The following is a 57671-nucleotide window of genomic DNA, read 5'->3' as shown; positions in this document are numbered from 1 at the left end:
CATTAAGAGGGGGTTTCTACAAAATCCCAACACCCAATAAAATGGCAAATATAATCAGTAGGATTCCTACTACTAATTGTATAGTATGTATGGTAATTTTTTTTAAAAACTTGTTGCCAATATATGCTCCTATAAATGCCATTGCTGTGGCAACCATAAGCATTGGATAGTTAAGTTTGTCACCTAGCTTGATAAGGTCTTTTGCATATATAGTTATCCGGGAAATATCGATAAAACACGCAATGACTACCCCGGTCGCAATAAAGGCTTCTTTATTAAGTTTCGCTCGTATTAAAAAAGCAGTTCGTAAAGCTCCTTGATGACCAGATAGGCCACCAAAGAAACCACTAAGGGCTCCTCCAAAAGGTAAATATTTGATGTCAAATTCTAGTCTTTTTAATTTTGGAATCAGATCAAAACATGAAAAAAGAATCAAGAGTGTAGCAATACATATTTTGACCACAGTAATTTGATATGAGGAGCTTGAGATCGTATACGTATGCAATGGAGGTATGTAGGTGAGTTTGCCAAGGATAAAAGCACCTAAAAAAGCAAATACAACAGCAGGTATTCCAAATCGTAATACGGTTTGCATATTTGCTTTTTTACCTACTAAGGTTAGTTTGAATATATTATTAAGCAAGTGAACAATTGCTGTAAGCGCAATTGCTATATCTATAGGAAAAAACAATGCAAATACCGGCATAAGTAATGTACCTAAACCAAAGCCAGAAAAAAAAGTCAACCCTGATCCCAATAATGCTACAATACCGACCAGAATATAATCCATTTATAGTAAGTGTTATGTTTTTAGTCTGCTTTTTTACTCTGTATTAAATCTTCCCAGTTTTTGGACCTCCAGAGTTTTAGGTTTTTTGCTCTTTATTAAAATACACTAGATAGTAATACATCTGTTTCTCTTCATCCCAACCTTTTTCTACAAATTTCTCGGCAGATTCGGGATTTATAAAATCCATTTTTATTTGCACATTGGTATCAAGGTTAATCACATTTTTCATTTTTTTACGAGCAGCGGTCACAGCATTGTTCGCAATAGGGAAGTTGGTAAGATCTTCAATTTGATATTTTGGAGCTTTTTCTTCTTTATAATGTTTAAATTCCGGGATCAAATCAGGATTATCGATTACTTCATTTAAAAATTCGGTTTCTTCGAATTCATCATTTTTGGCAAAGTGATTTACAGCACGATTCATGAACATTACTTCCTCCTTTTTGTCTTCGGCAGGAAGTACGACATCTTTTGCGAAGTCCTGGCAAAATTTCATGTACTTTTTTGTGTAGAAATTCTCATCGGCAAAAGCTTCTACTCCTAAAAAATGCTCTAACCAGTACTTGGTGTCATATCGATTAGAATCAATAGAAAGAATTTTGTATCCTTCTTCTTTTTTATGATTAAAGATCAAACATCCTTTGTCTAGTTTGTTAAGGTTAACTCCTTGCTGAATCAATAATTCTATGTCAGAGTTCTTTTCTTCAAACTGAAGAAAGTCGTGTTTTAATTCTGATTTAAATATACCAAGTGCAGCTACTTTTTCATTATCAATAGTTACATTATCGAGGTAGGTAACATATACCTCGCCACTTTTGATATGTGGATGTTGTGATTGCTCATAAAGATGAGATGCAATTCGTTTGGATTTTTCATGAACAGAAGAAGGGTGTTCAAAAATTTCTGTTGCAATTTTGAAAAGTGGGTTAAATTCTACATCAACTTCATTAGTGAATTGAAAATAACTTTCTTCTTTTTCTCTAAAAGGCTTGAAAAAATATTCTTTTAAAAGAGCATTTAATTCATCATTAAGCGCATATGGTGATTCTGATAAGAATATATTCTCGTTTTTATTCTTATTTCCAATTCTGTGAACTGAAAGTGATTCAATTTGAGTACTGTATAGATTGATCATAATTTCGTCGATTTCCAATTTCAGAAAAAAAGGAAATTTTTAAGTTTTTAATTAGTTTAGTTTTTTACTTCTATATGAAATACAAAAACATTTGTTAGTTCCAGTTTTCATCGAATCCAAGATCTTCATACTCATCGAGATTCATAAAGCTTTCATCATCATTTTCATTAAGCTCATCTAATCCATCTGCCTTAAACTCTTTATCAGGAGCATTATCGGGTAATTGACCATGTATGTACATTACATTGGGATATTCTCTTCCATTTTCATATTCTGCAATTTCTGCCAATTCTACCAAAAAGGTCCACATGCTTAAAAAATCATAGATATAAATTAATCTAGGAGAAGCCTCATGCGCTACATCAATAAGAGGAGTCTCATTCATTAATCGCACAGGTTGGTTGCCATCACTCATATCAAATAATGAGATTTCTTCTCCTTGATTCCATTGGTCATCACTAATGTAAAAAGAAGCCATTTCGGTTCCATCAAAACCAAAAGATTGGGTGATAACATTATGAAACTGCTCTAAAGTAGCATCTTGTTCAATTTCAATGTCTCTAAATACATCTTCTTCTGTGTCCAGTATAATTCTGAAACGGTAAATCATTCTTAACTAATTTTAGAAATGCAAAGATACTATAAAAGCATTGTTATTTACTAAAACGGTGTAATGAAAAAGTCATTGCCCCAAGTAGGAAAAAAGCAACAACTTGATGTAATACCCCCAATGTAATAGGTACTCTGTAGATTAATGTGAAAATACCAAGTAGGAACTGAACACATACAATAATAAGAAGTGCGTTTAATGAATTGGATTGAATTTTGTTTTTTTTAATAGATTTTCCTCGATACCAAACCAAAAAAATAAACCCAACAACAATATAAGCTAAATAACGATGTATAAATTGAACTCCACTCTTCCCTTCTACAAAATTCTTTATCGTAGGAGATCGTTCAATATATACAGATTCATGAATTAAAGCGCCATCATTCATAAGTGGCCAATGATTGTGTAATAGCCCTGCATCTAGACCTGCGACGAATGCCCCGTATATAATCTGAAGAAGAAGTACTCCTAGTGCATATCGAATTAGATTTCTAAACTTAATATCTATTTCTTTCTTGTGAGGATATATAAGATCTAAAGCAACCCAAAAGGTATATGCAAATGTGATAAATGCAGCGGTAAGATGCATTGCTAATCTATAGTGGCTTACATCTGGTCTATCGATTAATCCACTTTTTACCATAAACCAACCTAGAAACCCTTGAAAACCTCCTAAAAGCATTAATATTACAGATTTTTTTATGGTAGCCCCAGTAAGTTGCTTTCTTACTAGAAAGTATAAGAAGGGTATTATAAATACAACTCCTATAAACCTTCCTATCACCCGATGTAACCATTCCCAGAAATAAATATCTTTAAAATCTTGTAGGGTAAATTGGTGGTTTATCTTTTGATATTCGGGATACTGTTTGTATAAATCAAATGCGCTATCCCACTCTGCTTCTGTCAAAGGGGGAATAGTGCCCGATATTAATTTGTAATTAGAGATAGACAATCCAGAATGAGTAAGTCGGGTAATGCCACCAACTACAACCATGATAAAAATTAATATACACCCTGTAAGCAGCCAGTAAATTACTTTTTTATTGTCTTTTTTCATTGTTTTATAATAAAAGGAATGTAATAAGTTAGATTCTTTATTTTATTAATTCTTTAGCCCTAATTCTTTTCCTTTTTGCAGCATATATTCAAAAGCGGCTTCATGTTCATTTGGGATTTCTCCTTCAAGAATAGCCTCTTTTATGGCTTCTTTTATAATACCAATTTCACGAGAAGGATTGATATTAAATGTTTTCATAATTTCTTCTCCGGTAACCGGGGGTTGAAAATTACGTATATTATCTCGCTCTTCGACTTCTACCATTTTTTGCCTTACGGTCTTAAAGTTATTATGATACTTCTTAAAACGTTTTGGGTTTTTTGTTGTGATATCTGCTTCACAAAGAGTCATTAATTCTTCGATATAATCACCAGCATCAAAAACCAACCTTCTTACAGCAGAGTCAGTTACTCCTGAAGCAATTACTATAGGACGGGAACTCATTAATACCATTTTTTGAACAAATTTCATTTTTTCATTCATTGGCATTTTTAAACGTTTAAAGAGTTTAAAAACCATTTTGGATCCCACAAATTCATGACCATGAAAGGTCCATCCTACTTTTTTACTAAATTTCTTTGTTGGGGCTTTTCCTATGTCATGTAATAGTGCTGCCCATCGTAACCAAAGATTATCCGTATTCTCAGAGATATTATCTACAACTTCTAAGGTGTGATAAAAGTTATCTTTATGGCGCTGCCCTTCTATTTCATCGATACCTTTTAGAGCCACAAGTTCTGGAAGGATATACGGAAGAAGTTCAGTTTTTTCAAGTAATTTAAAACCAACGGAAGGCTTGCTACTTAAAAGAATTTTATTTAGTTCGTCTACAATGCGTTCTTTGGTAATAATCTTGATTCTATCTTTATTATCGGTAATGGCTTTTAAAGAAGTTGATTCAATTTTAAAATTTAGTTGAGAAGCAAAACGAATTGCCCTCATCATTCGCAAGGGATCATCAGAATATGTGATATCTGGATTTAGAGGAGTACGTATTACTTTTGATTTCAGATCTCCAATACCTCCAAAAGGATCTAATATTTCTCCAAAATTTTCGGAAGATAGATTTAGTGCAAGGGCATTAATAGTAAAATCTCTACGGTTTTGATCATCTTGGAGAGTGCCATTTTCTACTTTTGGATTGCGACTGTCTTCTGTATAAGACTCTTTTCTGGCACCAACAAATTCTACTTCAATATCATCTGTTTTTAGCATTGCTGTGCCATAGGTTTTGAAAACCTGTATTTTAGGTTTATTAGGTAGGAGTTTAGCAACTTCTTTTGCTAATTCTATACCACTACCTACAGCAACAATATCGATATCTTTTGCTGTTCCTCTTTGCAATATGTAATCCCGTACAAACCCTCCGATAACATAAGAATCTACTTTTAGAGTAGCAGAAGCTTTGGATATCGTATTAAAAATAGAGTGTTGTAGGGCTTCTTTGTGATTTTTGGCTTCCGACATGAATCAATTTACTTCCTAATAATTTTTACAGTGCTATCACTTCCAATTTTGATAATAGAGGAAGGTTTTGCGCTTTTATTTTGTAGAGGCAAATTTACAACATAGTCTACGCCTTCCAAAATAGCTGTAGCTATTTCTTTATAATTTTTTGGTGAAGGCATACCACTTATATTGGCAGAGGTAGAGACAATTGGTCGTTTGAACTTTCGTATTAGTTTTCCGCAGAAAGGATCTCTAACGACCCTGATTCCTAGTGAGTTATCTTCGGGGATAATGTTTTCTGCAACTCTAAGTGGTCTGTCATAGACAATAGTAGTCGCTTTTGTTGCATATTTTAAAATGTCATAGGCGACTTCAGGTACTTCTTCTACGTATTGTTGTAGCATCTTAAAATCACTAACTAGGCAGATCATTGATTTGCTTTCTACTCGTTTTTTTAGTGCAAATACTTTGTCAATAGCCTCGGCATTTGTTGCATCACAACCAATTCCCCAAACAGTATCTGTAGGGTAGAGGATAATTCCTCCTTTTTTTAGGGTTTTTAGTGCTTTTTCTAATTCTATTTGTTGATCAGGCATAAGAAATAAGTATTGCTTTAAAAATGCGAATATAATGCATAATTTTTTTAAAAATAAAAGACTGCCTTTTAGACAGTCTTTTGATGATTAAATCTAATTGAAATTTATGCGTCTTATTACCAAGACACATAATTAGACCACTTGTTATTATCCTTGTTAATTTGTTGGGTAATTGTACCGCTTAATGATACAAACCATTTGGGTGCTGATCCAAAATTAGTCGGGTATACCAAATCTTCTAATAAAATCCTTTCATCTCTGTTTATACAGGATAAACTTTTGTTAATTCTTATGTTCGTACTAGAAGGTCCATTACCGTTGATATTGTCACGTACATAGCCATTAACATTAATTGTAATATGTCTGTATTCGCTTGCTGGCTTCCATCTACGACCTCTCCACTCTAGTTTTACATTAAGATATAATTCAGAAACTACGTTGGGGTATCCAACATTAAAAGCCCGGGATTGAAGTTCATGCACATATTTATACAAACCTCCACGTCCAATTATTGGTCCACCTGTACAAGCTTGATATTTATTTTTTATAAATTCACGTTGATAATCTGCACGTATCTGGGAAGTTGACATTACAATTTCTTTATTCATGTTTTCAGAATTTTCATTTGACAAAGCTCTAACACTAGCATTACCTATTTTTTTTGTATTAGAAAGGTCTTTTTTCCAATCTGATTTATTAGAAATCTTTTTAGCTTCTATACTATAAAAAATTCCCTTTGTAAAATAGACAATCTCTTCTCCGATTTTGAATTCTTGATTCTTGTTTAAAATAGCTAATAGTCCATTAGTTAAAGTGTTCAAGTCAGTTTCTTGCTCATTACTTAATTCCTTAGGACTGTTAAGAGAATTTAATAATGCATTATGATTTTTTTTAGAAACCCAAGAAGCTAGTTTGTCTTGACTTAAATGTGATATAGAATTATATTCTTCATAGAAATGATCCCAGTTTTCAAATGCTAGTATTGGTGTTTCTTTTTTTAAGGATTGGTCTGTAAGATCATTTTCAAAATTTTGATCTTGAGAACAAGAAATAAAAAATAAAGCCATAGTGGCGAAAAACAATTTTTTCATGATAATTAGGTTTTAAGATTAAATAAAAAAAATAGTATAAAAAGGAGTTGTCCTTTTTATACTATTTAATGTGTTGAAGAGTTATTTTGTTACTATTGAAATTTATTAAAGTACTGTTAAAAAGATTTAATATATGTTAATATATAGAAGTGTTCATTAAATCAATCATTACTCAAAACCATTTTGTAAATCTTAAGGGTGTTTTGTGCCATATTACTGGTTGTGAAGCGCTCTGTAAGTTTTTTTGCTCCTTTTTGAACAAAATCTTTTTGTAAAGTAGGGCTGGATGAGAGGTTGGTAATGTGATTAGATAGCATCTCACTGTCATAAGCGGGGGCTAATAGACCGTTAACGTTATGCTCTATTATTTCAGGTATTCCCCCTACAGCTGTGCTTATAATAGGGATTTTGTGATACATTGATTCGTAAATTACTAATGGCATACCTTCAATTTGAGAAGTTATCAAGCTAATGTCAAATTGAGGTAAGAAATTAGAGGCATCAGGGGTGTATCCAGTAAATATAATGTATCCTTCTAGGTTTAATTCTTTAATCCGACTGAGTAAAGCTTCTGTAAGTTCTGAGAATGTACCTATTTGGATAAAAACAAAATCGTCTCTTTTTTCTTTATTGATAATAATATTAGCGACATTGATTAAAGTGTCCAAATGTTTAGCTTTAATATGATTAGCGATATTTCCAATAAGTTTTTTACTAGTGGGAATATTGTATTTTTCCCTTAGTAAAAAGGGAGTTTCAGTATTTTTTGTTTTTATATTGGTGCCGTCATAAACAACAACCAATTTATCATGATTTTTTATTCCTTTTGAAGCTACTTTTTTGGTTTCTTCAGATACACATATTACTTTTTTAATTTTTTGATAGTTATACTTGTATAATGTCTTTTTTCGTTGTTTTATCGGGAAAGAGGTTTTTTTACTAAATACGAAAGGGGGTAAGTTGTATAATTTATCAGCCAAAATTGCAGAAAGTAATGCACTAGGCTCATGAATATGAATTAAACTAACATTTTCATTTTTACAAAAAATACCAATTCTTAATATAAAACGGGGGTCTACTTTAATTTTTAAAGGAGCTGTAATAAAATCAAGATTTGTTTCTTTTAATCTTTGATGAAAAGGTGTATTTCTTGCGCATAAAATAGTGTTTTTTATTTCAGGATTAGATTTTGCTAATTCATAGCAAAGGCTTTCGATTTGTTTTTCGCCTCCTCCCCAGTTTGTTACAGCTGATAAATGTAAAATATGCATATTATTGTTTGGCAATGATTTGTTTTTGTTTTAGTGATAGGTTTATTGGGGCTCCTAATAGGAATAAATAAAAAATGTGAAAATTTGATGGTTTAACTATTGACTTAAAAAAGAATTTTAAAACTAACCACCATCTTAAGGTTTGATAAGGAATGTAGCCAGAATTTTTTCTTAAAACATACAATAATGATATTTTTAGTTCTTTTTTAATAGCTAGACTTTTACTTGTGCTTTGCCCATTAAAATGGGTATATCGCCCTTTAGGGATAAGAAAACAATCACCTCCGATAGTATTTTTATGGATTCGATAACATAAGTCAGTTTCTTCATAATACAAAAAAATGTTAGTGTCAAATCCTCCAACATTCTCGAAATTATCTGCTTTTACAACCAAAAAAGAACCTGGGACACTTTGTACTTGTATGGGGGAGGAGTATACCATTTTTCTTTTTGGAAATTTGATCGGATTAAATTTTTCCAAAATTTTTCTACCAAAAATTTCACGTTTTAAGCTTAAAAAATGATCAAATGATTTTTGAACATTTCCATTTTCGTCATATTGTTGAGGAGAGCAAACAGCCGCAGAGGGTGTTTTTTCTAGAAAATCAAATGTAATATAAAGGCAATCATTTTGTAAAATAGTATCATTATTTACAAAAGCAAAATATTTACCATTAGCAAATTGAACCCCATACATATTTCCGCCTCCAAACCCTGTGTTATACTTACTTCGTACTAATTTTAAATTAGGAATGTTTGATTTAGATAATTCATTTTTTAATGTTTCGAAATCTTCAATTTCAGAGGCATTATCAACTATTATGATTTCATATTTTATTGATGAAGTAGTTTGCTTCAAGATTGATTGGACACAACTAATAGTATATGATGAAGAATTGTAATTAATAAGTATTACTGAGATATCATTCATTATCTTTTTCTTAGAATTCAAAAGTACAAGTTGCTAGTGGATTTAACAAACTAAAGAAATATGTATACGAGATCCTTGTTAAATAATTTTAATTTAAAATAGGTATTGTAATTTGAATATATTTGCAGAAATACTAATTGATGGATTACGAAAATAAACCAGACGGGTATTATGATAATATCCGTCATGAAATGATTAAGTATCTACCTGAAGATCCAAAAACAATTATTGATATTGGTTGTGGTAATGGTGCATTTGCTAGTGTGTTAAAAGAGCGAACATCTGCTGAAGTTTGGGGTATTGAATATATGGATAGTGAAGCACAACTTGCTAAAGAAAAGCTAGATAAAGTATTCTCTGGGAAATGTGAAGATTATCTAGATGAACTGCCTGATCAGTACTTTGATGTTATCTATTTTAATGATGTGTTGGAGCATTTGGTTGATCCGTATATGGTGTTGGATAAGGTAAAGAGCAAATTGACTATTGATGGTGTCTTGATAAGTTCTATTCCCAATGTTAGGTATCATAATACATTTAAACGTGTTTTAGTTAATAAAGATTGGAAATACGAAGATTTTGGTGTCATGGATAGAACTCATCTCCGTTTTTTTACTGAGAAAAGTATCCTTAGAATGTATGAAGAACTAGGATATTCTATAGTAGTACATGAGGGGATAAATATGAGCAAATCGATTAAGCCGTATTTATATAATATTCTCGTTCTTTTTACTCAATTGGATATAAGATATCCACAGTATGCCACAGTAGCTACTTATAAAAAATAGCTTTAAGAATGCAGCATAAATTTAAAATTCATCCCAATTACGAATCAATTGGAGCTAAAGTCAAAGAAACTATAGCAAATTTTGAAAAATACACAGATATACTTGGAGATGCAGAACGGAATGTAATAAAGATCGTCGAGGTTGAAGGTGAAAAATACACAATTAAATCCTTTAAAGTCCCTAATTTCATAAATCAAATTGTTTACAGGTTCTTTAGGAAATCAAAAGCAGAGCGATCGTATAATTACGCCAATAAATTATTAGAATTAGGAATTGATACTCCTTTTCCTTTAGCATACAACTTATGTGTGACACCTGTTCTGTTTAAAGAAAGCTACTATGTGAGTAAACTAATAGAATGTGATCTAACATACCGTGAATTAACAACAGATTTTGATATACCTGACTATGAGGTTATTCTAAGGGCTTTTACAAGATTTACATATAAATTGCACAAATGTGGAGTTAATTTTTTAGATCATTCTCCTGGTAATACGTTAATAAAAAAAAACGAAGAAGGTTATGAGTTTTATCTGGTAGATCTTAATCGTATGAAATTTGGGGAAATGAATTTTGATACTAGAGTGAAGAACTTTGCAAAATTAACAATCCATGAATCTATGGTTAGTGTGATGAGTAATGAATATGCTAAGTGTACAGGAGAGAATGAAAAGGAAATATTTGATCTAATGTGGCAATATACCCAAGAGTTTCAGGGTAGATATTATCGCAAGCGAAGAATAAAGAGGAAAGTGTTTTTTTGGAAAGCAAAATATAGAGAATAAAAGTAATTTGCGACTTTTAGTTAAAATTCTATTTCTTTTAAACTTTCTTAGTTTTTACCCATGACCAATAAGATAGTGATGCTTTGTTTTTTTAAAGTGTGGAGTTCTTAAGGAGTTGACTTATTCTTTATTTTTTTTAATCAACTCTCTTAGTTTTACATACTTTAAAAAAGTAAGGTTGGCGGTTTGAATACAAATTAGAAAGCCATTTAACCCATCTAAAAAACCAAGACGAAGAAAGTATGCTTTAAAAAATGCCCAGGTAGGGTTAAATAAGATTTTCCATAATGTGGCATTTTTTCCAAGTTCATAATATGAATGCGCAGAGATTGTAGAGAACTTTTCAATTTGGGTATTATAAGCACTGTAGGTAGGGTAGTTCCAATGAAGGATATCACCTTTTAATTTTCCGCATTTTTTTGGATTATACAATTTGTAAGAATCGTGAGGATTAATACCTTTCCATTCACCTTTCCCTTTTTTAAAAGCTCTCAATTTTTTGTCAGGATACCAATCAGAATGGTTTATCCATTGTCCACAAAAATTATTATATCGATTCATGTAATATCCATCATGAACCCAGTTGGATTTTAATTTTATAATAGACTCTCGAAGTTCTGGGGACAAAGCTTCATCTCCATCAAGAGAGATGATATAATCATGTGAAGCTTGTGTGATAACAAAATTCTTTTGTTCCTTATATCCTAGGAATTTTTGTTTTACAAATTTAGCATTGTATTTTTTGCAAATTTCTTCAGTCTTATCAGTTGAAAAAGAATCAACAACAACAATCTCATCTACTACTCCTTGAAGAGAGGCTAAGCACTGTTCAATTTTTCTTTCTTCATTATAAGTAATAATAACTCCAGAGAGCTTGATCATTGTTGATGTTGTTTTGTAGATAATGCCACGCAAAAATAGTTAATTTTACAATAATTGGTCGTTTCAAAAGTAATTAAACTTGTATTTTATTTAGATTGTGTTAAACAATCGAAAGTTATTGGTGATTGGGCTATATTTGACTAAAAATTTTAAAGAATTAAAAACGAATTGCTATTATACACGAAGTTGAATTTTAGAGTATTATTAAAAACATTACTATCTATAAGAATTGTTTTTGCTCTAATGGTTTAATCCTATTAAGTAGTAATTATAAATTTTTACTCAGAAATTTATATAGTTGATCAGTGAATAATTCGGGTTTGAAATGTGTGTAAAGCTCTAAAGATTGACTCTTAAGTTCTTTAGTTTTTTTGTGTAAAAATAAACCGGGAAGATAATCTGCAAGATGAACAGATATTTGTGTTTCTCCATCCTCAAACATGTTCCAATCTTTTTTGTTGATCCAGGGAGAGAAAATAGTGAAAGTAGGTATTTCTAATGCTTTAGCCATATTTACAGCACCACCCTCATTGCCAATCAGTGTATCACAGAGAGAGAGAATTGCAAGGAAGCCTCTTAAACTTTTAGCAAAAACATCAAAGTGAATGTTTTTTTGAGTTTTATAATTTGTAAGATCATATATAGTACGAGCATCTTTTTCTTGATTTGGAATATAATTAAAAAGGATATTTGCTCCTGTAGAAGCTACTATTGTGTCTATTACCTTTGCCATATATTCAAAAGGAAGTGTTTTCTTTGCTTCACTTCCTAAAACACTAATCATGATCAAGGGAGTTTTTGTAGTAATCCCATTAGATTCTATAAACTCTCTGGCCTTTTCTTTTTCTTCTTTAGTTAGAAATATTTTTGGTTTTGAGATTTCTGAAATCACTCTGTTTTCAGGAAAAACTAAACGTAGTCTATTTTCTATTGCTGTACTTGCATTTGTAATGGATTCAGAATTTCTTTTAATGGTTTTGGTATATAAAAACTGAGAATACCACTTGTAAAAAGATATTCTTTGCGATGCTCCAGAAAACAAAGTAATAAGATTACTTTCTAATTTTCCGTACGCATCAATTACATGGTCATATTTAGCTTTTCGTATCTGTTTTAGAAAGGCATAAAGAGCCTTTTTGTTATTTTGATACTCATCTTTAAATTCAATAATATGATCAAAAAAGGGGCTTTCAGTTATTACAGGTTTTGTATTAGAATTTACCAAAAAATCAATGGTTGCATCAGGGTATTCCTTTTGTAGAGCTTCACAAATAATAGTACTTGCAAGCACATCTCCAATCATTTTTTGTTGAATAACCAAAATTTTCATAAACTATTGTTCAAAATAGTTGAGCTTACCTTCTTGTTTTAAGATAAGCTCAATTTTTCTATATCATTATCATCATACTGCTACATCATATTCACGTAGTGCATCATTAAGTGAAGTTTTCTTATCTGTGCTTTCTTTACGTTTTCCGATAATTAGCGCGCAAGGTACATTATATTCGCCAGCAGCAAACTTTTTAGTATAGCTTCCAGGGATTACAACAGATCCAGACGGAACTACTCCTTTTCTTTCTATTGGAGTATCCCCAGTTACATCAATAATTTTGGTAGAAGCTGTTAATACAACATTTGCACCAAGTACGGCTTCTTTTTCTACTCGTACACCTTCGACAACAATACACCGAGATCCAATAAAAGCATTGTCTTCTATAATTACTGGTGCTGCTTGTAATGGTTCTAAAACACCGCCAATACCAACACCTCCGCTAAGATGAACGTTTTTTCCTATTTGGGCACAACTACCTACAGTAGCCCATGTATCGACCATAGTGCCTTTGTCTACATAGGCACCAATGTTTACATAACTAGGCATTAGAATGGTACCAGGAGAAATGTATGCGCCATGACGAGCTACGGCATTAGGAACAACTCTAATTCCTTTTGCCTCATATCCTTTTTTTAATGGAATTTTATCATGATACTCAAAAATTCCTGCTTCAAGGGTTTCCATTTTCTGGATAGGAAAGTATAGTACAACACCTTTTTTTACCCATTCATTTACTTGCCAGCCACCTTCAATAGGTTCTGCTACTCGTAGTTCTCCACTATCTAGTAAGTTAACAACTTCTCGTATAGCGGCTTGCGTATTTGATTCTTTTAAAAGCTCTCTATTGTTCCAAGCTTTTTCTATGCTTTCTTTTAGTTGGTTCATTTGAATGAAAAATTTTGGTAAAGATAATAGCTTCCATCGAAAAAATTACTGATAAACCATATTTTAGGAAACCATTAATAAATAATGTAGTTTTTGTAATAAAATTATACTTTTGCAAAAAAAATATGCATGGCACGAATTTTGGCAATTGACTATGGAGGAAAGCGTTGTGGAATTGCGGTTACTGACGAATCTCAGATAATTGCTTCAGGATTGACAACCGTGGATACTAAAAGTTTATTAGCATGGTTGATAGAGTATGTGTCTAGGGAGGAAGTAGAACTTTTTGTGGTTGGAGAGCCTAAAAGATTGCATGGAGAGGCCTCAGAGAGCGAAAAACTAATTAAACCATTTTTAGAAAAACTAAATAAAGTACTTCCTGATATTCCCGTAACAAGAATAGACGAACGCTTTACATCTAAAATGGCTTTTGATACAATGCTTGCAAGCGGTATTTCAAAAAAGAAAAGAAGAGATAAGTCATTGGTGGATCAGATTAGTGCAACGATTATACTTCAGGATTATTTGTATAATCAATAATTAGAATTTAGAAATAATAAATAAAAATATGATACTTCCAATTGTAGCATACGGAGACCCAGTACTAAAGAAAAAAGGAAAGGAGATTACAAAAGATTACCCTCAATTCTCAGAACTTATTGCGAATATGTTCGAGACTATGTATAATGCACATGGTGTTGGACTAGCTGCACCTCAAATAGGGCTTCCTTTAAGATTATTTATTGTTGATGCAGAACCTTTTTCTGAAGATGAAGAGCTTTCTGAGGAAGAAGCTAATAAATTAAAAGGGTTTAAAAAAGTATTTGTAAACGCTACTATTCTTGAAGAAACCGGGGAAGAGTGGGCTTTTTCTGAAGGATGCTTGAGTATCCCAGATGTAAGGGAAGATGTGTTTCGACATGAAACAATTAAGATTAATTACTTTGATGAAAATTTTGTAGAGCATACAGAAACTTACGATGGGCTTGCTGCAAGGGTAATTCAACATGAGTATGATCATATTGAAGGAGTTTTGTTTACGGATAAACTATCTAGCCTAAAAAAACGTTTGATAAAAGGAAAACTATCAAATATTTCTAAGGGAAAAATAAAATCAGATTATCGTATGCGTTTTCCTTTGTTGAAAAAAGGAAGATAATTACACTTAACTTTTAAATATTTATGATGGTTAATGTTTGATTTTTAAAACGAACTATAGATATTTGCCAACTTTGAAGAGAAATGAGTATAGTTTTGATTTTCAATATTAGTATGAAATAAATTACTTTACGAATTACATCTGACCTTTAAAAAAGAATATATCATAAACAGATGAAAATATATGAGCTTAGATAAAATATTAGCAATTTCGGGTAAACCAGGGTTATACGAGTTAAAAACACAGACAAGAAGTGGCTTTTTAGCAGAATCTTTATTAGACGGTAAGAGATTATCAGTAAGTATAAGACATAATGTAAGTGTACTTAGTGAGATTGCAATTTATACATTCACAGAAGAAGTTCCTTTGAGAGAGATCTTTAAAAAGATTCATGAAAAAGAGAATGGGGAACAGGCAATAAGTCATAAAGAATCTAAGAATAAGTTAGAAACTTATTTTAGTGAGGTGTTACCAGATTATGATGAAGATAGAGTATATGCTAGTGATATGAAAAAAGTGATTCAATGGTATAATATATTACAAGCCAAAGGGATGACGGATTTTTCTGAGCCAGAAGAAAATAATAATTCTGAAGAAGAAGAATAAAAAAAACTATTATAAACTAAAAAATCCTGCCTTATGGCAGGATTTTTTAGTTTATGTTTACCCCGTATGATTATTTTTATTTTTCTTGAGTTATTAAACGAATATGAATAAGTTGTGTAATATTGATAGGTTTTTAATGTAGGGTTTGGCGACTTCTTCGTACTTTTGCGCAAAATTTTAATACAATCTTACAAATATTTAGTTTGCATGGCTAATACCAAATATGTTTTTGTAACGGGAGGTGTGTCTTCCTCTTTAGGAAAAGGAATTATAGCAGCTTCTTTGGCTAAACTATTACAAGCAAGAGGGTATAGGGTAACAATTCAGAAATTAGACCCTTACATTAATGTAGACCCGGGAACTTTAAATCCATATGAGCATGGAGAATGCTATGTAACCGATGATGGAGCAGAAACAGATCTTGATCTAGGACATTATGAACGTTTTTTGAATACTCCTACTTCTCAAGCAAATAACGTTACTACCGGTAGAATATATCAAAGTGTTATCGAAAAGGAACGACGAGGAGAATTTCTTGGTAAAACGGTTCAAGTAGTTCCTCATATCACTAACGAAATCAAAGAAAGAATCCAGATTCTTGGTAAAAGTGGAAATTACGATATTGTAATTACCGAAATAGGGGGGACAGTTGGAGATATTGAATCCCTACCTTATATAGAAGCTGTTCGCCAGTTAAAATGGGAGCTAGGAGATACTAATGCCTTAGTTATTCATTTAACATTGATACCTTACCTTTCTGCTGCAGGAGAGTTGAAAACCAAACCAACTCAGCATAGTGTAAAAACACTTATGGAAAGTGGTATTAAAGCAGATATTTTGGTCTGTAGAACAGAGCATGAATTATCAGACGATCTACGAAGAAAACTGGCACTTTTTTGCAATGTTAAAAAAGAAGCTGTAATACAATCTATAGACGCATCTACCATTTATGATGTTCCAAATTTAATGTTGGAAGAAGGATTGGATGCAGTGGTACTTAAACAATTAGTTCTTCAGGATGATGACAAACCTAATCTAGAAAATTGGAACAAGTTCCTGGCTAGACATAAAAATCCAAAATGCCAGGTTACCGTTGGACTTATAGGTAAATATGTAGAGTTACAGGATTCTTATAAATCTATTCTAGAAGCTTTTATCCATGCAGGAGCAGAGAATGAAGTAAAAGTTAATATCGTAAGTATTCACTCAGAATATATTACTGATGATACTATAGAAAAGAAAATTGCTCATCTTGATGGAGTTTTGGTTGCTCCTGGGTTTGGAGAACGTGGTATAGAAGGAAAAATAAAAGCAGTGCAATTTGCCAGAGAGCACAAATTACCATTTTTTGGAATTTGTTTGGGAATGCAAATGGCTGTTATAGAATATTCTCGTAATATATTAGGGTTAGAAGGAGCTTGTTCTATCGAAGTAGATAAAGATACACCATATCCAGTCATCGATTTAATGGAGGAACAGAAAAATATTACCGATATGGGTGGGACTATGCGTCTGGGAGCATGGGATTGTGAATTGGTTGAAAATAGTAAAGTATATGAAGCCTACGGAAAATCTTTGATATCAGAACGTCACCGTCATCGCTACGAATATAATAATAACTATAAAGAGCAATTAGAAAAAGCAGGACTCAAAACAACTGGTGTTAACCCTAAGACAGGTTTAGTAGAAATTGTAGAAATTCCTGATCACCCCTGGTTTGTAGGTGTTCAATATCATCCAGAATATAAGAGTACGGTTGCCAATCCGCACCCATTATTTATAGCTTTTATAAAAGCGGCAGTAGAATATTCAAAAAAAAATAGAGATGTCAAAGTGTCACAATGATGGTAATTGGCGAGATAATTGAAATCGAAATATTAAATATATAATTTTAAAAGCCTTTCTGAATGATCAGATAATGGCTTTTTATACATCAATACATGGAAGAAAAGAAATTTGATCTTAATTCGATAATTGGATTTGCACTTATATTTGGAATCATCGTTTGGATGTTTTATCTAAATCAACCAACTCCTGAAGAAATTGAAGCAGAAAAAGCCAAAAAAGAACAAGTAGAATCTGAAGGAAAAACAGAAAAAGAAAATACTACTGATTTTGTAAAAGAAAACGAAGCTATTGTAGCTAACCCTCAGGATTCTGTAGCATTGTCTAATGCCAAATCTCAGTTAGGAGCATTTGCATATTCTGCGAGTTTACCTTCGGCAACAGATAAATTTACTAAGATTGAAAATGACGTTTTAAGTCTTAAGATAAATAATAGAGGAGGGTATATTACTGAAGCACTGTTAAAAAACTTTAAAACATATGATTCAGTACCAGTATATCTAATAAAAGAAGGTAAAAATGCTTCTTTTAATATTAATTTTGGAACTACAGATAATAGAATATTAAATACCAAAGACCTGTTCTTTGAGCCTTCAGTTTCTAAAAATGGTGACAATACTGTATTGTCAATGAAGCTTAAAGTTTCTGATTCTAAATTTTTAGAATATAGATACGAGCTAAAACCAAATGAATATATGGTAGATTTTACCATAAGATCCCAAGGATTACAACAAGTCTTTAACAGCAGTCAAACTGTTAATCTAGATTGGAAACTTCAAGGGATAAGACATGCAAAAAGTGCATCTTATGAAAATAGATATACAGAGGTTTTGTATGAGTATGATGGAGACAAAGATGATTATTTAGGACAAAGTGAATTTACAGATGATGAGGAACAAAATGTAAGTTGGATTGCATTTAAGCAACATTTCTTTACTTCGGTTCTTTTAACAGATGTGCCATTTAAAAAAGCAGCTTTTACATCCAAAAATATTGCTAGTTCTACAGACCTTGATGATAAGGATATAAAAGTAACAAAAGAGTTTTCTGCGTCTATGCCACTAGAGCTACAGGGAGGAGAGCTTAATTATGCTATGGATTGGTATTATGGGCCGACTGATTACAAAATTTTAAATACTTATAAGCGTAACTTAGATGAGATTGTGCCTTTAGGTTGGGGGATTTTTGGAATTATAAATAGATACTTATTTATTCCATTCTTTGGATTCTTAAGTGGTTTTCTACCTTATGGTATTGCAATTATAGTAATGACAATTATTGTACGTATCATTTTGTCTCCGGTAACATATAAATCATATCTATCTCAGGCAAAAATGAAAGTTTTACGCCCTGAAATTACTGAGATAAACGAAAAACATAAAGATAATGCAATGAAGAGACAACAGGAAACTATGGCTCTTTATGGAAAAGCCGGAGTTAACCCAATGAGTGGTTGTTTGCCAGCTGTAATGCAAATCCCTGTTTTTTATGCATTATTTAATTTCTTTCCAAGTGCATTCCAGTTAAGGCAAAAGAGTTTCCTCTGGGCAGATGACCTTTCTAGTTATGATACAATAGCAGAATTACCTTTTACCATTCCTTTTTATGGTGATCATATTAGCTTATTTCCAATATTAGCTTCGATAGCAATATTTATCTATATGATGATGACAACAGGGCAAACTATGCAAACACAGCAGCCAGGAATGCCAAACATGAAATTTATTATGTATTTGTCACCATTAATGATGTTGTTTTTCTTTAATAACTATGCAAGTGGATTATCATTGTATTATTTTATTTCTAACTTAATTACTATTGGAATTATGTTAGTCATTAAAAATGTAATTATTGATGAAGACAAAATTCATTCAAAAATTCAAGAAAATAAGAAGAAGCCTAAGAAGCAAGGTAAGTTCCAGAAAAAAATGAAAGAATTAATGGAACAGGCTGAACAACAACAAAAAACAAAAAAGAAATAATATTAAATATAATATATCCAGAAAAGCTCCTGTTTAGGGGCTTTTTTGTATTTTGATACTCATTTTATAATTTTGAATTTAGAATATTGGTATACTTTTTGGATATTAGATTCGTTGAAATAATGTCCCAAATCAAATATTAATTATGCGAAGTACATTTTTATTTTGTGTTTTAGTTTTTATATGCTTCTCTGCCCTGGGGCAAAAGTACAATACCTATGATGCCCAAGGTAAGAGACATGGTAAATGGCAAAAGAAATATAATAATAGTGATCAACTTCGTTATGAAGGTACTTTTGATCATGGAAAAGAAATTGGAGAATTTAAATTCTACAAACCAAATAGCGACAAATTTCCAACCGCTATAAAAACATTTACAAAGAATAGCGATACAGTAAAGGTCAAGTACTTTACTCAAAAAGGAAAAGTAATTAGTAAAGGGCAGATGGTAGGTAAAAACCGTATAGGACTATGGGAATATTATCACAATGGATCTGGCAAAATTATGATGACAGAGCAGTATAAATTGGGGAAATTAGATGGAGAACAGCTTACCTATTTTGAAAATGGTCAGCTTACAGAAAAAACAACTTATGTCGATGGAAAGCGTAATGGTAAGAGAATTATTTATTCTGAGTCTGGAGTAGTGATGAAAGAGTTTACGTATGAAAATGATAAATTACATGGCGCTACCAAGTATTATGATACTGATGGGATCTTAATTATTGAAGGGAATTATAAAAGAGACCGTAAAGACGGTATTTGGAATTATTATACTAAAGGAAAGATATCTGAACAAAAACTATTTCCTATCCAAAAAAGAGGGTTGTAGCATTTGTTTTACTCTAAGAAAATAATAAAAGATATTACTTAAATCGTGTCATTGTTATATCTAAATAATCTTGGTAGATTACCTCAATACCAATATACCTCACTTTGATAATAAGTTAATTTATAAGAAAGAAATTCTGTATTTTATTTCTTGATAACAAGTATAGATAATACTATTATAAAACCATATGATAATCCATTAGGGTTACTTTTTTTATTTAGTATTTTTGCAAAAGAAATTAAAAAAATAAATAAAGGAATTTTTGATGAAGAGAGTAATCGTTGGGTTGTCGGGAGGAGTTGACTCTAGTGTAGCAGCATATTTATTAAAAGAGCAAGGCTATGAGGTTATCGGGTTATTCATGAAAAACTGGCATGATGATTCGGTAACTATATCCGAAGAGTGCCCGTGGTTGGATGATAGTAATGATGCATTGTTAGTCGCAGAGAAACTGGGGATTCCGTTTCAGACTGTTGATCTTAGTGAGGAGTATAAAGAACGTATAGTTGATTATATGTTTAATGAGTATGAGAAAGGTCGTACTCCTAATCCGGATGTATTATGTAATCGAGAAATTAAATTTGATGTTTTTCTGAAAATTGCTTTATCACTTGGAGCAGACTATGTGGCTACTGGTCATTATTGCCGAAAAGAAACAATAGTAAAAGAAGGAAAAGAAATACATCGTCTTTTAGAAGGAAAAGATCCTAATAAAGATCAGTCATATTTCTTATGTCAATTATCACAGGAGCAACTTGCAAAAACCCTATTTCCTGTTGGAGAATTATTAAAACCCGAAGTTAGAATTATAGCAAAGGAACAAGATTTGATAACAGCAGACAAAAAAGATTCTCAAGGCTTATGTTTTATTGGGAAAGTTCGCTTACCAGATTTTCTTCAACAAAAATTACAACCAAAAGAAGGTAATATTATTGAAATATCTCCTTCTGAAGAGAAATACTCGCGTAAACCTCCGCACTTTAATTCTAAAATTGAAGAACTAAAATTCTTATCATTTAAATATGATTATAGTATTGATGAAGGCAAGATTGTAGGCAAACATCAAGGAGCTCATTATTATACAAAAGGACAAAGAAAAGGCTTGGCAGTAGGAGGTACTCCAGAGCCCCTTTTTGTAATTGAGACCGATGTAGATACCAATACTATTTATACAGGTCAGGGTAAAAAACATCCAGGACTATACAGGAGAGCTTTGTTTATATCTAATGATGAATTGCATTGGGTTAGAGAAGATCTTAGGCTTAAAGAAGGAGAAGAACTAGAAGTTATTGCAAGAATCCGATATAGGCAACCTCTAGAAAAAGCAAGGTTGTATATGGTGGAGTCTGGGATGTACGTTGTTTTCGAAAAAAACCAAAGTGCAATAACAGAAGGACAGTTTGCTGCCTGGTATATGGATGATGAATTAATAGGGTCTGGTGTGATCTCCTAAAAAGAATATATATACATATTTTCATATCTAGAATTGATGAATACAATAAAAGAACTATTTAATATTGAATACCCGGTTATCCAGGGAGGGATGATATGGGCTAGTGGTTGGAAACTAGCAAGCGCTGTGAGTAATGCAGGTGGATTAGGACTCATTGGGGCAGGGTCAATGTATCCTGATGTATTAAGAGAGCATATTCAAAAATGCAAAAAGGCAACCAATAACCCTTTTGGAGTAAATATTCCGATGTTATATCCTAATCTTAGTGAGATTATAGAGATTATTATAGAGGAAGAGGTGAAAATAGTTTTTACCTCTGCAGGGAATCCGAAAAAGTATACTTCTTTTCTAAAAGAAAATGGAATCACCGTAGTGCATGTGGTGAGTAGTCTTAAGTTCGCATTAAAAGCACAATCAGCAGGAGTTGATGCCGTAGTAGCAGAAGGTTTTGAAGCAGGGGGGCATAATGGAAGAGATGAAACAACCACATTAACTTTAATTCCTATAGTCAAAGAAGAATTGAAGATCCCATTAATTGCTGCTGGAGGTATTGCAACCGGGGCGGCAATGTATGCTGTGATGGCTTTGGGAGCTGATGGAGTACAGGTGGGAAGTCGTTTTGTAGCTAGTAATGAGGCATCATCTCATATAGATTTTAAACAAATGGTAGTAGACGCCAAAGAAGGAGATACTCAGCTTACTCTAAAGGAATTAGCCCCCGTGAGGTTGCTTAAAAATAAGTTTTATCAAGAGGTAACAGAATTATATGCCAAAGACCCTTCTATTGATGATTTAAAAGCACTATTAGGTCGTGCCAGAGCAAAAAGAGGAATGTTCGAAGGAGATCTTCACGATGGAGAACTGGAGATCGGACAGGTATCTGGATTAATTCATGATATTAAACCTGCCAAAGTCATTATAGAAGATATGATAAAAGAATTCAAAATAACCCAAAATAGGATGAAACAAGTTTCTCTCTAAATAACGCATATGAACTCTAGAAAAAAGCAACTCAAAGCCTTCGATAGACTACTAACGATAATGAATGAACTTAGAGAGCAATGCCCTTGGGATAAAAAGCAAACTCTTCAATCCTTAAGGCATTTGACGATAGAAGAAACGTATGAGTTGGGCGATGCAATTCTAGAAAATAATCTGGACGAAGTAAAAAAAGAGCTTGGAGATTTGCTTTTACATATTGTGTTTTATGCCAAAATCGGCAGTGAAACAAATGATTTTGATATTGCAGATGTAGCAAATGAAATCTGTGAAAAACTAATTCATAGACATCCTCATATTTATGGAGATGTTGTTGTTGAAAATGAAGAGGATGTAAAGCGCAATTGGGAGAATTTAAAACTTAAAGAAGGGAAGAAAAGTGTACTTGAAGGCGTTCCTAAATCACTTCCTGCAATGGTAAAGGCTAGTAGGATCCAGGATAAAGTAGCTGGAGTAGGTTTTGATTGGGAAGAGCCGTATCAGGTATTCGAAAAGCTTAAAGAAGAACTTGAAGAACTACAACACGAAGTAAAAGTGCAAGATCAAGATAAAATAGAATCAGAGTTTGGTGATGTGCTTTTTTCTATGATTAATTATGCTCGCTTTCTTAAAGTAAATCCAGAAGATTCTTTAGAACGTACAAATAAAAAATTTATAAAAAGGTTTCAATACTTAGAGTCAAAAGCAAAAGAGCATAATAAAAGCCTTGATGAAATGACTCTTGCCGAAATGGATGTGTTTTGGGAAGAAGCAAAAAAGCTATAATCTAACTATACTTTTCTTATTTATTACCGATTTTGTTTTGTCAATAATCACTGGATTAAGTTCTTGATAATTGCTATACTCCTTTTTTTGAGGATGCTTAGAGTTGACTTTTTTCCGCAAAATCGAAAACTTAAAAATGCTGTTTTTTTGTCATTTTTATACGGTTTTAACATAATTTATGATTTTTTTTTCATTCGAAAACACCTAGTTTTACTGAGTTTTTAGGTAAGATATTATCGGGAGACCCTTTGCAAGTGAGGTTTTATAGAAAACAAGTCGTAAATTTATGGTAGTAGTTATTTACTAAATAATTATGCGGCTAACTCAAAAAAAAATACCATTACTATTTTTATTGAGCATCCTTTTTTTATTTACATCTTCAAATGCAAATTGTTTTAATGCTAAGTTAGATGCTAAAAAAAAGGGTGAAGATTCATCCTACCTTTTATCTAATATCGAGAATATAAATACCAAAAATGATACTGAGTTTTCTATTTATCATGATCAGAGTTTAGAACAAATAAAAGATAAAGACTCTACATCTATATTTAGGGATTTAGCATTCTCATATGCTAAATCCAATCAACCTGAGTTAGCATGTATATTTATAGAGAAATATATTAAGACTAGTCTAGATGTTAACTTTGTTAGTCATAGCTACTTTAAACCAATTAGTACTTCTACATCTTATAAAAAGTTAATCGATAAATACCTTAAAAAATTCGATTGGTGGGGAGTCTTTTGCTTTTATGTTGCTTTTGTAGGTTTTTTTATATCTATAGTTTTAAATTTTAGAAAAAGAGCCGATAAGGTAGCAAACTTTTTGATGAGTACATTTGTGTTGATTCATTCCTTTTTTATAATTCATATTGGTGTATACCTTATAAATTATCAATATGATTTCCCCCATATATATTACGCATCAACTATTTTTTCATTTCTCTATGGACCCATGATGTATTTTTATATAAAGCGAGTAACGGTGCAATACCGCTTCAAAAAAGCTGATGTATTACACTTATTACCAACCGTAATACTTAGTTTTTTATTGGTTCCGATTTATATGTTGACAGGAGAAGAAAAGCTAAGAATAGGGTTAGAAGGTGATCGGGAATATCTATTTCTAATTATGAGTGGTAAGTTAATCTCACTTCTGGTTTATGGTGTATTGGTAATTATATTGCATATAAAGTATAGGAAAAAATATACAATTGGATCCAAAGCAATACATTATTGGCAAAGAAATATTGTAATTTTTTGTTCAATATATATTATGTCGTATGCTATATATACTGTACTGATAATGCAACACGTATTTAGTGGTTTCCTATTTTATGTACAAATTGTATCGATGTCTATGTTAGTATTGTACGTTAGTTATTCAGCATTTGTTCAACCTTCCTTATTTGAGAAAAGAAAGGTGGTTCCTATAGGGGTTAAGAATAAAAGGAACAAATATGAAAAATCTGGGTTAACACAAAGCTTTTCATTAGAGCTTAAAATAAAACTATTACATTTATTGGATGTAGAGAAAGTTTATAAGCAAAATGATATTACTCTCCAGAAGCTTTCTATATTACTGGATACTACTAGACATAACACTTCTCAGATTATAAATGAACATTTTGAACTGAATTTCTTTGAACTAATAAACAGGTATAGGATTGAAGAAGCTAAAGAGATTTTAAAAGGAGAGAAGTATAGAGGTTTTAATATTATCGATGTCGCCTATGAGGTTGGTTTTAATAATAAAGTAACTTTTAATAAATCTTTCAAAAAATACAATCAAATTACACCTTCAGAATATTTGAAACTATTTGTTGCTTAATCACAAAAAATCAAAAATTGATAGGATAATAAAACCACTACTCCCTTCTTAGGTTTAAAAAAAAAGCTTCTATAAAATACAATTTTCAATCTGTAATAAAAAGATGTAATTTTTGCCTTATAAATCCGACTACTGATATATACCTATAATTTATAATAGATACTGTAAATTATAGGTCATAATTATCTATGAATAATTATGTGGCTAACTCAAAAAACACAAATATCATTTTTTTTATTAATCGTTCTTGTTTTATTTGTTTCTTCCAAAGTATACGGGTTTGATAAAGAAACATGTATAAGCAATAAGAATGCTAAGGAGTATGCCCTTTTGGTACTTCATAAGAGACAATATTTTGATAAAACTTATGCATTAGGTGTAAAACCATATTCTGAAACTGTAAATGATCAGAATATTGATTCAATATTTTTGTTTAAAAAACTCGCCTTTTCCTATGCTAAAGCCAATAAAGAAGATTTAGCATGTATGTATATTGAAAAATATATAAAAAGCAGTTTGGACGTTTCTTTTATTGAGCATAATGCTTTTGACTGGATAAGTAGCTCTGATTCTTACCACAAATTAGCAGATAAATACTATAAAAAATTAAATATCTGGTGGATACTTTGTATGTATGTTGGTTTTGTCGGAGTGTTTATATCAGTAGTTTTAAACTTTAGAAAACGTTCGGATAAAATAGCAAACTTTTTGATGAGTATGTTTTTGTTTCAGCATTCAGTATTTATAATTAATATTGGCTTGCTACCCACAAATTATGAGTTTTACTTCCCACATTCGTTATACTTGTCTACGTTGTTTTCATTTTTATATGGTCCTCTTATTTACTTCTATTTTAAAAGAGTGACCATAAATTATAAGTTTAAACTTATAGACATATTACATTTGATTCCTACATTTTTATTAATCTTTTTGTTATTTCCTGTATATAATCTACCAGGAGAAGAGAAGTTGTGGATAATGTTGAATGATGAACGTCCATATATTACCTTAATATCAGATACTAAATTGTTATCATTATTGGTGTATATGGTTCTAGTAATAAGGATATATATAAAACCAATACAGAGTAAAACACTTGTAAGTAAAATGCACCATATTTGGCAGAGAAATGTTATTATTCTTTGCTCGTTACACATAATTTCATACGTCATTTATGATACTTTGATGATTAGACGTATTACAAGTGATTTTCCTATGTATTTTCAAATTATATCAATCGCTTTACTGGTTTTATATATATGCTATAAAGCATTTGTTCAGCCTGGTATATTTGGTAGCTTGGCAATAATCAAAAAAGGTGTGCACGATGAATTGGGTAAATATAAAAATTCTGGTCTTACCGATATGTTATCCTTAGAACTAAAAGATAGATTGTTAGATTTAATGAATAAAGAAAAGATATATAGAAAAAATGATATCAATCTTCAGAAACTTTCAGAGTTTCTGGGTACCACTAGACATAACACATCGCAAGTTATAAACGAACATTTTGATCTCAATTTTTTTGAGTTGATTAATAGATATAGAATTGAAGAGGCTAAAGAGCTTTTAAAAATGGACAAACATAAAAAAGTTAATATTATTGATGTAGCTTATGAAGTAGGTTTTAATAATAAAGTAACCTTCAATAAATCGTTCAAAAAATACAACAAGATTACTCCATCTGAGTATGTTAAATCCTAAATGAATTGTATTGGTAAACTTTCTTCGGCAGAGGTAAAAACTTATAGGGATTACCTGATTTTGTGGTAACAACCGGTTTCTTTGATAGATAATCATAAACAGGAAGGTTGAGTGTAGACTATTTCCATTTAAACTTTGTTTGAGTTTTTTGAAATAAAATTGAGTTAGCCATCAAGATATTCTTGCCTTCCTTTTATGGTTTTATCTAATAACTATGTTAAGTATTAATTTTTTGAAAATTTTTATCTATGAAAGTACATTATTACAAGTTCTTAATGTTGTTTTTCTTTGTATGTAGTATAGCATTTGCTCAAGAAAAAACAATCTCAGGAACAGTTACAGATGATAAGGGTTTACCACTGCCAGGGGTAAATGTCCTTATTGAAAATACTAATAGAGGAACGCAAACCGATTTTGATGGAGTATATACTATTTCAGCTAGTCGAGGAACGGTAATTTCTTTTAGTTATGTGGGGTTTGAAACTAAGCAATTAGCGGTTGGTGATAGTAATACTATCAATGTTAAATTGATTGCCGCTGCCTCAGAGTTAGAGGAGATTGTTTTAGTTGGGTTTGGAACAAGTACAGAAAAAAAACTAATCCAAAGTATTGGAACCATAAGAACATCGGCAATTGAAGATATTCCTGCGGTTACTGCTCAAGAATTACTTCAAGGACAAACTAGTGGGGTGCAATTTACGCAAAGCTCCGGAGTATTAGGAGCAGCTAATGTAATCCGCGTAAGAGGAGTATCTTCTCTTAATGGAGGATCTCAACCTCTTATTGTAATTGATGGAGTTCCTTTAAGTGATGATATTAACACTTTTAATAATGGGGGAAATACCGGATTGAACCCTATTTCGGATTTAAACCCTCAGGATATTGCTTCTTTTTCGGTTCTTAAAGATGCCGCAGCAACTGCTATTTGGGGTTCGCGTGGGGCAAACGGGGTTATTTTGATTAAAACAAAAGGAGGGAGAAAGAATAGTGATACAAGAATAAATCTTGATGCTTGGACTTCTTTTACTGATGTTACTGACTTAACGGATATATTATCTCCAGTACAATATGCGCAATATCGTTTTGAAAGAGGGCAAGCCGGAGCAAGTAGCGGGATAGGAGCCATAACCGATATTCCTTCTGATGGTACAGATTGGTTAGACGCAGTAACCAGAACTGGATTTTCTCAAAATTATAATGTATCAGCACAGGGTGGAGGAGAAAAAACTAGCTTTTTTATAGGTACAGGTTACTCTGATCTTGAAGGAGGAATTATCGGAAACAACCTTAGAAGAATTAACGGAAGAGTAAATCTTGATCATAAAGCGAATGATTGGTTGAATCTTGGTTTGAATTTATCAGTGACCAATACATTAAATGACCGTATTAATACTGAAAATACGACTTTTGCACCTTTGACATCAGCTTATTTGATTCGTCCATTTATACAGTCTAGAGATGAAAATGGAAACTTTATCAATAATGATTTTATTCAGAATATTGAAGCCATAGAAGCATTGCAGGTAAATCAATCAGAGAGTACCAGGGTTATTGGTAATATGAACGCTACTGTCACATTTGCAGATGGTCTAAACTATAAAGCTTCATTTGGAATTGATCGAAGTCAAATTGATAATTTTACCAGGATTCCAGAATTAATTGACCCTTCTGCAGATGGAGGAACGACTCCTGGAGGTAATGCTCAAAATTTTATTGCAAATGATAATAGAATTATTACAGATCACACTTTAAACTTTAATAGGGTGTTTAATGGGGTACATTCTTTAGGAGCAGTTGCCGGGATATCCTATCAGGAAACTACTTTTAATACAATTAATGTAGCCTCTGAAGACTTTCTTTCTGATGATTTAAGAAATGTTTCTAATGGTGCTGTTCCCACTTTAACAGTACAATCTAGAGAAAAAAGAAGCTTATATGGAGCTTTCGGGAGAGTAAATTATGATTATAAAGGTAAATACCTCGTTGAGGGATCTTTTAGAAGAGATGGATTTTCTAGATTTGGAGTAAACCGAAGATTTGGTAATTTTTGGTCAGCGGCTGCAGGATGGGTAGTATCTGAAGAGCCATTTATGGAAGATATAGAAGAAATCAGCCTTCTGAAATTTAGAGCAAGTTATGGTACATCAGGAAATGATAGAATTGGAGGGTCTTTTCCTTCTTTAGGGTTGTTTGGATCGGCAGTACCTTTGTTACCTGCAACTTATAATTATAATGGAAGTGGAGGTATTGCACCTATTCAAGCTGGTAATGCAGATTTGACTTATGAAGAAAGTGCCACCCTTGATTTAGCATTCGAATTAGGGTTGTTTCAAAATAGAATAAATCTGAATGTGAATTATTTTGATAAGAAAACAACAGATTTGTTATTAAATGTGCCTGTCACTGAAATTACTGGCTTTGCAACAATCACTGCTAATGCAGGAGAACTTAAAAATAGCGGGTGGGAAATCGGACTTAATACCAAAAACATCATTACCGATAATTTTACATGGTCTACCGATTTTAATATCTCCTTTATTGATACCGAAGTGACCTCTCTGCCAGGAGCAAACGACTCACCAGAAGGAAGATTTATTCAAGCGGCAGGTGCCAGACAAAGAGCTATAGAGGGTCAATCAACCAATAATTTCTATCTGGTAAGATATGTGGGGGTAAATCCTCAAACTGGAGATGCCGAATATCTTGATAGAGATGGTAATGTAACAACTACTCCCAATTTTGATACAGATAGAGTTGTGGTTGGAGATGCGTTACCAGATTTTTACGGAGGTATAACAAATACGTTTACTTATAAAGATTTTGATTTAAGCTTCTTAATGTCATTTACGTATGGGAATGATATATTTCTTGATGGATTGCGATTTGTTGGAGCACCTGATAGAGTAGGTACATTTAACCAATCAGTAGATGTTCTGGACTATTGGAAACAACCAGGAGATAATGCAACATATCCACGATTAGGTAGCCCTACTGAAAACCTTTATAGACAGGTTTCTACTTTTCAGCTTAGAGATGGTTCTTTCTTAAGAATGAGAAATTTAACTTTCGGATATACGCTCCCTGAGAGTTTATTGAAAAATAGTAAGTTGTTTAAGAAAATAAGAATATATGCTACGGGTAATAATTTGTTCGTAATTAAAGGAGATAGTAATTTGGATGGTTTTGACCCAGAAGTAACAGATGATATAAATCCGTTAATACAAGGGGAAACGTTTTTTACTGCACCTCAAGCGAGACAATTTTTACTGGGAACCAGAATTACTTTTTAAATTTAAATCCATAGAATATAATGAAAACAATTCTTAAAACATATAAAATATTGCTATTGATAGGAGTTTTAAGCTTCGTTTATAGCTGTGATGATGAACTCGAAATTAGTCCAGAGGATAGTTTGACAGAAGATGTAGTATTCTCTTCAGAATTTGCAATCAGAGGTGCGCTTACAGGGTTATATGGGCAGGCAAGAGAGGTTGATGCTTTAAATGGGAATAGATATGCCTTAAGCGGAATACAATCTGATGAGCTTACATTTGTAGGGTCTTTTACATCTTTGGCAGATTTATTCGAATATGCTACACAAGCAACAAATACAATCACACAAGAACCATGGGACGAAGGGTATGAAATTATTAATAACGCCAATTTTATAATTACTAAAGTCCCAGATGTCGATATTATAGATTTTACAGAAGAAGAGAAAGCCCTTGTTATAGCGGAAGCTAAGTTTATGAGAGCTATGATGTATTTTGAAATGGCTAGAGTGTACGCACAACCGTTTCAATTTGATAATGGTAATAACTTGTGTGTTCCTATTTCTAAAGAACCTTTTGATGGAGGAGCATCACCAACAGATTTTGATCTTCCTAGAGATAATTTAAGTGCAGTGCATGCATTTATTATTCAAGACCTAGAAGATGCAATTGCAGGATTGCCTGTAAGTACAGATAATACCAGAGCTTCTAAAAGTACAGCTCAAGCTTTATTGGCAAGACTTCGTTTGTATAGAGAAGAGTGGTCTGAAGCTGCTACTTTGGCTAATGAGGTAATTAATTCTGGTTCATATGAATTTGCCTCTGATTATTCCTTTTATAAAACATTATCAGATGAGAGTGTATTTGTATTGGCAAACACTGCAACCGATGGAACATTTGGAGGTTCTGGGCTTCATAATTTTGGAAACCCATCTCCTGCAGGTAGAGGAGACCTTTTTTACTCAGAGTTTTTGGTAAATGCTCTCGAGAGTGGTGTTTTGGCACCTGGAAATACGGAAGGGAAAGATTTAAGATTAGTACAAGCAGCAATTCCTGGGAATGATACAAATGGAGTTGAAGAAATTTTTCAAAACAAAATAAGTGCAACTGGTAACGATCCATTACCTATTATTAGAATTACAGAAATGTATTTTATTAGAGCAGAAGCGAACTTACGAGGAGGATTAAGTGTTGGGGACACTCCGGTTAATGATATTAACCTTATTAGAGGAAGAGCAGGGCTTGCAGATTTGGTTACTGTTACTTTAGATGATATTCTTAATGAACGACTAAAAGAATTTGCTAGTGAAGGTCATAGAAGAATGGACTTGTTAAGAAACAGATTACCATTAAGACAGGCAGGGAATCCACAGTTTACATTAGCAGGATTTGGAGCAGATAAAACTATCTACCCTATACCTGCTAATCAAATAAACTCTAATCCAGCATTGCAAGGGCAACAAAATCCGGGATACTAATCGGTTTTTGTATTGTTGAGTTTTAAAAAATTACCCATTAACTATGAATAGTTAATGGGTAATTTATCTTTTAGAATGAATGGAACTATCGTAAGATTCAACGATAATAAATCAAGATTAAAGTTGCCTAATCTTATTAAGTTTTGCTTTCCATACTTCTAAGCTTTCTCTATGTTTTTCAATATTCTTTTGAACATCCATTACAAGTGGATTATCATCCTTGGCATGTTTAAAGAATTGAAGATTATTTTCTAACTGGCGAATTTCGCCATTAACTTCATCAATTTTTTTACGAATAAAGTTTTGCTCATTTCTAAGTGCGCGATCATCTGTTTGATTAGATAAGGAATGCAGTTTATTCTCATATTTAATGAGTTCAGTTTCCTTACGGCTCAAATTAAGCTGTTGAAAAAGATCATCAAGAATTTTGTTGTACTCACTCTCTATGTTTTTCTTTTTATAAGGTACTCTACCCAAAGTTTTCCATAGAGCAATATTTTCTTTTATTGTAGCAAGATCAGCTTCTGGATCACCTACTAGCTTTAACTCTTTTAGGTTTTCAATATGCGCTTGTTTCTTTTCTAAAGAAACTACTTCCTCTTTATTGGCTTCGTTTCTTTCTGCATGAAGTTTGTCAAAATAAGAGTTACAGGCATCTTTAAATCTTTTCCAGATTCTGTCACTATCCTTGCGAGGAACATGACCAATTTTTTTCCAGTCAGATTGGATTTTTTTCATTAACGGAGTAACTGTAGCAAAATCATCACTATCTTTGTTGTCCTCTGCTATTTGAATCAATTCCATCTTTTTACTTAGATTATCAAACTGATCCTTTTTAAGGCTTTTGTAAAATGAATTCTTATTGCGATTAAAATCTCTAACAACAGTCTTAAATTCACTCCAGATCTTTTCATTCACATTTGAAGGAACTTTTCCCGCTTTAAAAAACTGATCTCTAAGTTCTTCTATTTCTTTTATTTTATGTTGCCAGCCGCTATGATTTTTGGGATGATCTGATCCAACCTCTGCAATCTTGGCTATAATTTCTCTTTTTGTATCTAGATTTTTTTCATAAACTTTATCCAGATCTTTAAAATATTTCTGTCTATTTTCATGGATTTTCTTGGTCAGCGCACTAAATTTTTCCCAGATAGGTTCTCTGTACTCTTTTCCTACTGGTCCCAAATCTTCTTTCCACATTTTATGAAGTAGCTGTAACTCTCTGAATGCTCTGTTTACATCAGTTTCTTGGGCTAGTTCGGTAGCTCGTTCTATAATTTTAAGTTTTTGTTCAAGATTATGCTTAAAATCTAAATCTCTAAACTCTCTGTTGAGATGTAAGAAATCATAAAAATTCTCAGTATGGTGATGGTATGTATTCCAGACAGTATTGTATTTGTCTCTTGGTATCGGTCCTGCATTACGCCATCTCTCCTGTATATTTTTGAAATGATTATAGGTAGTGTTTATATTTTCATCTACATTAAGTAGCCCTTTTAGTTCATCAATTAACTCTAATCTTTTTTTAAGATTCTCCTGAAGATCTTTTTTTAGATTTTGATAATAAGCATTTCGCTTTTCTTTATAATCAAAATAGACAGAATTAAATTCTTTTTTTACGGGAGTAGAATAGTAAAAATCAATGATATCTCCGCCATCAGCCAAAAACTCTTCCTTTTTTTGCTCTACTTCTTCGTTAAATTTTTCGTTAAACTCATTTTTAATTTCTTCAACATGCTCTTTAATTGTTTGAATTTTTTCATCCTTAATCAAATTCCGAAGTTCTTTGATTAATTCTTCTTTATTCATGGCATGATAATCTTTCTTTTCGATATCATGGCGTTCAATTGTTGTCTCGTCTTCACTATGTTCTGCCACTGCTTCATCCATTTGATCTTGAATTTGAGCATCTTTCTGTGAAGTAGCTTCAGGTTGTACGGACTCTTCTTTAGGAGATGAACTATTCTCTATAGATTCAGCTTTTTCTTCCTGAACATCTGTAATTTGTGTATTAATTATAGAATCCGAAACTTCTTTCGATTCAGTATTACTAGCCTCTTCTATAGGTTCAGAAGGTACTTGACCGGATTTCTCGGAGACTTCTGAGGTAATTGCTCCTTGATTTTCGACTTCTAGATTTACATCTAAAGTTTTAGTCTTATTCTCTCCATTTCCATCTGCCTTGGGCAGGTTATCACGTGTAGACATTGTGCGAACGTTTTTGTTTATCTAAGCTTAATGCCTGACTAAGATACTAACATATTAGAAAACCTCAAAGTTATTGAAAGACTTTAAGAATACTTCGATGCGTAATAAGTAAGAATTTTATTACTATATTGAGTAGGAAATTATGTATTCCAGATGCTCCAAGCCTTTTCGGCTTGTAGAATTAACATTTGTAATCCGTTAGTAACTTTAGCACCTTTTTCTTTTCCTTTGATCATAAAAGCGGTCTCGTTAGGATTGTAAATTAGATCATATAAAACATGGTTCTTACCGATGTATTCATAAGGAATATTTGGGTAATCATGAATATTAGGATGTGTTCCCAAAGGAGTACAGTTAATTATTAAGGTGTATGCATGTATTATATCTTCATCTAGATCATTATAGTTTAGCTCATCAAAATCAGGATTTCGAGATACAAACATATAGTCGATATCTAGTTGACTTAATGCATAAGCAATAGCTTTTGAAGCTCCGCCTGTACCTAATATTAATGCTTTTTTTATAGTGCTGTTTAGTAAAGGTTTTAGAGATTCTATAAAACCATAATAATCGCTATTATACCCTTTTAATTTTTGATCCTTACTTAATTTAATAACGTTTACAGCACCAATTTCTTTTGCTATTGGGTCTAAATCATCTAGATAGGAAATAATTTCCTCTTTATAGGGTATCGTAACATTCAAGCCTTTAACCAGTGGATCTTTAACGACCTTTTTGATATCGTTGATTTCTTTAAGATCGAAGTTGTTATACTCGCAATCTAAATGCTCTTTTTTAAATTTTTCAGAGAAATAGCTTTTTGAAAAAGAGTAATCGATATTTCTACCTAATAACCCGTATGTTTTTTTCATATTTAAGTTTTTAGCGTGCGTTGACCATACCATTCTAACCACAAAACGATACCGATACCGATAAGGATATAGAAGATCCCCAAATGGGTTTCAATTATTGTAAAATCTGGAAAATAACGATCGTAATTATCGAGTATGGGGTTTCCTAATGCATCAATTTGTGTATTGCCCAAAGCATCAACTTTATATATTTTGTACTTCCAGGGCCAAACTACTCCAAGGGAGCCAGTAATGAACCCAATAATTGCAGCAAAAGTTGCATTCTTATAATACTTTAAGACATATCCTAAAAAATGTGACAAAGTGACTAAACCAGTTAATGACCCAAAACTAAATACGATTAGCACTTTTAATAATCTAACCCTTTTGGGATCGTCAATAAATGACAGATCCCATTGTATTAGATCTGCTATAGTATCGTATAATGCATTTACTGAATCAACAAGCAAAAGAACATAATTTCCTAATAGTATGAGAATAAAAGAACCCGATAATCCTGGTAATGTCATCCCCGATACGCCAATAATACCACAGACAAATACAAACCATAGATTGTCATTTTCTTTTGCTGGCGCCAATAAGCTAATGCTAATTCCTATAGCTATACCAATAAAAATAAGACAGATATTTCTTCGACTCCAATCATCAAAATCTTTCACGATATAATAAATGGAACCTATGATCATTCCAAAAAATGCTGCCCATACATATAGTTCGTAATGAACAATAAGATAGTCCAGAATTTTAGAAACGCTAAAGTAACTAATAAGCATTCCTAAAATTAGAAGACCTAGAAATCTCCCATTAATATATCTCCAAAAACTATTAAATCTAAAATTGATAAATAGTTTAAAAGCTTTAAAATTTATTTTTTGTAATGAATATATAAACTCTTCATAGAAACCAGCAACAAACGCTACTACGCCTCCTGATACACCGGGTACCTTATTAGCAGCACCCATAGCTAAACCTTTGATGACAAGGAAAAGTCTATCGGTAAAGGTTCGTGTACTTTGTTGCATAGGCTAATCTGTTTTTTTCGTAGATAGGCGTTCTAAGGTAAGGATTAATAAGAAACCAACAGTGACCAGTCCTAAAACCCAAATTAGCTTTGGATCTCCATCAAACTGAGAAGGTAATATACTTTTTTCAATAAAAGGAACTTTGAGTCCTTCAGAATTAGTTCTCCAGGATAGCACTTCTTTCCAAGGCCATAGTTTATTAAGTGACCCTATCATAAACCCTGTGAGAATAGCTAAAGTCATATTGTTATGATGTTTAAACATCCAATTAAGTACTTTCGAAAATAACTTTAGACCTATTATAGCACCAATAGCCATGATTAGTATTTTAGAAATTGCCTGCCATAACATATCAAAATTCATGTGCACTAATCCTTCTCTCAATTGATTAAGAATATCGATGGCTGTTTGATATACTCCTAAAATTAACAATATAAATGCACCAGATACTCCAGGGAGTATCATTGCTATGATTGCAATAAACCCACAAAACATTAGATACCAATTACTATCTGGAGAAGATAGAGGTTCTGCAATAGTTATAAAATAGGAGAGCACTGCAGCCAAAACGATACCAAAAATCACTTTTGGTTTCCATACTGTAATTTGTTTTCCTATATAAACAATACTAGCAAGTACCAACCCAAAGAAAAAAGCCCAAAGCAGTATAGGTTCATTATGCAGTAACCATTTAATAAGTCTAGCAAGCGAAAGAATACTAGTGATAATACCTAAAAAAAGTGCAGATAAAAAGGAAAGGTTATATTTTTTCCAGGAGGCTTTAAAGCCTTCTTGTTTCCAAGTTGAAAAGAAACCAAAATCTAAATTGTTAATGGTTTCGATTAATTCTTCATATATACCGGATATAAATGCAATTGTCCCTCCGGAAACTCCAGGGACTACATCTGCTGCCCCCATGGCTAATCCTTTTGCAGAGATGATAAGATATTCCTTAAGATTTCTAGGCATTCCTTTTGTGTTTTGATTTTTTAATCAAAACAAATGTATGGATTTTTGGAATGTAATCTATTAGAAAAAAACTAGTCTTTTTTAGAATTATTCGTATTCAGAAATGATATTTTTAACCAACGTAAGATTAAAAATTTTTTCAAACAGTTCTTCTAAAACAATATGGTACTCATAATCTAGTTCAAGAGCTTTCCTTATATGATATTCTCCTTTTTCGTAATCTTGCATTTCATAGTATAGTCCCGCAAGTCGATATTGAACTTCAGCATTATCAGGATAAAATTCAATTGCTTGATATAAGTTTTGTATCGCAGCATCAGGTTCTCCAATATACCTCAGGATATCAGAGCGATTTAACCATGTCTCTATTTCGTAATTTCCTAATTCTAGTGCTTTTCGGTATCCTCGTTCTGCTTCTTCAAAAAAAGCAAGTCTATTGTTTATTTTGGCATAACGTTTCCAATACAAAACATTTTCGCCATCGATATTTATTGCTTTATTGGTATAATATAGCGCTTTTTGATAATCACGTTTACGCATATAATAATCTGTAATGGCTATCCATCCTTTGTCAAGTAATGGATCTTCATGAACTGTTTTAGAATAATGTTGAATGGCTAAATCATCATTTCCTAGCCTTTCATAACATTTTCCTATTCTTAATAGAGCAAAAGAAGTAGGATCATCAAGTTCTAAAGTTATTCTATAGTTTTCAATGGCTTCACTATGTCTTTTTAATTTCTCTAATACTTTTCCTTTCTCAAGGTAAGCGCCAATAAAATATTCATCACTTATAATAGCAAAATCAAATGAGGTAAGCGCTTTTTCATATTCATTCAAATCAAAGTATTGTTTGCCAATTTGATGCCAGGCAACTTCGCAATAAGGATTTTTGTCTAAAAACATATTTAGATACTCAATGGCCTCCTGGTGTTGTTCAAGAAAGTCAAAACAATATATTACGTTATAAAGTGCAGAATAATCCTGATTATCTGCTTCTAGACATCTCATAAAGTTGATTTTGGCATTTTCAAAATCATCCATAAAAAGATATTCCATCCCTATAAGAGAATAAACATCTGCTGTATCATCGGCATAGCTTAGAGCCATATTTAATAGCTCTATTGCTTTTAAATGCTCATTTTGCTTCGAAAGGATATTGGCCTTTTGGATATAAATTTCTTCATTTTCGGGCTCTATTGCATATAATTGTGCTAGTAGGCTATCTGCTTTATCCAAACGATTTTCAAAAACTAGTACTTCAACTTGTAAGAGTTTAAGGTTAACAGATGATGGATGTTGGGATAGTCCCAAAGAAATAGCTTTTTTAGCCTTGGCAATTTTTCCATTTTCTAGATAGTGATGAATAATAGATTCAAATTCATCTGAATCAAAAAATTTAACATCATTAGATCTCAGCATAGACTCATATCGAGTAATTGAGAAATTATTTTCTTCTTCTTCTTCGTGGTTAAATTTCATACACGTTGATTAAAGATGCTCCATAAATTATCAAAAAGTTTCATAACACACACTCTTTTTGTTTTCCCTAACAGATAAGAGTATTAATGAACTCTATTACTTAATTTATTTTCGCATTATTGGTTTCCTCAGTATTAAAATTACAAATGAAATTGGATGATTAAACGTCAAAAACCAATTGTTTTTAACAAACTAATTAACAAAATACGTACCATTATCAATTGCAATGATTTAGAGTTTTGTTTTTTAGAGACTAAAAAGGGTGATAGAATTTGTGAAAAGAAAAGATAGTATTCTAAATATACAATTTTTTTGAGTAATATCTTAATTAAACACCATTTAAATCATCGAGTCTTTGATTTCATTTAAAACGCTTAGAATGATTTGACAGCCTTTTTTTATTTCTTTTTTAGATATGGTTAGCGGAGGAGTTACGCGCACAGCAAGGGGTTCAAAAAGTAACCAGAATAGAATAAGACCTTTGTCTTGGCATTTTAAAATGATCTGATTAGTTATTTCTGCTGAAGGAGTTATAAAGGCTAACATTAATCCGAGACCTCTAATTTCTTTAATTAGTGGATGAACTAATAAGGATCTAAATAATTTTTCTTTCTCCAAAGTAGCTGCCATTACGTCACTTTCTGTAATTTCCTGCAATGTTGCCAAAGCGGCAGCTGCTATTACAGGATTACCTCCAAAAGTGGTAATGTGCCCTAGCTTTGGATGATCTTGAAGTTGATTCATCATCTCTGAAGAGGCTGTAAAAGCACCAATAGGGAGACCTCCTCCCATTCCTTTTCCCATAGCAATGATATCAGGAGATATATCATAATTCTGAAAACCAAACAATTTTCCTGTTCTACCAAAACCTGGCTGTATCTCATCAAGGATTAAAAGCGCACCAACCTCTTCACATCGCTTTTTTACTTTTTTTAGATATCCATTTTTAGGTTCAATAAAGCCTGCACCTCCCTGTATTGTTTCTAGTATAATGGCTGCAGTTTTGTGAGTTATTCGATTGATATCTTTTTCTTCGTTAAAAGTGATAAAAGCAATATCGGGAATCAGGGGTCTAAAAGCCTGTTTGCGTTCTTGATATCCCATAACACTCATTGACCCCATGGTATTACCATGATATGCGTTTTTTGTTGAGATAATCTGAGTACGCCCGGTAACTCGTCTAGCCAATTTTAAAGCACCTTCTATGGCTTCTGTACCTGAATTGGTTAAATATGTTTTTTCTAAGGGGTCAGGAAGGTGAGATGCTAAGAGCTTGGAGAGCTCTACGGCAGGTTCTTGTATATACTCACCATACACCATGACATGCAGATATTTGTCTAATTGACCTTTTATTGCATCAATAACTCTAGGGTGTCTATGCCCCAGACTACAAGCAGATACTCCAGCTACAAAATCCAGATATTTTTTTCCGTTGGTTGAATGGATATAAGAACCTTCGGCATATGATATTTCCATTGCCAATGGGTGCGGAGTTGTTTGTGCTTGATATTTGAAAAAATCTTGTTTCAAGAGATTTGTTATGTTATTTAGTGTCTACGTAGAGTTTTAGATATACTACTTTATACTATCTTTTATTTTTTCTTCAGGGTATTGTAATGTAGTAACCGTAATGCTATCTCTTTGTTTGGCAGTACGGGCTAAGTCAGGATCAATATAAGATGTTTTTTTTTGATTCTGTTTTTTCTCCGTTTTGAGATCTTGTTTTATACTTTTTTGAGAAGGAATAGAATCTAACTGCTCATTGGTTTCTTTTAATTCTGCATCCTTAAGTTCTTGTTCTAATAACCGAGATCCTTCTGATTTATTTTCTTCTAAGCGTTTTACGGTTTCTTCATCAAAGAAATCAGCTTCAACTTTTGGTAATGGTAATCCTTTTATTTTTGTTAACTCAGGGAGAGCTTCGCCTCTAAAGAGATCAGCCTTACTATTGATGCGTTCTTCTCCCCGCCAATTAAAACCAGAGAGCTCTCTTGCATTTTCGGGCAAATCAATTTCTCGATACAAAGTGCCATCTACATTTTGATAATAATATACGTCTTCAATCTCTCTATTACTAAGTAATAACCTTATTGAACTAGAAAGCACTTTATTAATCCCAATAAGTTTTAGTTCACCTTCGCTTTCTCTTTGATAAAAAATAGTTTCGGTATTTTTATCAATATCAACCTGATAGATCTCATTGTCTTTAAAGAGACCATAAAGTGTTTGTCCTTTGACTTGATTATATCCTGCCTTAAGCGTATCCTCCTGTGCTAGAAAAGCATTTTGATAAACAATAAGAGAGTCTAGTTTTTCTGTTTCAGTATTCGAAATAATTTTTATAGTATCTCCGGTCATTTGATTTCTTTGTGCCCAAATAATAGGTCTACCAATCATTTTGGTATACCCAGTGGTTTGATCTACATTAATTGAGTCACTTTTTCCACTCATATTACTCTTATAGATTCTTACATCATAAAAACCATTCATTATCCTACGCTCAGGTTTACCAGTAACCATAAGTGTGTCACTATGAATAAAAATAGAATCTTTTTCTTGCAAGGTTGCAGCAAGAGCACGTTTTGTAATAAATACAGAATCTTTATCTTTAAATACTTCGGCATAATGCCCCGTAATTATAGAATTGTTTGCTGTGTCTAATACTTTTATGTTATTTGTGGCAGAAGCAAATTGATTCGCACTATTATAAAAGATACTATCTCCAAAAACTGTTCTTTTATCATAGTCAATTCTTGCATTTTTTATAGCATATCCAGTTTTTACTTTGGTGTCATAAAACCCACGTTCACAATATAACGTACTTTCTTTTCCTTTTACTGTAGAAGGACCATACAAATAGGCATGCCCATCTTCTGTGTAATAATCTAATCTCTCTGAGTCTACTGTGTTTTCTGGATTTACAATTTTCACTTCTGTATTAAATGAATATTGTTTTCTATCCATAAAATAGCGCCCGATTTTACTGGTTAAAGTATTAGAAGAATCTTTTACAGTTCCCCCACTACGATAATATGCCTGTTGCTTTAGCCTGTCAAAAAATAAAGTGTCTGTCCGCAATGTATTCGAGGGAGTCTCCATAAAGACTTCGTCTCTGGCATATGCAAATTGAGTATTACCATTATACTCTGCATACTTACTAGTCATAGTAAGTGTATCTCCTTGTTTTATAGTTACATTACCAAGCGCTTTTACAAATTTATCATCACCATAATGTACAGCTTGATCACACCATATTTCGATCCCTTCGTGCTGCATGTATACTTGTTTGTCGACTTTGGCTAGAATTGTAGCGCCAGGAAATCTATTTTGATCCTTTATTGTACGATCCGATTGAACCTTAATTTGTTTCCCTTCCTGAGCAAGCACAGTTAGTGAATACAAAAGGGTAAATGTTATATAAAAGAATTTGTTTTTCAAGAGTTTCAAATTTGTATGCAAAATAACGAAATTTGTATCTAAAGATTATGGCTTCATTGCTAAAATAAAATCTTAGTTACTTTTCATATAATAACCGTACCTTTTTTCTTGTGTTGCATTTTACTTTTTTGGTACTTATAATCGTGCAAAATCAAATAATTTCTACAATTAGATATTCATGATGAAAAAATAAAATAGATAATGTGTCAATTTTATAGGATCAAAGGGAAAATATGTGTGAAAAAAGCAGATAATGTAAAAATTTCAAAATTTTTAACATTAGATATGCCTAAGCATCAGTAAATTGCAGAAGAAACAACAAAGGGATACGATCAATGCTATGGGGATAGCTTTATCTTAATATTTGAATTTTTCTATAAAAATGGATTCATTTGGATAAGTGTTTTTTGATGCTTGTTAGCAATGATACAGTTTTTTTAAAGGATATAACTTGGTCGTAATACTATTGACAAAAAGATAATAGATGGTTTTGAGAAAAATCTATGGGGTACTATTTTTTTTGTTTTTTTGTGGGGCTGTATTTTCTCAAGAAAAACAGTTACAAAAAGCAAATGAAGCTTTAGAGAGGAAAGCTTATGTAGAAGCAAGAGAAATATGTTTTAAAGTGCTGAAAAAAGGACTTCGATCTGCGGAACTATATGAAACACTTGGTGATACCTATTATTTGAGTGGAGATTTTAAGAGTGCTGCGCAATGGTATAAAGTACTGGTTGGTTTGTTTTCGAAAGAAGTGAAGCCGGAGTATCAAGACAAATATGCTATAAGTCTAGCCAAGGGAGGAGATTTTGATAAAAGTGTTAAATCTAAACCTATTGTAAAGAAAAAAAGCAAAACGGTAAAAGAGGAGAACACTATTAAATTTATTACACTAGAAGGAAAAGTTCTTACTCGATTTGTCGTTGATACCTTGGATATTAACTCTGAAAATTCTGATTATGCCCCTATTTTTTATAAAAATGAATTAATATTTGCTTCTTCGAGAAATCGTAGTGGCTTTTCTACTTTTATTCATGAATGGAATAATCAACCTTTTTTAGATTTATATACTACAGCTAGAGGAAATGATAAGAAAGATATTGAAAGATTGAAGGGAGATATTAATACAAAATTTCATGAATCTTCAGTAACATTTAGTAAGGATAGAAAAACAGTATATTTTACAAGAAATAATTACTCGAACAGAAAATTTAGAAGAAATAAAGACGGAATAGTATTATTAAAAATTTACAGAGCATGTTATGTAGATGGAAAATGGAAGGATATTGAAGAATTGCCTTTTAATAGTAATGAGTATTCTACAGCTCATCCGGCTTTGTCTGAAGATGGGAGGTTCTTGTATTTTGCAAGTGATATGCCTGGTAGTTTGGGGAAATCAGATTTGTTTGCGGTAGAAATTCGTAAAGATGGTAGTTTTGGTAAACCTAAAAATTTGGGTGATGCTATAAATACTTCAGGAAGGGAAACATTTCCTTATATAAGTGATAAAGGAAAATTGTTTTTTGCCAGTGATGGTCACCTAGGGTTAGGAGGTTTGGATATATTTATGGCTACACCTAATCAAGAAGGAGTTATAGAGGTGAAAAATCTAGGAGAGCCGATCAATAGTCCTAAAGATGATTTTACTTTTATTATTAATGAAGAGAGTAATAGGGGATATTTTGCAAGTAATCGTAAAGGGGGTAAAGGAGATGATGATATTTATGGATTTAGGCAAGTGGTATCTTTTCCAAATACCGATGACCACAAATCGAAATCCAAACTGAAATTAGAACGTGTTTTAGAACTTAGACAAGTCAAAGAGGGGATTATTTCATTGTATTAAGGAGTAATTGTTTTATCTAAAAAAATAAAAAAAAGAGTCTGGATTCCAGACTCTTTTTTTAAGGTGTATTCGTTGTTTATCTGTGGATTGTTTGTTTCCTATCTGGTCCAACAGAGACTATTGTTATTGGTGTCTCTAATTCTTTTTCTAAGAAGGATATGTAATCATTTAACTCTTTTGGTAGTTGAGAGGCATCATTCATTTTAGTAAGATCTTCTGACCATCCTTTCATTTCTGTATAGATGGGCGTAACATTTTCGGGCTCTATATTATACGGTAAATGAGTAATTGTCTTTCCTTGGTATTTATAAGCAGTACAAATTTTTAAAGTATTAAAACCACTTAAAACATCACCTTTCATCATCATTAATTTTGTCACCCCATTTACATGTACAGCATATTTTAGAGCTACAAGGTCTAGCCAGCCACATCTTCTTGGTCTACCGGTGGTAGCCCCAAATTCATGACCTACTTTTGCCATTGTCTCTCCATCTTCATCAAATAGCTCGGTAGGAAATGGTCCGCTACCAACTCTGGTAGTGTATGCTTTAAATATACCAAAGACATCTTTAATTTTGTTTGGAGCGATACCCAACCCTGTACATGCACCAGCAGCTGTAGTGTTTGATGAGGTTACAAACGGATATGTTCCAAAATCTATATCTAATAAGGATCCTTGAGCTCCTTCTGCTAGAATTGTTTTTCCTTCTCTGTGAGCTTGATGTAAATATTCTTCACTATCAATAAAAGTAAGTGTCTTTAATACTTTTACAGCTTCAAAAAATTCATTTTCTAGCTCTTCTAGGTTATACTCGATTTTGGCATCATAGAAGTCAATCATTGCTTCGTGCTTATCTGCCAAAGAGCGATAACGTTCTTTCCAATCACTAAGTTCTAAATCTCCAACTCGAATACCGTTTCTTCCGGTTTTATCCATATAAGTAGGACCGATTCCTTTTAGGGTTGAACCTATTTTTGCCTTTCCTTTAGAAGCTTCTGAGGCTGCATCTAATATTCTATGGGTAGGAAGAATTAGATGTGCTTTTCTAGAAATCAATAGTTTGGATTTGTAATCCAAATCAAATTTATTCAGATTATCTAATTCTTTTTTAAAAATAACCGGATCTATTACGACACCATTTCCTACCAAATTAATGGCTTTGTCATGAAAAATACCACTTGGAATTGTGTGTAACACATGTTTGATTCCATCAAACTCCAAAGTATGTCCTGCATTAGGGCCTCCTTGAAATCGTGCAATTATATTATAATCTTTTGTAAGAACGTCTACAATTTTTCCTTTACCTTCGTCTCCCCATTGAAGACCAAGTAATAAGTTTACTGCCATTAGTTATCTTGATTAGATGGTTTTTTTTTAGTTCCGTAGAAATACAAAGAATGATTTGTAATATCTACATCAAAAATTTCCTCGATTGTTTTCTTTATAGATTGAATTCTGGGATCACAAAATTCTAAAACCTCTCCAGAGTCGGTTAGGATTAAGTGATCATGCTGTCTGTCAAAATATGACTTTTCGTATTGAGCTTGGTTTTGACCAAATTGATGTTTCCTGACCAGTTTACACTCTAATAAGAGTTCGATAGTGTTATATAGAGTGGCACGACTAACTCGATAGTTTTTATTTTTCATTTTGATATACAAAGATTCTATATCAAAATGCTCATCACTATCATATATTTCTTGAAGTATAGCGTATCTTTCGGGTGTTTTTCTATGACCATTTTCTTCTAAGAAACTGGTAAACACATTTTTAACGATGTTCTGGTCGTTTTGTGTAGTTGCTTTAGTACTCATACATTTAAAAAAACAAAGTTACATTATTTTTATTAGTGAGACTCCGATTTTGATAACGATTATTTAAACATTCTAAAATTACTAAACTCAAGTTAGTTTTAGAGGTATTCGTGATCTGATAAAATTGAACTTCACTTTTTGTTATAGGGTTGTTCTTACAAGGTAAATTTATTCTAATTTATTCAAATATCATTCTCTTACAACTTTATCGATACCATTTATTTTTGCAAGGTTTTTCATTACAGTTTTTAATGTATTTTTATTTTTAACGCCCACTGTTATCTTACCTGTAAAAACACCATCATTGGTATCAAAATTCATGTTGTATATAGCGAGGTGCATATTGTTTGATATGATTTGAGTTACTTCATTAACTACTCCAATATTATCAATTCCATTAAGTTTGATTACAGCTTTGAATTCTTCTTGGCTAGAATCGATCCATTTAGCAAGAATAATGCGATAGGCATAATTACTTTGTAGTTGTAGGGCATTGGGGCAATTGTTTTTATGCACTTTTATTCCTTCATTTACAGTAATAAAACCAAAAACATCATCACCAGGAATGGGATTACAGCAGTTAGATAATTTGTATTCCAGCTTTTCTGAATCTTTCCCAAAAACAAGTAAATCATATTTAGAAGTGATCTCTTCTTTGTTTACATCCTTGATATTACCTCTTCGAATTCTATTTTTAATAAAATTCATAAAGACATTGCTTCGAGTGGTTGCAAACTCTTTAATCTTTTGGTTGTCAATCGTACCTATTCCAACTCTGTAAAAAAGATCTAAACTGGTTTTTAGTTTAAAATAAAGGACAAGTTCGTTAACAACTTTTTCACTTAATGTTATTTTTTGAGATCGGAGTTTACGTTTCAAAATAACTTTTCCTTCTTCGGCAATTTGTTTTTTTTCATCGCGTAGAGCAGATTTGATTTTTGATCGGGCTCTGGCGGTGGTTGCATAATCTAACCAGCTAGAAGAAGGTTTTGATTTGGTTGATGTAATAATCTCAACCTGATCTCCATTTTTAAGTTCGTGACTTAACGGTACTAACTTTCCATTTACCCTTGCCCCACGAGTTCGTAGTCCAACTTCTGTATGCACACTAAAACCAAAATCCAAAGCAGTAGCTCCTTTTGGGAGTGATTTTAAATCTCCTTCGGGTGTAAAAACAAATATTTCCTTTGCATAAAGGTTAAGCTTGAACTCTTCAACAAAATCAACAGCGTTTGCTTCTGAGTTTTCCAAGGCTTCCTGAAGCCTGTTCAACCACCCGTCTAAGCCTTGATCTTGTTTCTCTTCTGTATTCTTGTATTTGTAATGGGCAGCGTATCCTTTTTCTGCAATTTCATGCATACGCTCACTTCGAATTTGTACTTCTACCCATTTGCTGTCTGGTCCGATAACTGTGATATGTAAGGCTTCATAACCTGTAGATTTAGGTTGAGAAATCCAATCTCTTAATCTTATGGGGTTAGGACGGTAATAATCAGTAACTACCGTATAGATTTTCCAGGCTATAAATTTTTCATTTTCTATATCTGATTTGTATATGATTCTAATAGCAAACTTATCATAAACCTCGTCAAACGAGATATTCTGTTTAATCATTTTCCTGCGAATAGAGAAAATAGATTTAGGTCTGCCCTTTATTTGGTAGTTTAATCCTTCTCTGTCGAGTCCTTCTCTTATACGATCAGAAAACTTTTTGATATACTCATCTTGTTCTTCTTTGCTTTCTTTTATTTTTTCCAGAATATCTTTGTATACTTCAGTTTCAGTATACTTTAAGCCTAAATCTTCTAGTTCAGTTTTAATGTTATACAAACCGATGCGGTGAGCAAGAGGAGCGTATATGTATAAAGTTTCAGAGGCAATTTTTACTTGCTTATCTGGTCGCATAGCATCCATTGTTTGCATATTATGCAAGCGATCTGCAATCTTAATGATAATAACCCTTACATCATCATTAAGGGTAAGTAGCATTTTTCTAAAGTTCTCAGCTTGTAATGAGATGTCCTTATCCTTTTTTAATGAAGATATTTTGGTAAGACCATCTACAATACGAGCTACTGTTTCACCAAACATTTGCTCAATATCTACAAGAGTATATTCTGTGTCTTCAACAACATCATGAAGTAAAGCTGCCGCAATTGAAGTTGCATCCAAGCCTATTTCGCTAGCTACGATTTTTGCCACAGCTATGGGATGAAAAATATAGGCTTCACCACTCTTACGGCGTTGATCCTTATGCGCATCAACGGCAATATCGAATGCTTGTCGTATTAGTGTCTTGTCTTCTTTGGTAAGATCTCTATAACTAATACGAAGCAATTCTTTGTATTGCTTAGCAATTTGTTTGTTCTCTTCTTCTATAGCAGCTTCGGTCATAACATAAAGTTTTTTAAGAAAGCCCTATTAAGTATCGTGTGTGATATTCCCTTGTTGATAATAGATAGCAAAAATTATATTTTAGATTAATGACACAAATTTTAAATTTTGGTCATCAGTATTTAAAAATACAATTAAGAAATGTAACCACCAAGTACTTAAGTAGCGGATTTATTTTCTAAGATTTTTTATTCTTTGCAAAAGAGTAGGGTGTGAGTAATGTATAAATACCATAGCAGGATGAGGTGTAAGATTACTAAGATTGTTTTTTGAGAGTTTTTTTAGACTGTTGATTAATGCTTCATTATTATATGTGTTTTTTGCATAGTTATCTGCTTGATACTCGAAGGCTCTAGATACAATGTTCATTATGAGACCTGTAATTTCTGAAATAGGGCTGTATAAAATTCCGAAAGCTATAAGTCCAATATGAAATGAAGGGGTTTTTACTGCGAGTGCTTCAGAAAGTAACGGGTTAGCTATAAAAAGTGATAAAAACCATAATGTTAATCCTGTAAGTACAATTGATAATGCTAAATTGATGATCACATGTCTTTTTTTATAATGACCCACTTCATGAGCGAGTACAGCTACAATTTCTTCTTTATCTAGATCTTTGATCAAAGTGTCATATAGTGTTATCCTCTTTTCACTACCAAAACCAGAAAAGTAGGCGTTTGCTTTGGTACTTCTTTTAGAACCATCTATTACAAATATATCTTTTAGTCGAAACCCTACTTTTTTAGAATAAGCTTCAATAGTATCTCTTAGTTCTCCAGACTCCAAAGGTGTTTGCTTATTAAAAATAGGAACAATAAGTTTTGCATAAAACATATTCATACTTAAAGTAAAGATAGAAACTAATACCCACGCATAAACCCAAAATGAATTGCCCGTGATTTGGTAAAACCATATAATGAGAGCTAAAAGTCCTCCTCCAACAATAATCATCATTATTATGCTTTTTATCTTGTCAATAAAAAAAGTTCTGATACTCATCTTATTGAATCCAAACTTTTCTTCAATGGTGAAAATTTTGTAGTAGGCAGCAGGAGTCGAAAGAATATCACTACTAATCATAATTATACCAAAAAATAGAAGCCCAACAATAATTGAGTTATCAGAGAAACTTCGAGCAATATTGTCAACCCAAGCAAAGCCATCTAAAAAGAAAAATAATAACATTATGGCTAGAGATATGATTGAAGAAACGAGTTTAAACTTATAATTGGCCATCTTATAAGCGATAGATTTTTGGTATTCTTCCTCAGGATATACGTTTGCTAATTCTTCTGGGATTTGATTGTTATAATGTCTTGCATTTAGAAAATCTAATAATGAATCTATCAGAAATACAATAACAATAATTAGGATTAATAGGTAAAACAGAGCATTTGGGGTCATCGATTTATAGCAATTAGTAGTTCAAACACTTGGGGACAAGTACGAAATTGTAAGGTAGCAATTTTAAATTTATTATTATGACAATTTGTTTAATCTTTTAGTAAGTAAAATTTCTTTGGCGCTTGGCTTCAAAAATAAGAATTCCTGCAGCTACAGAAACATTCATAGAATCTATCACGCCAGACATGGGTATTTTGATATTCTGGGTGGTATTTTCTATAAAAGAAGAACTTAATCCGGTAGCTTCTGTGCCAACAACAATTGCAGTAGGTTTAGTATAATCCAAGGTATGGTAATCTACAGATGCTTGCAATGCGGCTCCATAGATATTTACTTCTTGCTTTTTTAAAAAATCTATAATGTCTAAAGAAGAACCAGTGGCTATATTATTGGTAAATATGCAACCGACGCTAGATCTTATAATATTTGGGTTATATAAATCTGTTTTTGGTTCAGAAATTAGAACAGCATCAAGTTGTGCAGCATCAGCAGTTCTAAGGATTGCACCTATGTTACCAGGTTTTTCTGGAGCTTCTGCAATAAGAATTAAGGGGTTTTTAGAAGGTAATACAAAATTTGTTATATCTGTATTCTTCGAAATAACTAAAGCTATTATCCCTTCAGTTGTGCTTCTATAGGCTAGTTTCCGATAGATTTCAGATGTAATCTCAAACAGCTCAATACTATTTCTAAAAGAAGAAATAAGAGTTAAAACCTCTTCATATTTTAGTATAGACGAGCAATAGTAAATCTGTGTTATGGTATATCCCCCTTGTATTGCTAAAGTGATTTCACGTTTACCTTCTATAATAAAACGTTGTTCTTTTTTACGAACTCTCGATTTCTCTTTAAGTTGATAAAGAAATTTTACCTTGTCATTCTGAAGACTTTTTATGTGATTTTGCATAAATGCAAATATAGTAATAGAGAAGAAAGAAAAATGTATTCTTTTTTATGAATTTAAAGAAGGGAAATCTTGTATGTAACCCTCTATTTCTTCTAGGATTTTATCAAAAGATTTATTGAGTACCTGAAAGTGATTAGATATGATTTCAAACGCTACCTTTTCGTTTGATAGCTGTTCAATTTTTTGGAGAATGGCGGTTTCATTCTGTAACCCCATTGTTTTAAAACTAGATTTTAATTTGTGAGCAGTTTCTTTTGCGGCTTGAGGATTTTTTTCTTCAATTGCTAATTTTAATTTTTGATAATCTTTAGGGGTTTCATTAAGAAATATTTGTAGTACACTTTGAATAATTTCTGCATCATTACCAAAGGTTTTTTCTAAAAATGATAAATCGCAGAATTTTTGAGTTTTTGAAGTAGGAGGTTTATTTTTTACTTCGTTATTTTCTGGTGTAGAGATAATGCCTTCGAGCGCATTTGATTGTATACTCAAAAGTATTTCTTCTAATGCTTGCTCGCTTAGAGGTTTGGTAAGATAAAAGTTCATCCCTGATTCTATAGCTTTCTTTTTTGATTCCGGAAAAACATCTGCAGAACAAGCTACTATAGGAATCTGATTGATTTTTTGGTTATTGGATTTTCTTATGATCTCTGTAGTTTCAGGACCATCCATAACAGGCATGTGCATATCCATAAGTATAAGGTCATAAGTAAAATCTTCAAGTTTTTCGATTGCAATCTTTCCATTATCTGCTATATGGGCATCAATGTTCCAATTTGTAAATAGTTGTCTAATAAAAAACTGATTCATTTTGTTGTCTTCAACCACTAATACTCTCATTCCAGATAGAATAGGGTTAACTCCTGAAGCAGGAATATCTTTTTTGGTTTCTTTAGGGATTTTATAATTACTCTTTTTGTATGTTATAGAGAAATTAAAAGTAGATCCAACTTCAGGTTTACTTTTGGCGTTAAATTTTCCTCCTTGGAGCTCGATAAGTTGTTTGGATATCGAAAGCCCAAGTCCCGTTCCTTCTATTTTATTTTTTCCTGGCTTATGTACTTGATAGAAGCTTTCAAAAATATTATTTAATTTGTTTTGTGGTATTCCTACGCCCGTATCTATTACAGAAAAGTTGATAGTAATATCTTCAGAGCTCATTTTTTCTGTTTTTAATACTATTTTTATTTCCCCAGTTTGAGTAAATTTTATAGCGTTACCTAATAAATTGATTAAAATTTGATTTAATCTAAGTTGATCTCCAATTATAAATTTTGGAACCGAAGGATCGATAAGCATCGTATACTTTAGGCCTTTTTCGTCAGCTTTTATTCTAAAACCACGAGAAATATTGGTGATGAGTTCATGAAGATTAAAATTAGCATTGTGTAATGTGAGTTTGCCTGCTTCTATTTTTGAAAAATCAAGAATATCATTTATTAATATAAGGAGGTTTTCTGCAGAGAATTGAATACCATCCAGGTTCTTTTTGTCTATTTTGGGAGTTTCAAAACTACTTTTTTGTAAAATACCAGTAAGTCCAAGAATAACATTTAGTGGAGTTCTGATCTCGTGACTCATGTTAGATAAAAAAACGGATTTAGCCTTTGCAGATTTCTCTGCAATTACTTTTGCTTCTCTTATTTCATTATCAATAATTCGTCTGTTGGTAATATCTCTGAAAAAACCATTAAAAAGATAATCATCTTTAGTTTCAATAGCAATAACGGTAAGTTCGATAAACACTACGGAGCCATCTAGTCTTTTTACATGGGTTTCTACTCTTTTGTTAATAAGCTCATCTTTTCCGAATTGAATATAATTCTTAAAACTTCTTTTTAATTCTTGCCTAAGTTTATATGGGACTAAAGGGTAGATGCTATTGCCAATTGTTTTTTCCCTTTTTAATTCCAATATATTTTCTGCTTGCTTGTTCCAGTTTAATACTGTTCCCTCGCTATTCACTAGAACAACACCATCCATCGCTGTTTCTAAAATAGTAGTTTTTAAATGCTCACTGTATTTTAATTCTTCTTCAACTTTTTTTCTTTCTATAATTTCTTTGGTTAATCTTTCGTTTATTTCCTCTAAGCTATAGAGTTGTTTTTGTAACATTTTGTGCATTTGCTGCTTACTTGGGAAGTTAATCAAGTCTTTAGCAAGAATTTCTTCGGGTATAACATTTAAGGTTGCAGTAAAAGAATCCAGCAAATTATAGGATTGAAAATGCTTTTTGTAGATGAGCAAATAGATGTTGGTAATTGCATTTATGCCCAAACTATTTTTTATTCTAAGAAAAATCTGGTTAGAAAACTCTAACAGGTTTTTTCTTTCTTTGATTACATCGATAGTTAAAAAATCATAGGGCGTGTTTAGATATTTTGTGATCTCCATAATTCTTGGGTCATTATAACTACCTATGAGTTCTGATGATTTTTCCATGACCTTAGAAAGAAAAACTTTACAAAGTATTAATTCTTGCTCCTTAAGAGGGTCAAATATTAATTTGAAGGATTTGTACTTAAGAAGAGAAGGGAACTTACTGGTTACTTTGTCGCGTATAAATTGTTTTCCAGGTCGCCTTAAAATATTTTTTTCGGTAATAAACTCTTCTAGAAATAAATATAATTCTGGAAGGATTTCAATTTGTCTTTCAAAAGACAGGCTTTTGAAAGCTTTTATTTTTGATTTAAGGTGTGAAGCATTTGCGGGTATATCAATTTCTTTCCAAAGAAAATCAATTAGATCCGTGATTACTTGCTCTTCCTGGTTCTTTGGAAGATCAGCTTTTTTGGGGCGTGTTATTTTTTGGAACCAATTTTTGAACATTCAGATTCATATTTTACTAGCTTTGTATATTTTGTAAAAACCTAGTGCTGATAAACCCCATGTAAGGATTAGTGCGATAAACCATATATAATTACCAATTGTATCTCCAAAAATGTTTTTAAAAATATTATAATCAAAAATATGGGCTATTTGCATATGAAGGTGTCCTAATGCCATAACAACAAAACCCCAGGCGAGTAATGTCATTCCTGATCCAAATTTTCCACCTCTTAGCCTGGTGGCGGTAAGAAAACTAAATGTAAGGGCAATGGCTAGAAAAGGCATTTCTAAGAGACCGAATATTTGTTCTGCTCCTAAATTACTATTAGAATGCGTGCTGTGATCCTGAGCTACTATCTCTTGACTTATGGGAAATAAAAACAAAGCACTTAAAAAAATATTTTTTTTCATTGTTATCCAGTTTGTTTAAATGTAATGAAAAAATACTAATTCCTGAGCTTTTTTATGGATAAAATGCTGTTTTTGTCGATGAAATGCGTATTTGGTTAGGTTTTAAACATAAAAAACCCGCTTAATAGCGGGCTTTTTTATAAGTGAGATCCTGTATTATATTACTAAAAGATTTACTTTACTTTTTCTACAATTGCTTGAAAAGCTTCTGGGTTGTTCATCGCTAAATCGGCAAGAACCTTACGGTTTAACTCGATATTGTTAGCTTTTACTTTTCCCATAAATTGTGAATAAGACATACCGTGTAAACGAGCACCAGCATTAATACGGGTGATCCATAAAGCACGGAAAGTTCTCTTTTTGTTTCTGCGATCTCTATAAGCATATGACATTGCTTTATCAACCGCATTTTTTGCTACTGTCCAAACGTTTTTACGACGTCCGAAATAACCTTTTGCTTGCTTAAGAACTTTTTTTCTTCTAGCTCTCTTTGCAACAGAATTTACTGATCTTGGCATAATTTAAATTTTTTAGTAGTAGGCGGTCAATAATTGACTCTTTGTGTATTTATGATTTGTATATCTACTTTAAGTAAATTTTTCTTAAAACATAAAAGCCTAACTCCTGGGTTTATAATAATTTTAACCTGATTAAAAAGGTACTACTTTAAACGTAATTGCTCTTTAATACTATTTTCATCGCTTTTGTGCACTAATGTTGAGTGCGTTAAAGCTAGCTTTCGCTTTTTAGACTTTTTTGTCAAAATGTGACTCTTAAAAGCGTGCTTTCTTTTTAATTTACCAGTCCCCGTAAGCTTAAAACGCTTTTTTGCACTGGATTTTGTTTTCATTTTAGGCATTGTATCCTTGTTTTAATAATCTCACTTATTATTTTAGTTATTTCTATGTATAAGAAATAATCTCTATTTTTTTGGAGCGATAAACATAATCATTCGTTTACCTTCTAATTTTGGCATTTGCTCTACTTTGCCATACTCCTCAAGTTCTTGTGCAAGCCTAAGTAGTAAAATCTGACCTTGATCTTTGTATATTATAGAACGCCCTTTGAAAAAAACGTAAGCCTTTAGTTTGGCTCCTTCACTCAAAAACTTAATAGCATGCTTTTTCTTGAATTCATAATCATGCTCATCGGTATTAGGTCCAAATCTAATTTCTTTAATAACAACTTTGGTAGCCTTCGATTTTAAGGCTTTGTCTCTTTTCTTCTGTTCATAAAGGAATTTTTTATAGTCCATTATTTTACAAACAGGAGGCACTGCTTTAGGCGAAATTTCTACAAGGTCGAGTTCTTGCTCTTCAGCAAGCTGTAGTGCTTTTTTTGTCGGGTAAACGCCAACTTCTATATTGTCACCTACAAGACGTACTTCATCAACACGGATCTTGTGATTGATTCTGTGCGCGTCTTCTTTGATTACTCTCAGTGGTTTTTGAGATCTTCTTCTTCTTATTGCTATGACTTCAAAATTTAAATTAAACTTAATTTTATTGTTATCCGTTAAACGGTTTTAGTGTTCTATTTATTTCTTCTTTTACTATTTTGGTAAATGCTTCTACTGATATTGTACCTAAATCTTCACCGCCATGTTTACGAACAGAAATAGTATTGTCTTTTTCTTCTTGCTCCCCTAAGATAATAATATAAGGGAACTTATTCATTTCAGCCTCTCTAATTTTTTTACCTATAGTCTCATTTCTATGATCCGAGAGGGCGCGAATTTCGTCATTTTCTAACAAATTTAAAACTTTTTCCGCGTATTTTTCATATTTCTCACTGATAGAGAGTACAATGGCTTGTTCTGGCATAAGCCATAAAGGGAAATTACCTCCGGTATGTTCTAGTAAAATAGCGATAAACCTCTCCATACTGCCAAAAGGAGCCCTATGTATCATTACTGGTCTGTGTAATTCATTATCACTGCCTTTGTAGGTAAGGTCAAAACGCTCAGGAAGATTATAATCTACCTGAATAGTTCCTAATTGCCAACTTCTACCTAAAGCATCTTTTACCATAAAATCTAATTTAGGCCCGTAGAATGCAGCTTCTCCAGTTTCAACAACATAATCTAGTCCTTTGTCCTTAGCAGCATTAATAATTGCATTTTCGGCTTTTTCCCAATTCTTAACCTCTCCAATATATTTATTAGGATTGTCAGGGTCTCTTAAAGATACCTGGGCTGTGAAGTTTTCAAAGCCTAAAGAATTAAATACATACAAAACTAGATCAATAACCTTTTTAAATTCTTCATCTAATTGGTCTGGTGTGCAAAAAATATGTGCATCATCTTGAGTAAAGCCTCTAACACGGGTCAAGCCATGAAGCTCACCACTTTGTTCATATCTGTAAACCGTACCAAACTCTGCGTATCGTTTTGGTAAGTCTCGATATGACCATGGTTCACTATTGTATATTTCGCAATGATGAGGACAATTCATAGGCTTTAATAAGAATTCTTCACCATCAGCCGGAGTATTGATAGGTTGAAAACTGTCTTCTCCATATTTGGCATAATGACCAGAAGTAACATAAAGTTCTTTTTGTCCTATGTGTGGTGTAACCACCATTTCATAACCTGCTTTTTTCTGTGCCTTTTTTAAGAATTGTTCTAAGCGATCTCGTAAAGCTGCACCTTTAGGAAGCCATAAAGGTAACCCTTGGCCTACTCTTTGAGAAAAAGTAAAAAGTTGGAGTTCTTTTCCTAATTTTCTATGGTCTCGTTTTTTTGCTTCTTCAAGTAAAGCTAGATATTCTTTTAATTCTTTTTGCTTAGGGAAAGAAGTTCCATAAACACGTGTTAACTGTTTGTTGTTTTCATCACCTCGCCAATAGGCACCTGCAACACTCATTATTTTTACTGCTTTAATAAGTCCAGTGTTAGGGATGTGTCCCCCTCGACATAAATCAGTAAAGGTGTCATGGTCACAAAATGTTATAGTACCATCTTCAAGGTTTTCAATTAATTCAACCTTGTAAGTATTGCCCTCTTCTTTGTATTTTGCTAAAGCATCAGCTTTAGAAACTGACCTCATTTTAAAATCATGTTTTCCTCTTGCGATTTCAAGCATTTTATCTTCAATGGTTTTGAAATCTTTTTCAGAAATTGTTTGCTCTCCAAGGTCTACATCATAATAAAACCCATTGTCTATAGCAGGGCCAATAGATAGTTTGATGCCTGGGTATAACTCTTCAAGAGCTTGTGCTAAGACATGAGAGGTGGAGTGTCTAAAGGCAGTCTTACCCTCATCATCTCTCCATGTAAACAAAACAAGATTGCCGTCGGTGGTTAATTCGGTTGTGGTCTCAATAGTAGTTCCGTTAAATTTTGCAGAAATCACATTTCTGGCAAAACCTTCACTAATATCTTTTGCGACATCCATAGCGGTAATACCGCTATTGTATTCTCTAACCGAACCATCTGGTAACGTAATCTTGATCATTTTTTTCTAAATTAAGGGGCAAAGATAATACGATAATAAACCTCATACAATAGTAGATGCTATATTTAATTTATTAATTGATAAAAAACAGCTAACAGAGATGAAGTAGGATAGAGGTGTTAGGGTTGATGTATTTTAATGAAATAGTAATTGTTTATACCGTATTACTGATAAGGGTCATACTTCTATCAGTAAATCTGTAGTTGTTTGTATCTATAAAGGTTAAAAAGTATAAAGAGGTATAAAGCATTTTGCTTATGGCGTGCCCCTCTGGGTCGGGCTATCTGTTACAATTCCTCGCACTTCGTATCCTCAGGCTGCGGGATTTTCACTACTATCCCTCACGCTTTTTTTTAGATACCTATTTATATAATAGTTTTTACTTAAGCCTTCTTTAGTAGTGTAGCTTTGTGATTTTTATAGTTATGTATAAACAATTTGTGGAGTATCTAGGGGATAGGTGAGACTGTGTTTAGTGTAAATTTCCCCTTTGCATATTCTGATATTTATAAAAATAAGGGTTGTAAAGTGTGTATTTTCAGCGCATTGTTATTTTAATGTAAAAAAACTGTAAAAAAGATATTGTGTATGTAGTAAAGAGTTGTATGTTTGCACCCGCAAAACGGGCTATTGTTTTGCTTTGTTCATTGAGGATATTTATTGCTAAAAGAGTTTGATATTTTTTTAAAATATTTATAAAAAAAAGTTCTTGTCAGAATAAAAAAAGGTTGTAGGTTTGCAGCCGCAAAACGGTTTACGGTTTTGGTAAGTTCATAGACAAGATTTGTTTTAAAAGAGATTAAAAAAAAACTTTAAAATAAATTAAAAAAAAGCTTTGCAGAATCAAAAAGGGTTGTATATTTGCACCCGCTTTAAGAAACAAGTAAAGTTCATTATAAATAATTATACAGGAGTAGGGTGTTAGAGGTAACATTTATAAGGTTCGATTCCTTATTAATTGACAAAACGACTGGCGAAGAAGATCGCTTCAGGAGTTAAAAAAGTTCATAGACATATTGATTGACAGCGCGTATTAGACTAGAGATAGTTTATACGAATAATAAGAACTAGAAACATCAAAGAGATACGATTA

The 57671-nt window shown here is 32.3% G+C and carries 46 protein-coding genes; 16 read left to right on the top strand and 30 right to left on the bottom strand.

Annotation, left to right across the window (positions count from 1 at the left end):
• Positions 1 to 16 precede the first annotated feature (16 nt).
• The 9 genes from C1X07_RS14190 to C1X07_RS14150 all read right to left on the bottom strand — a co-directional run bounded on the left by C1X07_RS14190 (position 17) and on the right by C1X07_RS14150 (position 8933).
• Positions 17 to 790 (bottom strand): sulfite exporter TauE/SafE family protein, encoded by a 774-nt coding sequence (locus C1X07_RS14190; protein ID WP_103070696.1) that lies wholly within the window; start codon positions 788 to 790, stop codon positions 17 to 19.
• 76 nt (positions 791 to 866) lie between these two features.
• Positions 867 to 1925, bottom strand: a complete 1059-nt coding sequence (locus tag C1X07_RS14185; RefSeq protein WP_103070695.1) for a nucleoid-associated protein — start codon at positions 1923 to 1925, stop codon at positions 867 to 869.
• Between the two features lie 94 nt (positions 1926 to 2019).
• Entirely contained in the window at positions 2020 to 2535 is a 516-nt protein-coding gene (locus tag C1X07_RS14180) for an IS1096 element passenger TnpR family protein (protein ID WP_103070694.1), read from the bottom strand.
• A gap of 43 nt (positions 2536 to 2578) precedes the next feature.
• A complete protein-coding gene (locus tag C1X07_RS14175) occupies positions 2579 to 3595 on the bottom strand; it encodes a COX15/CtaA family protein (RefSeq protein ID WP_103070693.1) in 1017 nt (338 codons plus the stop codon).
• 45 nt (positions 3596 to 3640) lie between these two features.
• On the bottom strand, positions 3641 to 5062 hold the full coding sequence (locus C1X07_RS14170) for a CCA tRNA nucleotidyltransferase (protein ID WP_103070692.1): 1422 nt from the start codon (positions 5060 to 5062) through the stop codon (positions 3641 to 3643).
• 8 nt (positions 5063 to 5070) lie between these two features.
• Entirely contained in the window at positions 5071 to 5640 is a 570-nt protein-coding gene (locus tag C1X07_RS14165; protein WP_103070691.1) for an L-threonylcarbamoyladenylate synthase, read from the bottom strand.
• A gap of 116 nt (positions 5641 to 5756) precedes the next feature.
• A complete protein-coding gene (locus C1X07_RS14160) occupies positions 5757 to 6731 on the bottom strand; it encodes a hypothetical protein (RefSeq protein ID WP_103070690.1) in 975 nt (324 codons plus the stop codon).
• Positions 6732 to 6892: 161 nt separating this feature from the next.
• Positions 6893 to 8002, bottom strand: a complete 1110-nt coding sequence (locus tag C1X07_RS14155; protein ID WP_103070689.1) for a glycosyltransferase family 4 protein — start codon at positions 8000 to 8002, stop codon at positions 6893 to 6895.
• A gap of 1 nt (position 8003) precedes the next feature.
• The gene (locus tag C1X07_RS14150; RefSeq protein WP_103070688.1) at positions 8004 to 8933 is read right to left on the bottom strand and encodes a glycosyltransferase family 2 protein; all 930 of its coding nucleotides are present in this window, start codon (positions 8931 to 8933) and stop codon (positions 8004 to 8006) included.
• A 140-nt stretch (positions 8934 to 9073) separates the two neighbouring features.
• On the opposite strand from C1X07_RS14150, the gene C1X07_RS14145 reads away from it, so the two are divergent.
• Together C1X07_RS14145 and C1X07_RS14140 are read left to right on the top strand one after the other, a co-directional pair.
• Positions 9074 to 9721, top strand: coding sequence for a class I SAM-dependent methyltransferase (locus C1X07_RS14145; protein ID WP_164914166.1), 648 nt, complete (start codon positions 9074 to 9076; stop codon positions 9719 to 9721).
• A gap of 8 nt (positions 9722 to 9729) precedes the next feature.
• Positions 9730 to 10506, top strand: a complete 777-nt coding sequence (locus C1X07_RS14140) for a lipopolysaccharide kinase InaA family protein (protein WP_103070687.1) — start codon at positions 9730 to 9732, stop codon at positions 10504 to 10506.
• A 120-nt stretch (positions 10507 to 10626) separates the two neighbouring features.
• Here the strand turns inward: C1X07_RS14140 and C1X07_RS14135 are convergent, their stop codons facing one another.
• From C1X07_RS14135 to C1X07_RS14125, 3 genes are all read right to left on the bottom strand, one after another.
• Positions 10627 to 11388 carry a glycosyltransferase family 2 protein gene (locus C1X07_RS14135; RefSeq protein ID WP_103070686.1) on the bottom strand — a complete coding sequence of 254 codons (762 nt, stop codon included), beginning with the start codon at positions 11386 to 11388 and terminating at the stop codon, positions 10627 to 10629.
• Between the two features lie 268 nt (positions 11389 to 11656).
• Positions 11657 to 12718 (bottom strand): glycosyltransferase family 9 protein, encoded by a 1062-nt coding sequence (locus C1X07_RS14130; protein ID WP_103070685.1) that lies wholly within the window; start codon positions 12716 to 12718, stop codon positions 11657 to 11659.
• A gap of 72 nt (positions 12719 to 12790) precedes the next feature.
• The gene (locus tag C1X07_RS14125) at positions 12791 to 13606 is read right to left on the bottom strand and encodes a 2,3,4,5-tetrahydropyridine-2,6-dicarboxylate N-succinyltransferase (RefSeq protein ID WP_103070684.1); all 816 of its coding nucleotides are present in this window, start codon (positions 13604 to 13606) and stop codon (positions 12791 to 12793) included.
• Between the two features lie 129 nt (positions 13607 to 13735).
• Here C1X07_RS14125 and ruvX point away from each other — a divergent pair, with 129 nt between their 5' ends.
• From ruvX to C1X07_RS14060, 13 genes are all read left to right on the top strand, one after another.
• Complete coding sequence (gene ruvX, locus C1X07_RS14120; protein WP_103070683.1) at positions 13736 to 14146, top strand: Holliday junction resolvase RuvX; 411 nt, start codon at positions 13736 to 13738, stop codon at positions 14144 to 14146.
• Positions 14147 to 14174: 28 nt separating this feature from the next.
• Positions 14175 to 14765, top strand: a complete 591-nt coding sequence (gene def, locus C1X07_RS14115; protein ID WP_103070682.1) for a peptide deformylase — start codon at positions 14175 to 14177, stop codon at positions 14763 to 14765.
• 183 nt (positions 14766 to 14948) lie between these two features.
• Positions 14949 to 15371: a DUF5606 family protein gene (locus C1X07_RS14110; RefSeq protein WP_103070681.1), complete on the top strand. Its 423-nt coding sequence runs from the start codon at positions 14949 to 14951 to the stop codon at positions 15369 to 15371.
• Positions 15372 to 15578: 207 nt separating this feature from the next.
• Positions 15579 to 17216 (top strand): CTP synthase, encoded by a 1638-nt coding sequence (locus C1X07_RS14105; RefSeq protein ID WP_103070680.1) that lies wholly within the window; start codon positions 15579 to 15581, stop codon positions 17214 to 17216.
• 95 nt (positions 17217 to 17311) lie between these two features.
• The gene (yidC, locus tag C1X07_RS14100) at positions 17312 to 19198 is read left to right on the top strand and encodes a membrane protein insertase YidC (RefSeq protein ID WP_103070679.1); all 1887 of its coding nucleotides are present in this window, start codon (positions 17312 to 17314) and stop codon (positions 19196 to 19198) included.
• Between the two features lie 145 nt (positions 19199 to 19343).
• Entirely contained in the window at positions 19344 to 20030 is a 687-nt protein-coding gene (locus tag C1X07_RS14095) for a toxin-antitoxin system YwqK family antitoxin (RefSeq protein WP_103070678.1), read from the top strand.
• Positions 20031 to 20295: 265 nt separating this feature from the next.
• Entirely contained in the window at positions 20296 to 21483 is a 1188-nt protein-coding gene (gene mnmA / locus C1X07_RS14090) for a tRNA 2-thiouridine(34) synthase MnmA (RefSeq protein WP_103070677.1), read from the top strand.
• A gap of 36 nt (positions 21484 to 21519) precedes the next feature.
• Positions 21520 to 22464: an NAD(P)H-dependent flavin oxidoreductase gene (locus C1X07_RS14085; RefSeq protein WP_103070676.1), complete on the top strand. Its 945-nt coding sequence runs from the start codon at positions 21520 to 21522 to the stop codon at positions 22462 to 22464.
• 9 nt (positions 22465 to 22473) lie between these two features.
• Entirely contained in the window at positions 22474 to 23247 is a 774-nt protein-coding gene (gene mazG / locus C1X07_RS14080) for a nucleoside triphosphate pyrophosphohydrolase (RefSeq protein WP_103070675.1), read from the top strand.
• Positions 23248 to 23599: 352 nt separating this feature from the next.
• Positions 23600 to 25075 (top strand): helix-turn-helix domain-containing protein, encoded by a 1476-nt coding sequence (locus C1X07_RS14075; RefSeq protein ID WP_164914165.1) that lies wholly within the window; start codon positions 23600 to 23602, stop codon positions 25073 to 25075.
• A gap of 198 nt (positions 25076 to 25273) precedes the next feature.
• Positions 25274 to 26779, top strand: coding sequence for a helix-turn-helix domain-containing protein (locus C1X07_RS14070; RefSeq protein ID WP_103070673.1), 1506 nt, complete (start codon positions 25274 to 25276; stop codon positions 26777 to 26779).
• 248 nt (positions 26780 to 27027) lie between these two features.
• Positions 27028 to 30069, top strand: coding sequence for a SusC/RagA family TonB-linked outer membrane protein (locus C1X07_RS14065; protein ID WP_103070672.1), 3042 nt, complete (start codon positions 27028 to 27030; stop codon positions 30067 to 30069).
• Between the two features lie 20 nt (positions 30070 to 30089).
• Positions 30090 to 31529, top strand: coding sequence for a RagB/SusD family nutrient uptake outer membrane protein (locus C1X07_RS14060; RefSeq protein WP_103070671.1), 1440 nt, complete (start codon positions 30090 to 30092; stop codon positions 31527 to 31529).
• A 117-nt stretch (positions 31530 to 31646) separates the two neighbouring features.
• Here the strand turns inward: C1X07_RS14060 and C1X07_RS14055 are convergent, their stop codons facing one another.
• The 7 genes from C1X07_RS14055 to C1X07_RS14025 form a co-directional block, all read right to left on the bottom strand.
• On the bottom strand, positions 31647 to 33737 hold the full coding sequence (locus C1X07_RS14055) for a DUF349 domain-containing protein (protein WP_103070670.1): 2091 nt from the start codon (positions 33735 to 33737) through the stop codon (positions 31647 to 31649).
• Between the two features lie 140 nt (positions 33738 to 33877).
• Positions 33878 to 34609, bottom strand: coding sequence for a shikimate dehydrogenase family protein (locus tag C1X07_RS14050; RefSeq protein ID WP_103070669.1), 732 nt, complete (start codon positions 34607 to 34609; stop codon positions 33878 to 33880).
• Positions 34610 to 34611: 2 nt separating this feature from the next.
• Positions 34612 to 35631: a DUF368 domain-containing protein gene (locus C1X07_RS14045; RefSeq protein ID WP_103070668.1), complete on the bottom strand. Its 1020-nt coding sequence runs from the start codon at positions 35629 to 35631 to the stop codon at positions 34612 to 34614.
• Between the two features lie 3 nt (positions 35632 to 35634).
• Entirely contained in the window at positions 35635 to 36600 is a 966-nt protein-coding gene (locus tag C1X07_RS14040; protein WP_103070667.1) for a DUF368 domain-containing protein, read from the bottom strand.
• Positions 36601 to 36687: 87 nt separating this feature from the next.
• Positions 36688 to 38082: a tetratricopeptide repeat protein gene (locus tag C1X07_RS14035; protein WP_103070666.1), complete on the bottom strand. Its 1395-nt coding sequence runs from the start codon at positions 38080 to 38082 to the stop codon at positions 36688 to 36690.
• A gap of 339 nt (positions 38083 to 38421) precedes the next feature.
• A complete protein-coding gene (locus C1X07_RS14030) occupies positions 38422 to 39612 on the bottom strand; it encodes an aspartate aminotransferase family protein (protein WP_103070665.1) in 1191 nt (396 codons plus the stop codon).
• Positions 39613 to 39657: 45 nt separating this feature from the next.
• Entirely contained in the window at positions 39658 to 41484 is a 1827-nt protein-coding gene (locus C1X07_RS14025) for an OstA-like protein (RefSeq protein ID WP_103070894.1), read from the bottom strand.
• Positions 41485 to 42004: 520 nt separating this feature from the next.
• Here C1X07_RS14025 and C1X07_RS14020 point away from each other — a divergent pair.
• On the top strand, positions 42005 to 43363 hold the full coding sequence (locus C1X07_RS14020; RefSeq protein ID WP_103070664.1) for a PD40 domain-containing protein: 1359 nt from the start codon (positions 42005 to 42007) through the stop codon (positions 43361 to 43363).
• Positions 43364 to 43439: 76 nt separating this feature from the next.
• On the opposite strand, the gene C1X07_RS14015 is transcribed toward C1X07_RS14020, so the two are convergent.
• The 11 genes from C1X07_RS14015 to thrS form a co-directional block, all read right to left on the bottom strand.
• Complete coding sequence (locus C1X07_RS14015) at positions 43440 to 44711, bottom strand: adenylosuccinate synthase (protein WP_103070663.1); 1272 nt, start codon at positions 44709 to 44711, stop codon at positions 43440 to 43442.
• A complete protein-coding gene (locus tag C1X07_RS14010) occupies positions 44711 to 45178 on the bottom strand; it encodes a Fur family transcriptional regulator (RefSeq protein WP_103070662.1) in 468 nt (155 codons plus the stop codon). Before C1X07_RS14010 ends, C1X07_RS14015 begins: the two co-directional genes overlap by 1 nt.
• Positions 45179 to 45367: 189 nt before the next feature.
• On the bottom strand, positions 45368 to 47572 hold the full coding sequence (locus tag C1X07_RS14005; protein WP_103070661.1) for a RelA/SpoT family protein: 2205 nt from the start codon (positions 47570 to 47572) through the stop codon (positions 45368 to 45370).
• Between the two features lie 171 nt (positions 47573 to 47743).
• Positions 47744 to 48976: a M48 family metallopeptidase gene (locus tag C1X07_RS14000; RefSeq protein ID WP_103070660.1), complete on the bottom strand. Its 1233-nt coding sequence runs from the start codon at positions 48974 to 48976 to the stop codon at positions 47744 to 47746.
• Between the two features lie 97 nt (positions 48977 to 49073).
• Positions 49074 to 49883, bottom strand: a complete 810-nt coding sequence (locus tag C1X07_RS13995) for a TrmH family RNA methyltransferase (RefSeq protein ID WP_103070659.1) — start codon at positions 49881 to 49883, stop codon at positions 49074 to 49076.
• 45 nt (positions 49884 to 49928) lie between these two features.
• On the bottom strand, positions 49929 to 52712 hold the full coding sequence (locus C1X07_RS13990; protein ID WP_103070658.1) for a PAS domain-containing hybrid sensor histidine kinase/response regulator: 2784 nt from the start codon (positions 52710 to 52712) through the stop codon (positions 49929 to 49931).
• A 6-nt stretch (positions 52713 to 52718) separates the two neighbouring features.
• Positions 52719 to 53123, bottom strand: coding sequence for a hypothetical protein (locus tag C1X07_RS13985; protein ID WP_103070657.1), 405 nt, complete (start codon positions 53121 to 53123; stop codon positions 52719 to 52721).
• A 173-nt stretch (positions 53124 to 53296) separates the two neighbouring features.
• Positions 53297 to 53641, bottom strand: a complete 345-nt coding sequence (gene rplT, locus C1X07_RS13980) for a 50S ribosomal protein L20 (protein WP_103070656.1) — start codon at positions 53639 to 53641, stop codon at positions 53297 to 53299.
• Between the two features lie 143 nt (positions 53642 to 53784).
• Positions 53785 to 53982: a 50S ribosomal protein L35 gene (gene rpmI, locus C1X07_RS13975; RefSeq protein ID WP_025743024.1), complete on the bottom strand. Its 198-nt coding sequence runs from the start codon at positions 53980 to 53982 to the stop codon at positions 53785 to 53787.
• Positions 53983 to 54045: 63 nt separating this feature from the next.
• A complete protein-coding gene (gene infC / locus C1X07_RS13970) occupies positions 54046 to 54564 on the bottom strand; it encodes a translation initiation factor IF-3 (protein ID WP_241507268.1) in 519 nt (172 codons plus the stop codon).
• 67 nt (positions 54565 to 54631) lie between these two features.
• Positions 54632 to 56578: a threonine--tRNA ligase gene (gene thrS / locus C1X07_RS13965; protein WP_103070654.1), complete on the bottom strand. Its 1947-nt coding sequence runs from the start codon at positions 56576 to 56578 to the stop codon at positions 54632 to 54634.
• Between the last annotated feature and the right edge of the window lie 1093 nt (positions 56579 to 57671).

This window comes from Aquimarina sediminis, assembly GCF_002895435.1.
GTDB classification, from domain to species: domain Bacteria; phylum Bacteroidota; class Bacteroidia; order Flavobacteriales; family Flavobacteriaceae; genus Aquimarina; species Aquimarina sediminis.
This window is presented reverse-complemented; position numbering and strand designations above follow the sequence as displayed.

Excerpts from the sequence above, each read along its gene's own strand:
- C1X07_RS14145 (WP_164914166.1), top strand. The coding sequence starts at position 9,074 with ATGGATTACGAAAATAAACCAGACGGGTATTATGATAATATCCGTCAT.
- C1X07_RS14000 (WP_103070660.1), bottom strand. The coding sequence starts at position 48,976 with ATGACCCCAAATGCTCTGTTTTACCTATTAATCCTAATTATTGTTATT.
- C1X07_RS14095 (WP_103070678.1), top strand. The coding sequence starts at position 19,344 with ATGCGAAGTACATTTTTATTTTGTGTTTTAGTTTTTATATGCTTCTCT.
- C1X07_RS13990 (WP_103070658.1), bottom strand. The coding sequence starts at position 52,712 with ATGTTCAAAAATTGGTTCCAAAAAATAACACGCCCCAAAAAAGCTGAT.
- rplT (WP_103070656.1), bottom strand. The coding sequence starts at position 53,641 with ATGCCAAGATCAGTAAATTCTGTTGCAAAGAGAGCTAGAAGAAAAAAA.
- thrS (WP_103070654.1), bottom strand. The coding sequence starts at position 56,578 with ATGATCAAGATTACGTTACCAGATGGTTCGGTTAGAGAATACAATAGC.
- C1X07_RS14155 (WP_103070689.1), bottom strand. The coding sequence starts at position 8,002 with ATGCATATTTTACATTTATCAGCTGTAACAAACTGGGGAGGAGGCGAA.
- mazG (WP_103070675.1), top strand. The coding sequence starts at position 22,474 with ATGAACTCTAGAAAAAAGCAACTCAAAGCCTTCGATAGACTACTAACG.
- C1X07_RS14055 (WP_103070670.1), bottom strand. The coding sequence starts at position 33,737 with ATGTCTACACGTGATAACCTGCCCAAGGCAGATGGAAATGGAGAGAAT.
- mnmA (WP_103070677.1), top strand. The coding sequence starts at position 20,296 with ATGAAGAGAGTAATCGTTGGGTTGTCGGGAGGAGTTGACTCTAGTGTA.
- C1X07_RS14135 (WP_103070686.1), bottom strand. The coding sequence starts at position 11,388 with ATGATCAAGCTCTCTGGAGTTATTATTACTTATAATGAAGAAAGAAAA.
- C1X07_RS14180 (WP_103070694.1), bottom strand. The coding sequence starts at position 2,535 with ATGATTTACCGTTTCAGAATTATACTGGACACAGAAGAAGATGTATTT.
- C1X07_RS14165 (WP_103070691.1), bottom strand. The coding sequence starts at position 5,640 with ATGCCTGATCAACAAATAGAATTAGAAAAAGCACTAAAAACCCTAAAA.
- C1X07_RS14070 (WP_103070673.1), top strand. The coding sequence starts at position 25,274 with ATGTGGCTAACTCAAAAAACACAAATATCATTTTTTTTATTAATCGTT.
- C1X07_RS14005 (WP_103070661.1), bottom strand. The coding sequence starts at position 47,572 with ATGACCGAAGCTGCTATAGAAGAAGAGAACAAACAAATTGCTAAGCAA.
- C1X07_RS14140 (WP_103070687.1), top strand. The coding sequence starts at position 9,730 with ATGCAGCATAAATTTAAAATTCATCCCAATTACGAATCAATTGGAGCT.
- C1X07_RS14160 (WP_103070690.1), bottom strand. The coding sequence starts at position 6,731 with ATGAAAAAATTGTTTTTCGCCACTATGGCTTTATTTTTTATTTCTTGT.
- C1X07_RS14110 (WP_103070681.1), top strand. The coding sequence starts at position 14,949 with ATGAGCTTAGATAAAATATTAGCAATTTCGGGTAAACCAGGGTTATAC.
- C1X07_RS14065 (WP_103070672.1), top strand. The coding sequence starts at position 27,028 with ATGAAAGTACATTATTACAAGTTCTTAATGTTGTTTTTCTTTGTATGT.
- C1X07_RS14125 (WP_103070684.1), bottom strand. The coding sequence starts at position 13,606 with ATGAACCAACTAAAAGAAAGCATAGAAAAAGCTTGGAACAATAGAGAG.
- C1X07_RS14170 (WP_103070692.1), bottom strand. The coding sequence starts at position 5,062 with ATGTCGGAAGCCAAAAATCACAAAGAAGCCCTACAACACTCTATTTTT.
- C1X07_RS14190 (WP_103070696.1), bottom strand. The coding sequence starts at position 790 with ATGGATTATATTCTGGTCGGTATTGTAGCATTATTGGGATCAGGGTTG.
- C1X07_RS14150 (WP_103070688.1), bottom strand. The coding sequence starts at position 8,933 with ATGAATGATATCTCAGTAATACTTATTAATTACAATTCTTCATCATAT.
- C1X07_RS14175 (WP_103070693.1), bottom strand. The coding sequence starts at position 3,595 with ATGAAAAAAGACAATAAAAAAGTAATTTACTGGCTGCTTACAGGGTGT.
- C1X07_RS14060 (WP_103070671.1), top strand. The coding sequence starts at position 30,090 with ATGAAAACAATTCTTAAAACATATAAAATATTGCTATTGATAGGAGTT.
- C1X07_RS14035 (WP_103070666.1), bottom strand. The coding sequence starts at position 38,082 with ATGAAATTTAACCACGAAGAAGAAGAAGAAAATAATTTCTCAATTACT.
- C1X07_RS14045 (WP_103070668.1), bottom strand. The coding sequence starts at position 35,631 with ATGCAACAAAGTACACGAACCTTTACCGATAGACTTTTCCTTGTCATC.
- C1X07_RS14040 (WP_103070667.1), bottom strand. The coding sequence starts at position 36,600 with ATGCCTAGAAATCTTAAGGAATATCTTATCATCTCTGCAAAAGGATTA.
- C1X07_RS14185 (WP_103070695.1), bottom strand. The coding sequence starts at position 1,925 with ATGATCAATCTATACAGTACTCAAATTGAATCACTTTCAGTTCACAGA.
- C1X07_RS14015 (WP_103070663.1), bottom strand. The coding sequence starts at position 44,711 with ATGGCAGTAAACTTATTACTTGGTCTTCAATGGGGAGACGAAGGTAAA.
- rpmI (WP_025743024.1), bottom strand. The coding sequence starts at position 53,982 with ATGCCTAAAATGAAAACAAAATCCAGTGCAAAAAAGCGTTTTAAGCTT.
- C1X07_RS13995 (WP_103070659.1), bottom strand. The coding sequence starts at position 49,883 with ATGCAAAATCACATAAAAAGTCTTCAGAATGACAAGGTAAAATTTCTT.
- C1X07_RS14105 (WP_103070680.1), top strand. The coding sequence starts at position 15,579 with ATGGCTAATACCAAATATGTTTTTGTAACGGGAGGTGTGTCTTCCTCT.
- C1X07_RS13985 (WP_103070657.1), bottom strand. The coding sequence starts at position 53,123 with ATGAAAAAAAATATTTTTTTAAGTGCTTTGTTTTTATTTCCCATAAGT.
- C1X07_RS14010 (WP_103070662.1), bottom strand. The coding sequence starts at position 45,178 with ATGAGTACTAAAGCAACTACACAAAACGACCAGAACATCGTTAAAAAT.
- def (WP_103070682.1), top strand. The coding sequence starts at position 14,175 with ATGATACTTCCAATTGTAGCATACGGAGACCCAGTACTAAAGAAAAAA.
- C1X07_RS14085 (WP_103070676.1), top strand. The coding sequence starts at position 21,520 with ATGAATACAATAAAAGAACTATTTAATATTGAATACCCGGTTATCCAG.
- C1X07_RS14020 (WP_103070664.1), top strand. The coding sequence starts at position 42,005 with ATGGTTTTGAGAAAAATCTATGGGGTACTATTTTTTTTGTTTTTTTGT.
- C1X07_RS14050 (WP_103070669.1), bottom strand. The coding sequence starts at position 34,609 with ATGAAAAAAACATACGGGTTATTAGGTAGAAATATCGATTACTCTTTT.
- yidC (WP_103070679.1), top strand. The coding sequence starts at position 17,312 with ATGGAAGAAAAGAAATTTGATCTTAATTCGATAATTGGATTTGCACTT.
- C1X07_RS14130 (WP_103070685.1), bottom strand. The coding sequence starts at position 12,718 with ATGAAAATTTTGGTTATTCAACAAAAAATGATTGGAGATGTGCTTGCA.
- ruvX (WP_103070683.1), top strand. The coding sequence starts at position 13,736 with ATGGCACGAATTTTGGCAATTGACTATGGAGGAAAGCGTTGTGGAATT.